Source organism: Streptomyces resistomycificus, from assembly GCF_001514265.1.
GTDB lineage: Bacteria > Actinomycetota > Actinomycetes > Streptomycetales > Streptomycetaceae > Streptomyces > Streptomyces resistomycificus.
The window spans coordinates 171440-228739 of sequence record NZ_KQ948994.1 but is presented as its reverse complement, the minus strand read 5'-3'; the positions used below and the strand labels follow the sequence as shown (position 1 = coordinate 228739).

The 57300-nt window shown below is 70.7% G+C and carries 50 protein-coding genes and 4 pseudogenes (2 of these 54 only partly in view); 27 read left to right on the top strand and 27 right to left on the bottom strand.

What is annotated here, in order from left to right; genetic code table 11:
• Positions 1–206, bottom strand: the beginning of a protein-coding gene (locus tag AQJ84_RS23935; RefSeq protein WP_079022650.1) for an ABC transporter ATP-binding protein. It extends 430 nt beyond the left edge of the window; the window shows 206 of its 636 coding nt (coding positions 1–206); the start codon lies at positions 204–206; its stop codon lies beyond the left edge, outside the window.
• Between the two features lie 323 nt (positions 207–529).
• On the opposite strand from AQJ84_RS23935, the gene AQJ84_RS23930 reads away from it, so the two are divergent.
• Together AQJ84_RS23930 and AQJ84_RS44295 are read left to right on the top strand one after the other, a co-directional pair.
• Positions 530–1759 carry a flavin-containing monooxygenase gene (locus AQJ84_RS23930; RefSeq protein ID WP_051869517.1) on the top strand — a complete coding sequence of 410 codons (1230 nt, stop codon included), beginning with the start codon at positions 530–532 and terminating at the stop codon, positions 1757–1759.
• An 86-nt stretch (positions 1760–1845) separates the two neighbouring features.
• A pseudogene (locus AQJ84_RS44295) lies at positions 1846–1970 on the top strand (RNA polymerase subunit sigma-24); the annotation flags it as partial.
• A 16-nt stretch (positions 1971–1986) separates the two neighbouring features.
• Here AQJ84_RS44295 and AQJ84_RS23925 read toward each other — a convergent pair.
• Positions 1987–2844 (bottom strand): maleylpyruvate isomerase family mycothiol-dependent enzyme, encoded by an 858-nt coding sequence (locus AQJ84_RS23925; RefSeq protein WP_053191025.1) that lies wholly within the window; start codon positions 2842–2844, stop codon positions 1987–1989.
• Between the two features lie 274 nt (positions 2845–3118).
• Here AQJ84_RS23925 and AQJ84_RS23920 point away from each other — a divergent pair, with 274 nt between their 5' ends.
• Positions 3119–3736, top strand: coding sequence for a TOPRIM nucleotidyl transferase/hydrolase domain-containing protein (locus AQJ84_RS23920; protein WP_030037979.1), 618 nt, complete (start codon positions 3119–3121; stop codon positions 3734–3736).
• A 264-nt stretch (positions 3737–4000) separates the two neighbouring features.
• Positions 4001–4549, top strand: coding sequence for a DUF1062 domain-containing protein (locus AQJ84_RS23915; protein ID WP_030037980.1), 549 nt, complete (start codon positions 4001–4003; stop codon positions 4547–4549).
• Positions 4550–4734: 185 nt separating this feature from the next.
• Here the strand turns inward: AQJ84_RS23915 and AQJ84_RS23910 are convergent, their stop codons facing one another.
• Complete coding sequence (locus tag AQJ84_RS23910; RefSeq protein WP_030037981.1) at positions 4735–5661, bottom strand: LysR family transcriptional regulator; 927 nt, start codon at positions 5659–5661, stop codon at positions 4735–4737.
• Positions 5662–5761: 100 nt separating this feature from the next.
• On the opposite strand from AQJ84_RS23910, the gene AQJ84_RS23905 reads away from it, so the two are divergent.
• Together AQJ84_RS23905 and AQJ84_RS23900 are read left to right on the top strand one after the other, a co-directional pair.
• Positions 5762–6805, top strand: coding sequence for an NADP-dependent oxidoreductase (locus tag AQJ84_RS23905; protein WP_037802056.1), 1044 nt, complete (start codon positions 5762–5764; stop codon positions 6803–6805).
• A gap of 143 nt (positions 6806–6948) precedes the next feature.
• Positions 6949–7800, top strand: coding sequence for an acyl-CoA thioester hydrolase/BAAT C-terminal domain-containing protein (locus tag AQJ84_RS23900; RefSeq protein ID WP_030037983.1), 852 nt, complete (start codon positions 6949–6951; stop codon positions 7798–7800).
• A gap of 257 nt (positions 7801–8057) precedes the next feature.
• Here the strand turns inward: AQJ84_RS23900 and AQJ84_RS23895 are convergent, their stop codons facing one another.
• Both AQJ84_RS23895 and AQJ84_RS23890 read right to left on the bottom strand, forming a co-directional pair.
• On the bottom strand, positions 8058–8531 hold the full coding sequence (locus AQJ84_RS23895) for a hypothetical protein (RefSeq protein WP_030037984.1): 474 nt from the start codon (positions 8529–8531) through the stop codon (positions 8058–8060).
• Positions 8532–8687: 156 nt separating this feature from the next.
• Complete coding sequence (locus tag AQJ84_RS23890; protein ID WP_063753037.1) at positions 8688–8969, bottom strand: hypothetical protein; 282 nt, start codon at positions 8967–8969, stop codon at positions 8688–8690.
• A gap of 149 nt (positions 8970–9118) precedes the next feature.
• Here AQJ84_RS23890 and AQJ84_RS23885 point away from each other — a divergent pair, with 149 nt between their 5' ends.
• From AQJ84_RS23885 to AQJ84_RS23865, 5 genes are all read left to right on the top strand, one after another.
• Positions 9119–9376, top strand: coding sequence for a hypothetical protein (locus AQJ84_RS23885; protein ID WP_030037986.1), 258 nt, complete (start codon positions 9119–9121; stop codon positions 9374–9376).
• Positions 9377–9667: 291 nt separating this feature from the next.
• Complete coding sequence (locus AQJ84_RS43145) at positions 9668–10060, top strand: hypothetical protein (RefSeq protein WP_051869520.1); 393 nt, start codon at positions 9668–9670, stop codon at positions 10058–10060.
• Positions 10057–12024, top strand: a complete 1968-nt coding sequence (locus AQJ84_RS23875; RefSeq protein ID WP_051869521.1) for a caspase, EACC1-associated type — start codon at positions 10057–10059, stop codon at positions 12022–12024. Before AQJ84_RS43145 ends, AQJ84_RS23875 begins: the two co-directional genes overlap by 4 nt.
• Before the next feature lie 78 nt (positions 12025–12102).
• Positions 12103–12438 (top strand): ArsR/SmtB family transcription factor, encoded by a 336-nt coding sequence (locus AQJ84_RS23870; RefSeq protein ID WP_030037989.1) that lies wholly within the window; start codon positions 12103–12105, stop codon positions 12436–12438.
• Positions 12438–13157 (top strand): cation transporter, encoded by a 720-nt coding sequence (locus AQJ84_RS23865; RefSeq protein ID WP_053191065.1) that lies wholly within the window; start codon positions 12438–12440, stop codon positions 13155–13157. The genes AQJ84_RS23870 and AQJ84_RS23865 overlap by 1 nt, the downstream gene beginning before the upstream one ends.
• A gap of 96 nt (positions 13158–13253) precedes the next feature.
• Here AQJ84_RS23865 and AQJ84_RS23860 read toward each other — a convergent pair whose 3' ends face one another.
• A complete protein-coding gene (locus AQJ84_RS23860) occupies positions 13254–13571 on the bottom strand; it encodes a hypothetical protein (RefSeq protein ID WP_030037991.1) in 318 nt (105 codons plus the stop codon).
• 221 nt (positions 13572–13792) lie between these two features.
• Here AQJ84_RS23860 and AQJ84_RS23855 point away from each other — a divergent pair, with 221 nt between their 5' ends.
• Both AQJ84_RS23855 and AQJ84_RS23850 read left to right on the top strand, forming a co-directional pair.
• Positions 13793–14485 (top strand): GAF and ANTAR domain-containing protein, encoded by a 693-nt coding sequence (locus AQJ84_RS23855; protein ID WP_053191023.1) that lies wholly within the window; start codon positions 13793–13795, stop codon positions 14483–14485.
• Between the two features lie 177 nt (positions 14486–14662).
• The gene (locus AQJ84_RS23850) at positions 14663–15172 is read left to right on the top strand and encodes an ATP-binding protein (protein WP_030037993.1); all 510 of its coding nucleotides are present in this window, start codon (positions 14663–14665) and stop codon (positions 15170–15172) included.
• Between the two features lie 441 nt (positions 15173–15613).
• Here the strand turns inward: AQJ84_RS23850 and AQJ84_RS23845 are convergent, their stop codons facing one another.
• Together AQJ84_RS23845 and AQJ84_RS23840 are read right to left on the bottom strand one after the other, a co-directional pair.
• Entirely contained in the window at positions 15614–15817 is a 204-nt protein-coding gene (locus tag AQJ84_RS23845; RefSeq protein ID WP_030037994.1) for a cold-shock protein, read from the bottom strand.
• Positions 15818–16208: 391 nt separating this feature from the next.
• Positions 16209–17852, bottom strand: a complete 1644-nt coding sequence (locus tag AQJ84_RS23840) for an NAD-dependent malic enzyme (protein ID WP_030037995.1) — start codon at positions 17850–17852, stop codon at positions 16209–16211.
• 298 nt (positions 17853–18150) lie between these two features.
• Here AQJ84_RS23840 and AQJ84_RS23835 point away from each other — a divergent pair, with 298 nt between their 5' ends.
• A complete protein-coding gene (locus AQJ84_RS23835) occupies positions 18151–19365 on the top strand; it encodes a phospholipase D-like domain-containing protein (protein WP_030037996.1) in 1215 nt (404 codons plus the stop codon).
• 163 nt (positions 19366–19528) lie between these two features.
• Positions 19529–19954, top strand: a complete 426-nt coding sequence (locus AQJ84_RS23830; RefSeq protein ID WP_053191021.1) for a DUF6003 family protein — start codon at positions 19529–19531, stop codon at positions 19952–19954.
• 59 nt (positions 19955–20013) lie between these two features.
• Here AQJ84_RS23830 and AQJ84_RS23825 read toward each other — a convergent pair whose 3' ends face one another.
• Complete coding sequence (locus AQJ84_RS23825; protein ID WP_030037998.1) at positions 20014–20994, bottom strand: threonine ammonia-lyase; 981 nt, start codon at positions 20992–20994, stop codon at positions 20014–20016.
• 102 nt (positions 20995–21096) lie between these two features.
• Positions 21097–21456, bottom strand: a pseudogene (locus AQJ84_RS23820) (hypothetical protein); the annotation flags it as partial.
• Positions 21457–21856: 400 nt separating this feature from the next.
• On the opposite strand from AQJ84_RS23820, the pseudogene AQJ84_RS23810 reads away from it, so the two are divergent.
• Positions 21857–22412: pseudogene (locus AQJ84_RS23810) on the top strand (LLM class flavin-dependent oxidoreductase); the annotation flags it as partial.
• Between the two features lie 90 nt (positions 22413–22502).
• Here AQJ84_RS23810 and AQJ84_RS23805 read toward each other — a convergent pair.
• From AQJ84_RS23805 to AQJ84_RS23780, 6 genes are all read right to left on the bottom strand, one after another.
• Entirely contained in the window at positions 22503–23201 is a 699-nt protein-coding gene (locus tag AQJ84_RS23805) for a class I SAM-dependent methyltransferase (RefSeq protein ID WP_030038001.1), read from the bottom strand.
• Positions 23202–23306: 105 nt separating this feature from the next.
• Positions 23307–24002, bottom strand: a complete 696-nt coding sequence (locus AQJ84_RS23800; protein ID WP_030038002.1) for a response regulator — start codon at positions 24000–24002, stop codon at positions 23307–23309.
• A gap of 463 nt (positions 24003–24465) precedes the next feature.
• A complete protein-coding gene (locus AQJ84_RS23795) occupies positions 24466–25674 on the bottom strand; it encodes a sensor histidine kinase (protein WP_053191019.1) in 1209 nt (402 codons plus the stop codon).
• A gap of 727 nt (positions 25675–26401) precedes the next feature.
• The gene (locus AQJ84_RS23790; protein ID WP_030038004.1) at positions 26402–26848 is read right to left on the bottom strand and encodes a hypothetical protein; all 447 of its coding nucleotides are present in this window, start codon (positions 26846–26848) and stop codon (positions 26402–26404) included.
• 248 nt (positions 26849–27096) lie between these two features.
• Positions 27097–27948, bottom strand: a complete 852-nt coding sequence (locus AQJ84_RS23785) for an MBL fold metallo-hydrolase (RefSeq protein ID WP_030038005.1) — start codon at positions 27946–27948, stop codon at positions 27097–27099.
• Between the two features lie 202 nt (positions 27949–28150).
• Positions 28151–28726 carry a CGNR zinc finger domain-containing protein gene (locus AQJ84_RS23780; RefSeq protein ID WP_030038006.1) on the bottom strand — a complete coding sequence of 192 codons (576 nt, stop codon included), beginning with the start codon at positions 28724–28726 and terminating at the stop codon, positions 28151–28153.
• A gap of 103 nt (positions 28727–28829) precedes the next feature.
• On the opposite strand from AQJ84_RS23780, the gene AQJ84_RS23775 reads away from it, so the two are divergent.
• The 5 genes from AQJ84_RS23775 to AQJ84_RS23755 all read left to right on the top strand — a co-directional run bounded on the left by AQJ84_RS23775 (position 28830) and on the right by AQJ84_RS23755 (position 37198).
• Positions 28830–30002: an epoxide hydrolase family protein gene (locus AQJ84_RS23775; RefSeq protein ID WP_053191017.1), complete on the top strand. Its 1173-nt coding sequence runs from the start codon at positions 28830–28832 to the stop codon at positions 30000–30002.
• A 98-nt stretch (positions 30003–30100) separates the two neighbouring features.
• Positions 30101–30676, top strand: a complete 576-nt coding sequence (locus tag AQJ84_RS23770) for a dihydrofolate reductase family protein (RefSeq protein WP_030038008.1) — start codon at positions 30101–30103, stop codon at positions 30674–30676.
• Between the two features lie 334 nt (positions 30677–31010).
• Entirely contained in the window at positions 31011–34721 is a 3711-nt protein-coding gene (locus AQJ84_RS23765) for an nSTAND1 domain-containing NTPase (protein WP_053191015.1), read from the top strand.
• Positions 34722–34887: 166 nt separating this feature from the next.
• Positions 34888–36330 (top strand): polysaccharide deacetylase family protein, encoded by a 1443-nt coding sequence (locus AQJ84_RS44765; RefSeq protein WP_063785362.1) that lies wholly within the window; start codon positions 34888–34890, stop codon positions 36328–36330.
• A 280-nt stretch (positions 36331–36610) separates the two neighbouring features.
• The gene (locus tag AQJ84_RS23755; protein WP_030038012.1) at positions 36611–37198 is read left to right on the top strand and encodes a TIGR04222 domain-containing membrane protein; all 588 of its coding nucleotides are present in this window, start codon (positions 36611–36613) and stop codon (positions 37196–37198) included.
• 56 nt (positions 37199–37254) lie between these two features.
• Here the strand turns inward: AQJ84_RS23755 and AQJ84_RS23750 are convergent, their stop codons facing one another.
• The gene (locus AQJ84_RS23750; RefSeq protein ID WP_030038013.1) at positions 37255–37629 is read right to left on the bottom strand and encodes a hypothetical protein; all 375 of its coding nucleotides are present in this window, start codon (positions 37627–37629) and stop codon (positions 37255–37257) included.
• Positions 37630–37730: 101 nt separating this feature from the next.
• On the opposite strand from AQJ84_RS23750, the gene sigJ reads away from it, so the two are divergent.
• From sigJ to AQJ84_RS23730, 4 genes are all read left to right on the top strand, one after another.
• Entirely contained in the window at positions 37731–38648 is a 918-nt protein-coding gene (sigJ, locus tag AQJ84_RS23745; protein ID WP_030038014.1) for an RNA polymerase sigma factor SigJ, read from the top strand.
• 343 nt (positions 38649–38991) lie between these two features.
• Positions 38992–42198 (top strand): family 78 glycoside hydrolase catalytic domain, encoded by a 3207-nt coding sequence (locus AQJ84_RS23740; protein WP_030038015.1) that lies wholly within the window; start codon positions 38992–38994, stop codon positions 42196–42198.
• A gap of 254 nt (positions 42199–42452) precedes the next feature.
• Complete coding sequence (locus AQJ84_RS23735; RefSeq protein ID WP_030038016.1) at positions 42453–43829, top strand: glycoside hydrolase family 43 protein; 1377 nt, start codon at positions 42453–42455, stop codon at positions 43827–43829.
• Between the two features lie 18 nt (positions 43830–43847).
• Positions 43848–45848 carry a ricin-type beta-trefoil lectin domain protein gene (locus tag AQJ84_RS23730; RefSeq protein WP_030038017.1) on the top strand — a complete coding sequence of 667 codons (2001 nt, stop codon included), beginning with the start codon at positions 43848–43850 and terminating at the stop codon, positions 45846–45848.
• A gap of 101 nt (positions 45849–45949) precedes the next feature.
• On the opposite strand, the gene AQJ84_RS23725 is transcribed toward AQJ84_RS23730, so the two are convergent.
• From AQJ84_RS23725 to AQJ84_RS23715, 3 genes are all read right to left on the bottom strand, one after another.
• A complete protein-coding gene (locus AQJ84_RS23725; protein ID WP_225877111.1) occupies positions 45950–47197 on the bottom strand; it encodes an acyltransferase family protein in 1248 nt (415 codons plus the stop codon).
• A 169-nt stretch (positions 47198–47366) separates the two neighbouring features.
• Entirely contained in the window at positions 47367–48551 is a 1185-nt protein-coding gene (locus AQJ84_RS23720) for an alpha/beta hydrolase (protein ID WP_053191013.1), read from the bottom strand.
• A 395-nt stretch (positions 48552–48946) separates the two neighbouring features.
• A complete protein-coding gene (locus AQJ84_RS23715; protein ID WP_053191011.1) occupies positions 48947–49417 on the bottom strand; it encodes an ATP-binding protein in 471 nt (156 codons plus the stop codon).
• Between the two features lie 172 nt (positions 49418–49589).
• Here AQJ84_RS23715 and AQJ84_RS23710 point away from each other — a divergent pair, with 172 nt between their 5' ends.
• On the top strand, positions 49590–49958 hold the full coding sequence (locus tag AQJ84_RS23710) for an STAS domain-containing protein (protein WP_030038021.1): 369 nt from the start codon (positions 49590–49592) through the stop codon (positions 49956–49958).
• Between the two features lie 98 nt (positions 49959–50056).
• Here the strand turns inward: AQJ84_RS23710 and AQJ84_RS23705 are convergent, their stop codons facing one another.
• From AQJ84_RS23705 to AQJ84_RS23695, 3 genes are all read right to left on the bottom strand, one after another.
• On the bottom strand, positions 50057–51250 hold the full coding sequence (locus AQJ84_RS23705; protein WP_030038022.1) for a PP2C family protein-serine/threonine phosphatase: 1194 nt from the start codon (positions 51248–51250) through the stop codon (positions 50057–50059).
• Between the two features lie 191 nt (positions 51251–51441).
• Positions 51442–51864: a (R)-mandelonitrile lyase gene (locus tag AQJ84_RS23700; protein ID WP_030038023.1), complete on the bottom strand. Its 423-nt coding sequence runs from the start codon at positions 51862–51864 to the stop codon at positions 51442–51444.
• Positions 51865–51922: 58 nt separating this feature from the next.
• Positions 51923–52243 carry a carboxymuconolactone decarboxylase family protein gene (locus AQJ84_RS23695; protein WP_030038024.1) on the bottom strand — a complete coding sequence of 107 codons (321 nt, stop codon included), beginning with the start codon at positions 52241–52243 and terminating at the stop codon, positions 51923–51925.
• Between the two features lie 218 nt (positions 52244–52461).
• Between AQJ84_RS23695 and AQJ84_RS23690 the strand changes: the two genes are divergently transcribed.
• Entirely contained in the window at positions 52462–53355 is an 894-nt protein-coding gene (locus AQJ84_RS23690; RefSeq protein WP_053191010.1) for a helix-turn-helix transcriptional regulator, read from the top strand.
• A gap of 32 nt (positions 53356–53387) precedes the next feature.
• Here the strand turns inward: AQJ84_RS23690 and AQJ84_RS23685 are convergent.
• The 4 genes and pseudogenes from AQJ84_RS23685 to crtI all read right to left on the bottom strand — a co-directional run.
• Positions 53388–53729, bottom strand: a pseudogene (locus AQJ84_RS23685) (DUF899 family protein); the annotation flags it as partial.
• Between the two features lie 175 nt (positions 53730–53904).
• A complete protein-coding gene (locus tag AQJ84_RS23680) occupies positions 53905–54915 on the bottom strand; it encodes a DUF5914 domain-containing protein (RefSeq protein ID WP_030038027.1) in 1011 nt (336 codons plus the stop codon).
• Positions 54912–55961, bottom strand: coding sequence for a phytoene/squalene synthase family protein (locus tag AQJ84_RS23675; protein ID WP_079022649.1), 1050 nt, complete (start codon positions 55959–55961; stop codon positions 54912–54914). The genes AQJ84_RS23680 and AQJ84_RS23675 overlap by 4 nt, the downstream gene beginning before the upstream one ends.
• On the bottom strand, positions 55958–57300 hold the 3' portion of the coding sequence (gene crtI / locus AQJ84_RS23670) for a phytoene desaturase family protein (protein WP_030038029.1). The gene runs 196 nt beyond the window's last position; 1343 of the gene's 1539 nt are visible here — the last part of the coding sequence; its start codon lies off the right edge, out of view; it ends in the stop codon at positions 55958–55960. Before crtI ends, AQJ84_RS23675 begins: the two co-directional genes overlap by 4 nt.

Here is a 57300-nt window from a genome sequence, read left to right as displayed (position 1 = left end):
GTCACCGTTCCGCGGTCGGGTGCGAGGTGTCCTACGGCGATGCGCAGCAGAGTGCTCTTGCCCGCCCCGTTCTCGCCGACGACTCCTACCAGCGTCCCGGCGGGCACATCAAGGTCGACGCCGCGCAGGACCTGCCTGCCGCCGTACTCCTTGCAGACTCCGCTGATCGACAGCCGTGGCCGGTGACGCGTCGTTGCTCCCTGCACATGAGCCCCTCGAAGGATCGGATTGGCGTAGCGAGCCGGCCCGGAGGAGAAGCCCGCCACAGGGGCCGGGGCCACGCAGGCTTTTGCTCCCCCGACACGTCCGACTCCTGGCCGATCAGCTGCGCTTGGCCCGGACGGCCCCTGGGCTGGCCGATCGCCTGCGCGAGGTGGCGGCGCGCTGACACCCGGTCTCAACGAGTCCGTACGGCCGGTGTAACGGCAGCCGCCCCAATTCTGGTGAACAGGTCGGCATCGTCACTCCGCAGGCCTGGTGCCGCCACGTTGAGCGTGACGTGAGCCGCGATCCGCCGTTGTAGGAGGCGATGCCCCCGACACCACAGCGAGACTTCAGCGCTTTCACGATCGTGGTCGGAGCCGGTCCCCACGGCCTGGCGGCCGCCGCGCTGCTGGGCCGCTCCGGCGCGCCGACCGTGATCCTGGAACGGTCTGACCGAGTAGGAGCGAGCTGGGCACAGCGGTATGACCATCTGAGCCTGCACACCACCCCCGGCACCTCGAAACTCCCCGGTCTGTCGGTGCCGCGCCAGGCGGGCCCATGGGTGAGCCGGGACGACTACGTGCGCTACCTGGAGAGCTACGTCGCCCACCACCGACTCGACGTCCGGGTGACCACCCCGGTGCAGCGCATCGAACGGGCCGAGCCCGGTTCGCGAGCCCGGTGGCTGCTCCACACCCCCGACGGCCCCGTACCCACCGGCGCGGTCGTGGTGGCCACCGGCCGCTGCCATACCCCGAACCTCCCCCGCTGGCCCGGGCGTTCGACCTTCACCGGCACGCTGCTGCACTCGGCCCACTACCGCTCTCCGGTCCCCTACCGCGGGCAGCACGTCCTGGTGGTCGGCGCCGGTAACAGCGGTACCGAGATCGCCGGCATCCTGGCCGGGGCAGGTGCCGAGCGGGTACGGATCGCAGTCCGAACCCCACCCAACATCCTGCCCCGCTCCAGCGCCCGATGGCATGCGGTCGGCCGGCTGACGGAGGCCCTCCCGCTCGGGTGGCGCGACCGTACCTCCCTGCTCACGCAACGTCTCGCGGTGCCCGACCTGACGTCACGGGGACTGCCGCGGCCCCGCACGGGTCTGTACACCCGCAATGTCCGCGAAGGGGTCAACCCGGTGCTCGACCACGGCTTCGTGGACGCTGTCCGGTCTGGGCGGGTGGAGCCGGTCGCCGCCGTCCAGGCTTTCGACGGCCCCGACGTGTTGCTGGCCGACGGCACCCGGCTGCGACCCGACACGGTCATCGCCGCCACCGGGTACCAGCCCAACCTGCACGGCCTGGTCGGGTCCCTGGGCGTACTCGACGAGGCCGGGCTACCCCTCGCCGTAGGGGCACGGACCAATCCCGAAGCCGTGGGCCTGTACTTCGCCGGATACACCAATCCCCTCACAGGTGTCCTTCGCCAGGCGGGCATCGAGGCGCGCGCCATCGCCCAAGCGTTCCGACGCGAGACGGCGCGGGCCGCCCTTCTCACCCCCCACGTTGGCGACCGCACGGCCGACATACTCCGCAGAGGGCGGCCTTCGGGCTGACGGGGCCTCGGAAGCTCGGCCCTCCGACGGAAGGCTGCCGATCAGCCGTTCACGACGTTCAGGGCCCGGGCGCACGTCGGCCGCTTCTGTACTCGATCGCCTTTTGGCGTCCGGGCAGGTGGGTGAGGCCGGGGACGCGGTGCAGGAGACCTGGCCGCGTTTCGACGGCTCGGCGACCCGGCCCACGCCGGCCACCACGGGCGTGGCGGCGTAAATTGAGGATGCGGTCAGTAGACGATGGACACGATCTGGCAGACGGACTCGGCCAGTTCGCGGTCGCCGTCGATGCGGGCGCGAGCGAGGGCTGTGTCCGGCTGGATGCCGCGCGTGCACAGGCGCCAAGCGGTCTCCGCGTCCAGCCGTACGAGAGCCGCGGGACGTCCGGCGTCCGACTGGGCGAGTGACCAGCGGGGACCGGTGGCCGTGACCGTCCAGCTGCCGCCGGCCGGCCCGTCGATCTGCACCCGGACCTGTGTGCCCACCGGCGCGGCGGCCTCGCGCAGGGTGTGGGGCAGGGCCCGCATGAAGGTGTCCAGCACCACGGACAGGAACCGCGGATCAGGGTCGGTGCCCTGGCCTACCGCGCGGCCGATCTGTTGGCGATGGGTCCAGAACTCGGTGAACTCGCGGGCGCTGTCCAGCCACATCGGCGCCGGGTCGACGCCGGCCCAGGACACACCCAGTGACGGCGAGTCGGGGTCGGTGGCCTCGAAGAACGGGGCGATCTGACCGCCGATGAGGCCGAGGGTGTCGGTGAGCGCGGCCGGACTCACCCGGGAGAAGGCTTCCACCCACTCCTGGTTGATGCGGTGGATGAACGCCTCCAGCGTCTCGCCCGGCGCGACGGCGGGACCTTCCCGGCGAGAGTCGCGGCCACGGGCGAGGCGCCCGTAGCAGTCGCCCAGGATGTGTGCGGCGAGATCGTGGACGGTCCAGCCCGGCACAGCTTCCTTGCTCCAGTCGGAGGGCGCCAAACCGCGCAGCGTGGCCATCAGTGCGGTGTGTTCCGGAGCGAACAGAGGGCGGGCGTCGATGGGGGCACCGAGCCAGGACTGACTCGGCACGTCGTTGACCTGGGAGTCCATGACCGGAGCCTGCCAACCGAATGACCCGATGGCCAGCGAATATCTCTCGGACTCAGGAGGGCACCACAGGGCCGTGACTCACCCGGACAGGTCCTGCGTCGCCCTGCAACGTCACAGTCAGCCCGGCGGACAGGTCTCTCTCAATCGTCGGCAGCGACTACGAGGGCCAGGCCGGCTCGTCGTCCGGCAGCCTCGGGCCCAACAGCTCACGGTCGACCGAGGTACCGGGGGAAATTCTCTCGCGCTGCTGCCGGAACGGGCTGAGACTCGTCCCATGACTGACATGGAGGCGTTCCGGGACGCGGTCACCGCGTGGGCGGCGGGTGGCCCCGGCGCCCCCGCGCGCGAGCTCGCCGCGCGGCTGCCCATCCAGGCAGCCGTCCTGCTCGAAGGGCCGAGCGACGTCGCCGCGGTCAACACGCTGGCAGCGAGCCGCGGCCGGAACCTGGCTGCCGAGGGCGTCTGCGTCCTGTCGATCGGCGGCGCGATGAGCGTCGGGCACTACGCCGGTCTCCTAGGTTCACCTGGACTGGGCCTCCGCCTCACGGGACTGTGCGACGAGGCGGAGCGCGGCTACTACGCCCGCGGCTTCGAACGGGCCAGTGCGCCACCACAAGGCTTCTTCGTCTGCGCGGCGGACCTGGAGGACGAGCTCATCCGTGTGTTGGGCGTGTCACGGGTCGAGGAGCTTGTCCGGGCGGAAGGTGACCTGCGCGCGCTGCGGACCTTCCTGCGCCAGCCCGCGCAGCAGGGCCGTGCCCCACAGCAGCAGTTCAGGCGCTTCCTCGGAACGAAGAAGGGACGCAAGATCCATTATGGCCGCGTCCTCGTCGAGGCACTCGACCCCGACCGCGCCCCGGCCCCACTGGACAGCCTGCTCGCCAGCCTCTGACCGCTGGGGACGTCGGTCCCGATAGGCAGGTCGCGTACGGCACCGGAGATGACGAGGGCCTGCCAGCTGTGGCGGTGAGGCGCTCGAAAACCGGTGGAGCGGCGCCCCTGTGCGCTACTACCGTGCTGGCGAACCGAGTTGTCGAGGCAAGGACCTGCCGTTGTACACCGTGTGAGACCTCCCGAGTGCTGAATCGTCGCGCGTCGCGCCTGTGCGCCGCGCTCCTTTTTGCTGCGGACTTCTCACTGAAACCGGTGTACTTCTGTGCTCAAAACCTGGGTGGTCGTGCCCACCTGCCTGCCGCTCGTTCTCCGGCGTTGCCACACATGCGCGTCCGAGCGATTCCGGGCCAGCGGCAAATTCCGCGTCAACGCCCACCACAAGCTCATAGACGCCTGGCTGCTCGTGCTGTGTACCGCTTGCGGCGTGACTGCGAAGCTCACGCTCCTGGAGCGGATGAACGTGCGCTCCGTACGACCTGAGCTGCTGGACCGACTGCATGACAACGACCCTGGCCTGACCGCTGAGTTGCTCCAGGATCCGATCGTGCAGCACCGTAATCGCATCGCCCTCGACTGGGACAACGCCTGGCGCCTCGACACCGACGGACCGGATCACCTGGACCGCGAGGTGATCGACGTCTCGGTCCGCTTCGCGGCGCGGATCCCTGTCCGGCCGACGCGACTGATCGCTGAAGGATGCGGCCTTTCGCGGGGCGAGGTCGAGAGACTGATCACGGAGGGGAATGTCGTTTCGGCAACCCGGCTGAGCGGCAAGCTCTCCGGCGACTTCAGCTTCACGCTCAAGCGCTGATCCCTTCTCGCGTCAGGGGCCTGTCCGGCAAGCTCCGCCGGACAGGCCCTGGCTGTACTGCCCCACGGGCAGTGGGCGGTCAGACGGGCACTACGGTGGGACAGGAGGGCCTCCGTGCGGTGCAGTCCTGGACAGCTCCACCACACCGGAGGTCTTCGCCAGTCTCCGCCAGGTCTTCGCCGTGATCACGCCCGGTCGGCCCTACCGCTGAGATGGCTCGTCCCCTGCGGGACCGTCGCCCGCAGTTCCCGCACCAAGGCGCGCACGACAGCGGATCCGGCCAGTTCGGAGGTGGTGACATAGCCGACCTGGCGTGTCGGGCGCTCGGCGCCGAGGTCGGTGATCCCCACCGAGTCCGGTGCTCCGGCCAAGGAGAGCGCCGGCATGATCGCCATGCCGTGGCCTCCGCTCACCAAGGAGAGCACTGCTCCGTCGTCCTCGGCCTCGACGGTCGCCTTCGGGATCCAGTCCTGTGTCGCCCACCAATTGCGGGTGTACGAGCCACAGTTCTCGGCCCAGTCGACCAGGGGGAGCGAGCGCGGGGCGGCGTGACCCGTCGGGTGTACCAGGGCATACGGCTCTTCGAGGAGTCCGCGCGCGACGAGAGCGGGTGGAAGCGGCACGGAGCCGCCCAGTGTGGCGATGGCTACGTCGGCTTTCCCGTCGGCCACTTCGCCCGCGGTACCTCGCCCCACCTCGCGTACGATCCGCACCCGAGGCTCGATCCCGGGGTTTCGGGCGCGTAGCCGCTGCAGGACGGGCGGCAGCAGGTGCAGGGCCGCGCTGCGGAAGGCCGCGATCCGCAGCACCCCCTCAGCAGCATCGGGCCGCGCGGCGGCGCGCGCCTCGGAGGTCAGGACGTCCAGCAGGCGGAGCACCCGGCGGGCGTGCGCGACAGCCTTCTCTCCGGCAGGGGTGGGGCGGGCGCCGGTGCGGCCGCGTTCGAAGAGGACGGCACCGATCCTGCGCTCGCTGCCGCGAACCGAGTGGGAGACCGCTGACTGCGTCAGACCGAGTGTGCCGGCCGCGGCCGAGAAGCCGCCCGTGTCCGCGACCGCGACCAGGACGCGCAGTTCCCGCGGGGCGAGATCGGAGTCAGTCGTACGGGCCACGGGGCGCTCACCTCAAGGTATGAGAACTGCTCATGGAACGGTGTGTCGCATGAGCCCAACAGGCTGCCCCGGTGGCGCATTCCCGCCTTACGGTCCGGGCATGAACGAGACCGCTCTCACCGTGCACCAGACCGCCCGCCCCCACGGCTTTCCCACCGCCGAACACTTCGCCTTCGTCGAGTCCACGCTTCCCGACCCCGCACCCGGCAGCGCGCTCGTGGAAAACCTCTACTGGTCCGTCGACCCCTACCACCGCGAGATGATGGACGATGTGCCCGGCGGCTTCGCGCTCGACGCACCTCTGGAAGGCCGCACCATCGGGCGGGTGATCGCCTCGCGCACGCCTCGGTTGGCCGAGGGCGAGATCGTTTTCCATCGGCGGGGCTGGCGCACGCACGCGGTGGTCACGCCCGAGGAGATGCGGCAGCTGCCCCGCTTCGACGCGGTACCCCTGACCGCGTACTTGAGCACCCTCGGCGGTACCGGCCTGACCGCCTATGTGGGCCTGACCCGGATCGCCCGGCTCCAGGAAGGGGAGGACCTGTTCGTGTCGGCCGCCGCGGGCGGGGTCGGCACGGCGACCGGACGGTTCGCCAAACTACTCGGCGCCGGACGGCTCGTGGGCAGCGTGGGGTCCGCGGAGAAGGTCCGCCACCTCACGCGGGAGGTGGGTTATGACGCCGCCTTCGACTACCACGACGGGCCCGCCGCCGACCTTCTCGGCAAAGCGGCGCCTGGCGGTATCGACGTGTTCGTCGACAACGTCGGCGGCGAGCAGCTGGCCGCGGCGGTGGGAGCACTGCGCGAGTTCGGGCGCATCGTCCGCGTCGGCACGATCAGCCAGTACAACACCCCCGACGCGACGTCGCCGCGCTTCGACTACGCGGACATCGTGGAGAAGAGCATCCGCATGGAGGGCTTCTTGGTGAGCAACTACCGTGACTTGCAAGAGGAGTTGTACGAGTTCGCGGTGCCGCATATCCAGAGCGGCCGGCTCGCTCCGGACGAGACGGTGGTTGACGGTTTCGATGGCATCGTGGACGCGTTCCTGGGAATGTTGCACGGCGAGAACACCGGGAAGATCATCGTGCGAGCCCGCGCACAGGCCCCCACGCGAACTGGCGGCCGAACTTCGGTGTCATGAGGCGAATCCGGCACCCCGCTTCACCAATGAACTCCCAGACAGCGGGCCGACGGGGCGTTACCTGTCACCTGTACGGGGCATAAAAGGCCGAGCAGGCTGCCCTGGCACACAGAGCGGCTGGGGGCGGACCGCGGGGAGAGCGCGTGGAACTGACAGAGCGGGAGCTGACCCATCCGTGGGAAGGCGTTCTGATCGCTCCCACCCTCGGCGCTGACGTCGGCGTTCTGGTCCTGGCGGGCTCCAGTGGGCGCATCGAACGGGAGAGGGCGCGCATCCTCGCCGAGCAGGGCTTTGCGGCCTTGGCGATCCGTTGGTTCGGCGGGCCCGAACAGTCTCCGGGAATCTGCGAGATCCCCCTGGAGACGTTCGTCGACGGCGTCGATCTTCTCCGCTCGGGCGGGGCGCGGCGCATCGGCATCCTCGGCACCTCCAAGGGGGCTGAAGCCGCCCTGCTCACCGCGGTGCACGAGCCGCGCGTGGACGTGGTCATCGCGCTGTCGCCGACATCGCGGGTCTGGTGCAACATCGGACCGGGCCGCGACGGCGAGCAGCTGCCCTATCGGTCGTCATGGACGTGGAGGGAGCAGCCGCTTCCCTTCCTTCCGATGGACGATTCCTGGACTCCCCCACACACGTCAGGCGGTCCCATCGCCATCCGCGCATGGTACGAGCTCAGCGAGAGAACCCTCGTCCATCGACTTCCCCCCGCGGAGATACCCGTGGAGAGGGCCCGGGCCGATCTGTTGCTTGTCGCGGGTGGTGACGACGCGATGTGGCCATCCCTGCCCTTCGCCGAGGAGTTGGCGCAACGCCGGCGCTCGGCCTCCGCTCCGGTGAGACTGATTACCCGCCAGGACGCCGGCCACCGGCCACGACTTCCCGGTGAGAGCACGGCCTCGGCCTCCTCGCGTTTCCAGTACGGAGGCACGCCCGAAGCTGACGCGCTCCTCGGCGCGGCCGCGTGGCCACACATCCTCGACATGCTCGGCGACTGATGCGGTCGGCCGTCGGCGGGGCGGAGTGCTGATCTCGCCGGCCGCAGTGAGTCCGCGCAGACCGTGGACCGGGATCCTTGGGTGGTGTCGTCACAGGCAAGCATGCCGCCGTCCGCCGTCCTGGCCGCACACGACCGTTCGCCGCACACGACCGTTCGCCGCGTGTCCGGCTGTCCGGCCGAGCTCACGGGGCCCGCCATGCCTGTTCGTCCGCGGTGCGAACGCCGACTGGGCCAACTCCACCCCGTGCGGGGCCTCTACGGCCATGCGACTTGGCCATCTCGAACGGTCAGAGGTTCGAACCGGTCCGCTTCATGGAACCGGGTCCAGCCCAGGTGAACCGCCTCGGCGTCGGGACGGTGCCGGTCGTCCGCCCTACCGGCCAACCAGGTGAGGAGTTCGGCCGTGATGTCGAACTCGTCGGGGTGGATCTCCTGGCGGATGGTCAGGACCCATGCCCCGTGCGTGGGGTCGTCCGGTCGCAGAAGTACTGCCGTGAGTGCCCCACCCACCTTCCACGCGGCGCCGTGCCGGCCAAGAAGGGGCACGGGATGGTTCTCGATGACAGGTTCGCCGGCGTCGTCTTCCACCACGATGGGGAACTCGGGCACTATGCGGAGGACTTCCGGCCGGGGTCCGAGCCCCAGATGCCACCGAAGCTCCGCAAGTTCTTCGTCGGACAGGTCCTCGCGCAGGTTGAGCACGACGGAGAGCTCATAGACGTCAGCCATGACGACCCACGCTATCGCGTTCGGAAATGACGCGGTCTTCGGCAGGTAGCGGTCCGCGAGCGGCGTGGGCGCCACTGCCTGTCCCTCTGCGAGCGGGACCTGGTCTGCGTCTGCCTGTCAGCGCGACGGCCTGTTCTCGTGCGGCTGAAGGCTCCCTCACTCGTGGGGACTTGGAGTAGTGCGCAGATGCAGACGATTGAGGTCTCCCGCGAGCTCTGCGACAACCTCCACGACCGCGTCGTTCTTGAAGCGGAGGGTGAAGACCGGGCTGAGGTCGATGAGGAAGGCGAGGCTGTCTCGCGTCTCCGGGTCGAGCTCGGGCAGCGCGGTCGCCCTCCAGGCATCCCCGGTCGCAGCCTCGACGCTGACGGGTATGCGGGCGAGGCAGGTTGAGGTGTTCGCCCACCACTCCAGATGCGCCACAGCTTCGCTGTTCATCCTGGTGAGGGTATTGCAGGAGCGATGTCCTGTCCGTCGTCTGTCAGGGGTGGTTGAGCAGGTTTCCGGTGGCCGACATGCAGAGCGTTGGTCACTGAGCCATCCTCGATACAAGGGAAGAACCACCCGACCCAGCGTTGGGAGGGAACATGCAACCCACGTACGGCCTCACAGACGCCGAGAAGAAGGCGTACGCAGAGAACGAGGCGGACCTCAGCACGCTCGAAGAACAGCTACGCAGCTTCGACAAGGTCGCCAACTCACGGCTGGCCGCCATCGGCCGGCGTTTCGACCCCGACGCCCAGTACTGCTATCGGTGCCCCTGCGACCAGTACGAAGGCGCCAGCTCCAGGTGTGCCAGGGACACCTGCGGTCATTCGAGGACCGGCCACCACGGATTCATCTGACCACATGGGTCACGGTCGCGGCCACGCTCACGCTCAGACGCCCGCCGAACGACCAATGCCACTCGACACTGATGTCACCCACCAGACCAACGCCACTCGACGCTGATGTCACACACCACGCGAGCCAGGTCGCCGATGCCATCGGACGTGGTCGACTCGGCGATGGCGCCACATTCCTTCAGGTGCGATTTGCCCCAACACGGCGGACGGCACAGACTGGAGGAAGGACGTGGAGCCACCGTCGGTCCGACTCTGCGCCGCCCCTGCTCGCTGAATTAGGGGGCTGACCCGGTGGACAAAGAACTGCAGATCCTCCTTTCCGAGGAGGGAGCGGAACCCGAGCGCGTGGCCGAGCTGACCGGCTATCTGCGCGATGAACTGCTCCAACTCGACGTGGACGACGTGACAGCCCCGGCGGCCGAAGAGGTTCCGCCCGGTGCGCGAGCCGTGGACGTGGCCTCGATCGGATCCCTCCTGGTCGCCCTGGGCGGTTCGGCAACCGCTCTGAGCCAGGTGGTCACCGTGCTCCGGGGCTGGCTGGGCCGATGCCAGCACGCCCGCCCGTCACTGCGCCTGACGCTGGACAACGACGTGCTGGACATCTCGGAGGCGTCGGACGAGCAGGTCGCACAAGCCTTCGACCTCTTCGTGCAGCGCCATTCGACAATGGAGCGCCAGACATGACGGAATCCCGGCATGCGCTGATCATCGCCAACGACCGCTACGACGATCAGGGGCTCAAGAAACTCCGGGCACCGGCGCAGGACGCCGCGGCCCTTGCCGAGGTCCTGCACGATCCCGAGATCGGTGACTTCGAGGTAGATGTCGTACGCAACGAGCCCGCCCACGTGATGCGCCGACGTATCCAGGGGTTCTTCACCGACCGCCGACGCGGCGACATCATGCTGCTGCACTTCTCCTGCCACGGCATCAAGAGCGAGTCCGGCGAGCTCTATTTCGCCGCCAGCGACACCGACCCCCGGCTGCTGGACGCCACGGCCGTCCCGGCCCAGTTCGTCCGGCAGTGCATGACCCGCACCAGAGCCGGCAGCACCGTCCTGTTCCTCGACTGCTGCTACGGCGGAGCCTTCTCCCGGGGGTCGGCCTCGGTACGCGCCTCAGGGGAGGTGAACGTCCTCGAATCGTTCGAGGCGGAGACGTCACCCGGCGGGCGGGGCTGGGCGGTCATCACGGCGTCCAACTCCATGGAGTACGCCTTCGAGGGCCCCGACCTGGCCGAGAACTCCGCCCCCCGGCCGTCCGTGTTCACCCACGCCGTGGTGCAGGGCCTGGAGTCCGGCGAGGCCGACCTCGACGAGGACGGCAAGATCTCATGCGACGAGTTGTACGAGTACGTCTTCGACCACGTGCGGGAGCAGAACCCGAACCAGACGCCCAGCCGGACCATGGAGATGCAGGGAGACCTGCATCTGGCGCACAGTCGGCGTGGCCGCATCAAGATCGCCGGGATCCCCTCGCCGCCCTACCTGCTGGACGCGATCAACAGCGAGAACCCCCTGACCCGGCAGGGCGCCGTCCAGGAGTTGCGCTCGCGTCTGCGTGACGACTCCCTCCCCATCGCGGAAGGGGCCCGCCAGGACCTGGAGGAGATCGCGCGCAACGACATCCGGCAGATAGCCGACCAGGCGGTCGGCGCCCTGCGTGAGATCCGGGTGGCTCCCTCCCCTGAACACCTGGACTTCGGTTCGGTGCCGGAGGGCTCGGCCCCGCGGCGCCAGTCGGTGACCCTGGGCGGCCCGCCCCTCGCCCGCCACTGCGTGGCCCAGTCCAAGGAGTCCTGGCTGCGGGTCGAGCCGTCGACGACCGGCCTGAACATCCGCGTGGAGACCTTCACACAAGGGCCCCTTGCCGGGGACGTCGTGCTGAAGGGCGTCGCCGGCGAGGCTGTGGTTCATGTCGAGGTGGTGGTGGAGCCGGCGCACGAGCCCGAAACGACGTCCGAACCGCCGGCACCCGAGGGGACCGCCTCGCCGCCGACGGAGACGCTCGTCGTCCACACCCCGCCGCCCGAGGCGCCTGCGGCCACCGATCCGTCGCCGTCTCCGGTCCCCGCCCAGTCGCCGCCTCCGGCCACCGCTCCGTCACCGTCTCCGCTTCCGTCGCCGACCCCCGCTCCGACATCCGGTCCGACATCCGGTCCGGCACCCGGTCCGGCACCCGGTCCGTCGTCAGCTCCATCGTCAGCTCCGTCATCGACCAAGGCGCCAACCGGCCGGGAGGAGCAGACAAGCCGGGTGGCGTCCACGTCTCGCCGCGCTCCGGCCTTCGCCACCGTGGCCATCGTCCTGGCCGTCACCTCGGTCGTCGGGTTCGTCGAGGCCGCCGCACGGGCGGTTGACGCCATCGACCGCCGCGCCGACGAAGGCCAGGGAGGCGACCTCAAGACACACATCAGCGATCTCGGGGTGCTCACACCACTCATATGGTCCCTGGTCACCGCTGCGGTAGCGCTCGTCCTCGTCGCGCTCGCCCGCCACGACCTGCGCGAGCGACGGGACCACTACACAAAGTCGGCGTCGAACGTCACGTGGGCCCTGACCACGCTGGCGAAGAGTTTGGCGCTCCCGGCGCTGCTCCTGGCCGTCCTGACGGGGCTCGCCTGCCTCGTGGGCCAGGAGCTGTGGTGACTCGGTGCCGGCGACGGCACCCGCATGTCGGTCGATTCAGGATCTGATGAATTCAAGCTTTCATGTACCGTAGTCGGTGTGCTGACTCTCGCAACCGACATCGAGGTGTTGGCGCGGTTCGGCCGCGCCCTCGCCGACCCCATCCGCTGCCGGATCCTTCTCGCCCTGCGTGAGGCGCCCACCCATCCCGCGGACCTCGCCGACGCCTTGGAGATCTCCCGGACCCGGCTGTCGAACCACCTGGCATGCCTGCGCGACTGCGGCCTCGTCGTCGCGGTGCCGGTCGGCCGGCGTACCCGCTACGAGCTCGCCGACGAGCGCCTCGGACGAGCGCTGGACGACCTGCGCGCCGCCGTGGTGTCGGTCGAGGCGGACAAGACGTGCCCGGACGCGGAGACGCGAGGCTGCTGCTGATGACCGCGGAGATATCCGTCGGCACGGGTCTGTCTCCGATCCGCCGCGACGCGCTTGCGAAACGCATACGACTGCTGGTCGCGGCCACCATCGCCTACAACGTCGTCGAGGCGATCGTCGCGATCACCGCCGGTACGCTCGCCTCCTCCACCGCGCTGATCGGCTTCGGCCTGGACTCCGTCATCGAGGTGTCCTCCGCCGCCGCGGTGGCCTGGCAGTTCTCCGCCCGCGAGCACGCGGTGCGCGAGGCGCGGGAGCAGACCGCCCTGCGGATCATCGCCCTGTCCTTCTTCGCGCTCGCCGCGTACGTCAGCGTCGACGCGGTCCGGGCACTGGCCGGCACCGGGGAGGCCGAACCCTCCGTCCCTGGCATCGTCATCGCCGCCCTGTCCCTGGCCGTGATGCCGTTCCTCTCCGCGGCCCAGCGCAAGGCCGGCCGTGAACTGGGCTCAGCCAGTGCGGTCGCCGACTCCCAGCAGACCCTGCTGTGCACCTACCTCTCCGCCGTCCTCCTGATCGGCTTGGCCCTCAACGCCGTACTCGGCTGGTCCTGGGCCGACCCCATCGCCGCCCTCGTCATCGCCGCCATCGCGGTCAGGGAAGGCCGCGACGCCTGGCAGGGCAAGGGCTGTTGCGCGGTTCCGGCCGCCGCTTCGCCGGGACCGGCGGCCGCGACCGACGTCTGCGGCTGCGGTCCCGGGTGCGACTGCTACACATGATCACGTGGGGCATCCGTCGCGTCATGTTCGCCGTAGACGACATCGGGAGCCATCCGCTCCGCTACGCCCGCAGCCCCGAGCGCATCCTCGCGGCACCTATGCGGCGCCGGGTCCGTCAAGCAAGCGAAGCAGCACAGCCGCCTCCGCGCGCAGCCGCGCGACCCGATCCGCGTGCGCGGGCGCGGTCAACTGCGCCGCGGCCTCCAGTCGCTCGGCGGCCTCGGCGCGCACGACGTCCACCACACCGCCCTCGCTCAGCTCCCGCCGCGCCGCTTCGGTAGCACCGACACCCGGCGACTGCTCAAGGGCCACGCCGCGGAGCTCGGCTTCGCCCACGGGAACCGCCTCAGCGTTGTCCAGTGCGGCAAGCGTCGCGCGCAGAGCACTCACCGCCGCCTTGTCACGGGCACGCATCGCTTCCGGCAGTGCTTGACGCATACGAAGACGTAGAGACATGCCGGTGACCCTACGGCGGTGCCCCTGGCCCCACAACGCGATATACGTGCGGCACCACGCCTGTCGCCACCGGTGGCGACAGACCGGAGCAGGGCCAGGCCCACCGGTCGTCCTGCGATGATCCAACCAACACTTCTAGCGGTACGGTGGCTGGACTGTGACCGAGGTGGGTGGTGGCGATGGAGTGGCGTGAGTACGCCGAGCAGATGGCGCTGCTGGCGCGGGATCTGCTGGCCCAGGACTCGGTCCAGGCCACCCTGGACGCAATCGCGGCGGCTGCCGTGAAGCTGGTGGACGGCTGCGACGCGGCGGGGATCCTCGCGGTGCGCAAGGGCCGGGCCGTGACGCTGGCCGCCTGCGGGGACATGGTCAAGGAGTCCGACCGCCTACAGGGGGAGCTGGGCGAGGGACCGTGCTTCGATCTTGCCCGCCGCAAGGACGGCGACCGCGTGTACCGGATCCCGGACATGGCCCAGCCGCAACCCACATGGCAGCGGTACGCCACAGAAGTGCGCAAGCTGGGGGTGGGCAGCATGACCGGCGTCCTGCTCTACACCGACAACGAGGACTTCGGCGCGCTGAACCTGTACTCCCGCCGCGCTGGAGCGTTCGGCGAGGACATCGAGACGGCAGGCTGGCTGCTCGCCTCGCACGCGGCTGTGGCTTTGGCCAGTGCCCGCACCATCGACCAGCTCGAACACGCCATGGACACCCGGCACGCCATCGGTGAGGCCATGGGCATCCTCATGGAGCGTCACCAGATGAGCGAGGACGACGCCTTCAACGTGCTGCGCAGCATCTCCCAGCACCACAACATCAAGCTGCACGACGTCGCCCAGCGGGTCCGGGCCGAAGGCACCGAACCCGCCTGACCTCGGCTCCGCCGTCTTCCTGTCGCGATCACGCTGTCCCCGGGGAAGGGTGGCAGCCGTGCGCCCGCGCACCGGGCCCACCAGCGGATGCCCCGTCGAACGGTGTGCATGGTCGGCTCCCGGGTATACGCACGACCGAAAGCCGCCCGGAGCGGCGACCACAACGAAAGAACGCACATGGTCATCCCGCTTATGAAGCAGGCGGCAGATGAGCAGGGCAGGGACGAGAACGCCACGCTGCGCTGCAGCGCGGTGTGGGCCGAAGGCGCGGCCCGCGCCCTCGACGCGCGCCAGGTCCTGCGCGCTCTTCTCGCCCGCGTCCGGCATACCGGCCGGACCCCTGTCCCAGCCCCTCTAGCCCTGGACGCCGAACTCACCGTCAGCGAACTGGTCACCAACGCGATCCGGCACGCCCCCGGCCGCTGCGGGTTGATCGTGCGTCTGACCAGAGCAGAACTGACGATCACCGTGTGGGACACGTCCACCGACGAACCGACGGTCAGGCACAACGACCCGTCCCGCATCGGTGGCCACGGGCTGCACCTCGTACACACGGTCAGCGACCGAGTCGTCGTCTCACCCCACGCCCGAGGAAAACGGATCACCGCTCATCTCGGCCGGACACCCACCGAGGTCACCGCCGGTGGCAGGAGCGTTCTGCCCACATCGCTTTCCGGCAGAAGGTGACGTGCTGTGTCGGTTCTGATGAACGTGCGGCCTGAGGGCTCGCGCCGCCGAAACCACGAGGTGCCCGCCCCAATTCTCCGCGCCGATTCATGGCCGGCAGCGAACAGCACTCCAGCCGCGTGAAGCCTTGGAACGGCGCTGCGCCGATTGGCGCCCGCCTCCTGGAGCGACCGTCGGCAGCGGCATGTTTCGTGCTTCGCCGCCGAGGTCGGTACCGCCGGCCGGAGCGGGCAGGCCGTGTCGGGTGCCTGCCCGCATCAGTCGGGTGCCTGCCCGCATCACCGGACGCATCACCTGACCTGGTGTGTCGCGTTCCGCCGCGACTCGGCCAGGTTAGGCCGCGGCAGGGAGCTGCCGTCGCCGCACCGTTGTCAACGCGGCGGCGACCTGCAGGAGTTGTGCCCGTCCCCGGGCCGGTGCCGGCCCGGGGACGGCCAGGGGTCAGGCGGGGGTGATGTTCTCCGCCTGGGGGCCCTTCTGGCCCTGGGTGATGTCGAAAGTGACGGCCTGGCCCTCGGTCAGCTCACGGAAGCCGGAGGCGTTGATGTTGGAGTAGTGCGCGAAGACGTCCGGTCCACCGCCGTCCTGGGCGATGAAGCCGAAGCCCTTTTCGGCGTTGAACCACTTGACGGTTCCGCTGGCCATGCTGGTGCCTCTCAGTCGGTGTCAGGAACCGCACCGCGCGGTCCTGGAGGTGATCGCCCTGGTCCGGCACTGCACAGCAAAGCGCCCGCGCCAAAGCGCGGGCAGGTCCTGCGAACCACGACAGCTGGAAGCGACGCTACACCGGGAAACCGGCCCCCACCAGAGAGCAACGACCATGAACCACAACGAGTTTGGGAGAAGCACTCGGACTGGGGAATCCAGGCAGCCGACATCAGGGCGGGAAGGCACGCACGGACTTCCGGTGTGCGGCCCGGCCCGTCACCGGCCGACGGGCCCCCGGCGGGCCGGGGGCGCGTCCGGCTCGCCGAACCGCCGGCATGCGTGCCTCCCCGAACTCTCGGACGTCCCCGACGAGCGGGCACGGCACGCGTCACTGTGCGTACTGAGGGCTCCATTGGGCAGCCTCGACAGCCGCACGCAGTTCCTCCTCCGTGGCCTTCGGAGCAACGCCGTCCTCCACCGCCGCCCTCGCTGCGGCCACCGCGATCTCCCGGGCCGCGTCCCGCATTTCCCGTAGCGGCGGCAGCAACGGAGCGGGGGCGTCACCGTCGTCCGGGGCGAACCGGGCGGCGCAGTCACCTACCGCACGGGCGGCAGCCACCATCATCCGGTCCGTGACCCGGGTGGCCCGGCTCGCGGTGACCGCCAGGCCGATGGCCGGGAAGACGTACACGTTGTTCGCCTGCGCGACCGGCACCTCGCGGCCGTCGACCGTCACGGGCGGGAACGGGGAGCCTGCGGCGACCAGCACCCTGCCGTCCGTCCAGCGCACCAGGTCGGCCGGGTCGGCCTCGGCGTGGGAGGTCGGGTTGGACAGGGGGAAGATCACCGGCCGGTCGCAGGAGGCCGCCATCCGCCGCACGATCTCCTCCGTGAAGGCGCCATGGGCAGTGGACAGCCCGATCAGCACGGTCGGCTCGACCCGGTCCACCACCTCGGCCAGGCCGTACGACTCGTGCTCGTCGGCGCGGGCGTAGACCCGCTGTTCGTCGGTCAGCCCGTCACGGGAGCCGGTCAGCAGCCCGTCGACGTCCACGAACCAGAAGCGGGAGACGGCCTCCTCCTCCGGCACGCCGTCGTCGACCAGCGCGCTACGGATCATGTCGGCCACGCCGATCGCGGCGGAGCCCGCGCCGAGGATCACGATCCGCTGGTCGGCGAGCCGGGTCCCCGCCACCCGCGTCGCCGTGGTCAGTGCGCCGAGCGCGACCGCGGCGGTGCCCTGGATGTCGTCGTTGAAGGTCAGCAGCCGGTCCTGATAGCGGGTGAGGATGCGCCGCGCGTGCGCCGTCGCGAAGTCCTCCCACTGCAGCAGCGTCCCCGGCAGCTCGGCCTCCACGGCCGCCACCAGCGCCTCCACCAGTCCGTCGTACTCGTCCCCGGTCACCCGGCGCTCGCGGCGGCCCAGGTAGTGCGGGTCGTTCAGCAGCTCTTCGTTGTCCGTCCCGGCGTCCAGCAGGATCGGCAGCGTACGAGCGGGGTGGATGCCGCCGATCGCCGTGTAGAGGCTGAGCTTGCCGATCGGGATGCCCATGCCGCCCACTCCCTGGTCGCCCAGGCCCAGGATGCGCTGGCCGTCGGTGACGACGATGACGTCCACGTCGTCGTGTGGACGGTTGCGCAGGATCTCCCGGAAGCGGTGCCGGTCCTCGTACGACAGGAACAGCCCACGCGGGCGGCGGTAGATCTCGCTGAAGCGGCGGCACGCCTCGCCGACCGTCGGGGTGTAGACGACCGGAAGCATCTCCTCGAGGTGGCGGGTGACCAGCCGGTGGAACAGCACCTCGTTGGTGTCCTGGAGCTGGCGCAGGTAGATGTGCCGGTTCAGCGGCTTGTCGTAGCCGAGGAACGCCGCGTACGCCCTGTCGGCCTGGTCGTCCAGGGTCTCCACAGCAGGCGGCAGCAGCCCGTCCAGGCCGAGCTCTGCCCGCTCCGTCGCGCTGAACGCGGTCCCCTTGTTGCGCAGAGGGTCGTAGAGGAGTGCGGTGCCTTGGCGGGAATCGTTCGCTGTCATGCTTCCCGCGTGCCCCGCATGCCGTGACCCTCACGCCAAGCCATGGGAAAGGCGCAGGAAAGGATCGGTCACCAGGCCGCCGGCGTCCCCGATGTTGCACCTTCAGGAGCCACCCCCGCCGAGGGCGCCGACGGCGCACTCCTCGGCTGTCGAGGAGTTCCAGGGGCGGTGGGGCCGCACGGGCTCGGCGGCGCCGTGGCCGTGGGCACCGAGTACAGTCGGCTGGCTGCTCCGCCCGCGCCGGACCGGGCACCGCGGCCTGCCACGTTTCCGCCTCGCGTTCCGGCCGGGGGATGCCATGACCAGTACGCAAGAGCCGCCCGAGCTGACCCCCGAAGTGCCGGGCACACCGTCCGCCGAGTACCGCGTCGCGCGGATACGTCGACGTCTGGAGCGTCTGATAGGGGTCGCGGCGACCGAAGGCAACGCGCTCACCCCGCTGCGTAACGGTGATGAGATCTTCGCCGCGATGCTGGACGCGATCCGCCGTGCCGAGCACACGGTGGACATGATGACGTTCGTGTACTGGAGGGGGGACATCGCCCGCGAGTTCGCCCAGGCCCTCGCGGAGCGGGCCCGCGCCGGTGTGCGGGTGCGGCTGCTGCTGGACGGGTTCGGCAGCCGGCTGATCGAGACCGAGCAACTGGAGACGATGGAGCGGGCCGGAGTGCAGGTGGCCTGGTTCCGTAAGCCGCTGTACCTCTCACCGCTCAAACAGAACCACCGCTGTCACCGGAAGGTCCTCGTCGTCGACGAGGAGACCGCGTTCACCGGCGGGGTGGGCATCGCCCAGGAATGGTGCGGCGACGCGCGCAACGAGAACGAGTGGCGCGACACGCACGTCGAGGTCCGCGGGCCCGCGGTGGACGGAATGGCCGCGGCCTTCGCGCAGAACTGGGCCGAATGCCACGAAGAACTCTTCGACGAACGGGACCGGTTCGTCGAGCACCGCCCGCAGGGCAGCGCGATCGTGCAGGTGGTGCGCGGCTCTGCGAGCTTCGGCTGGCAGGACATGCAGACCCTGATCCGCGTCATGCTGGAATCCGCCGAGGAGCGATTCCGCCTGGCCACCGCCTACTTCTCGCCGGACGCGTACTTCGTCGAGCTGCTGTGCGCCACCGCCCGGCGCGGGGTCGCGGTGGAGATCCTGCTGCCTGGCCCGCACACGGACAAGCGTGTCTGCCAGGTGGCCGGCCAGCACCACTACGAGGAACTCACCGCCTGCGGCGTGAAGATCTACCACTACCAGCCGACGATGATGCACGCCAAGGTCATCACCGTCGACCGTGTCGCCGCTCTGATCGGCTCGACCAACTTCAACCGCCGCTCCCTCGACCACGACGAGGAGGTCATGCTCGCCGTGCTCGACGAGGAGTTCACCGCCACCCTCGACGAACACTTCGAAGCGGACCTCGCGGTGAGCGAACCCATCCGGCCCGGCCGCTGGAGAAGACGCTCCGTCGTGCAGAGAGCTCGGGAAGCGGCCGTGCAGCCGATCCGTCGGTTCCTGTGAGCTGACGCCCGCCGCAGGGTCGGCCCGCGGGGCCCGCGGGTGTGATCGCCCAACAGACTGACGCGTTCCCGACCACGGCGACTCGGGGCCGGTGAGCCGACGGTAATTCGGCCGCGGCGGGGTATTGGGACGTCGATCAGTCCCTGTCGAGAGTGAGCCGAGGATGACCGACGACGCCTACCTGTTCCTGCTCGAAGACCCGTCCGCGCCGCTCGGCGTGACCCCCGCCGCCGTCGACGATCTCGCGTGCATGGAGACTCCCGCGGTACGCGCGTGGCTGGACGCGCAGGGAAGCACACCGACCTCCCCGCACCTGCGTCTGCTGCCGCCGGAGGAGACAGCGGCCATCCCCGAGGGAGCGGAACGGCTGCCCGTCCCGTTGAGCGACGAGGAACTGAGCCGTGTCCGCCACCGGCTGGTGCCGGAGCCGCTCGCCCAGGTCGAGGAGGAGCTGCTCGCCTACCGCGACAGCGCGGAGGGCCGGGACGGCCTGATCGGTCGCGCGCTGGCCGCCGGCGTGCCGCCGCACCGCGTCGTCGAACTGACCGGGGTGGACCCCGCGGAGGTGACCCAGGCGGCGGGCGGCTGAAAAGCGGCTGACGAGCGGCTGGCGAGCGACTTCGCCCAGTTCCGGGCTGCCGGTGTGAGTCAGGGCGTGTGGAGGGGAGCCGCGCCTACCCAGCGATGGTAGGCGTCCACGTCGACGTTGCTGCCGCACACGATGGTGACGACATGTCGGCCGGCGAAGCGGTCTCGGTCTTCGAGGATCGCCGCGATGCCGAGCGCGGCCGAGGGTTCGACGACCAGGCCGGCGTGGTCAAGGAGCATCCGCATTCCGGCGATGATCGACGCCTCCTGGACCAGGACGGCGTCGTCGGCGACCAGGAGGAGGTCGTCCAAAACGGCCGGGATGGGACGCCGCCCCGCGACGCCGTCAGCGATGGTGTCGGTCGAGTCGGTGGTGACGACACGTCGTCCACGCCACGAGTGCGTCAGTGCCGGTGCGCCCAGCGGCTGGACGCAGATCACCTCCACTGCGGGTGCCAGTGCCTTCATGACATGCCCCACGCCGGTGGCCAGCGCCCCACCGCCGAGAGCGATCAGGACGGTGTCGAACGACGGCTCGGTGTCCACCAGTTCCAGGCCGATGGTCGCCGCGCCCTCGCAGGTCTCGATGTCCAGGCTGTCCTCGACCAGCCGGATGCCGTCACACCGTGCGATGGCCGCCGCCCGCTCACGAGCCATCTCGTGGTCGCCGTCCACCAGCTCCAACCCGGCGCCCCATGCGCGGATGCGATCGAGCTTGGCCCGCGTCGCGAAGCGGGATGCGACGACGGTGACGTCGAGCCCCCGGCCGCGACCGGACCACGCGAGGGCTTGGCCGAGGTTGCCCGCGCTCGCGCACACCACGGCTCGCGAGGCATGCCCGGCGAGCATGCCGGCGACCAGCTCGGTGCCGCGGGCCTTGAAACTGCGGACCGGGTTCGCCGTTTCGAGCTTGATGCTCACCGTGCACCCGAGGCCGGGTTCCAGCGCCTCGCAGCGGTACATCGGAGTGTCGAGAAAGACCGGGTCGATCACCCGGCGGGCCGCCCGGATCCGAGCAGTGTCGAGACGCGTCTGCTGCACGAGACAGCAGCGTAGCGGCCGCTGGTGCCGGCTCCATGAGCAACTGCCAGGCGGCAGTCGCCCTCGCGGGTACGGCGGGCGCGTGGGTGGCGTGGTGTGGCGTCAGGGCCGGTGGCGGTCGGCGGGGTGGGCCAGGTCGTAAGGGCGTGGGTACTGCGCGGGCCGGTAGGTCGCGTAACGTGCCGCCCCGGACGGATCGGCCTCCGCGGCACGGGCGTTGAGGTTGGCAGGGTCGGCTCCCCGCCAATGGCGCGTGGCGATGCGGGTCTCCAGGGCGTGCAGAGCGGCCACCCCTTCGCCTGCGCTGAACGTGCAGTGGCCGGCGTTCTCGACGAAGGCCTGCCGCAGCAGGGGTGCGGCGCCCGCAGCGCTGACGGCGCGACGATAGGCGCTCTCCGCCTGTACCGGGATGAGGCCGTCGCCCGTGGTGTGCACGGTCAGCTGCGGCTTGGCCAGCCGGCCGGGAGATCAGTTCGCTGCGTATGCGGGCGCCGGTCCGGCCCGGGGACGTGCTGCACGGCGCGATGGAGATCATGGAGGTCCGGCCCCGAGACGACGGCACCGCAGTCGTCCGCAGCAGAGGCACCCTCACCAACGGTTCGGGCACCCTCGTCATGGAGGTCCAGGGAGAGTCGCTCTGGGACACCGGCCGGCCAACGGGAACGAGGACGGGGCGACTTGACCACCGCGTGGCGGGCCGGTGCGCCGGACAGCGCCCTCGGTGAGCGGGACGAGACGAATGCCCCTGTGCGGCCCTCGGGAACCTGCCCTCGATCCGGTTGGCGGCGCTGGACACGACCGGTCGCCCACGACAGGACCAGGTCTGCGCGGCACGACGCACATGACCGGCGCGCAAGCGTCGCGCATCGGAGCGGCGTGGCGACCGCGAGCACCATGGCCTGGGCGTGCCCTGTCCGCCGCTCGCGGAGCGTTTCGAACGGCTGGAGGAGGCCCTGCGGATCTGCCGGCAGATGGGGGACCCGGACAACAACGGCCCCTTCGAGGGCCGTTACTACCAGCTGGCCGAAACCCTGTGCGTGCCGCCGCCGGTGAGCGCTCCGCATCCGGAGATCATGATCGGCAGCGGGGGCGAGAGGAAGACGCTGCGGCTCGTCGCCCGGTACGCCGACGCGTGCAACCTGTTCGCCACCTCGCCCGAGGAGGTCGCGCACAAGCCGGACGTGCTGCGCGCCCACTGCGACGAGACGGACCGCGACCACGACACCATCCGCCGCACCATCACGTACTCGGGATCGGCCGCCACCCGGGAGGACCTGGACGCCTTCACCCATGACGTCGAGCCGTACGGCAAGCTCGGCATCGACACGGTCATCATCTCGCCGCACCTGGACGCCACGTCTCGGTGGATGGAGACCTTCGCCGCCCCAGCCGTACGGCGACTGGCCGAACTGGGCTGAGCAGCCCGGGAATCCGAGCTCTCCGTCCGGCGGCGGGAGGGCGTAGGCCCTGCCCGCCGGCCATGCGGCGGTGCGCTCCGTACGACAGCTTCAGCGCAGGGTGAAGAAGATCATGGGGTTGTCCCTGCTGTCGCGGAGGGCATGGCCCAGAGCGAGGCTCCGCTTGACGTCGTTCAGACGGTGGTGGATCTCGGGGGCGTGCGCCCGGGAGGCGGTGAAGCAGGTGTTCTCCTGTTCGGCGAGCCAGCGCAGGACGACCGCGCCCTCGGTGAACGGCAGCGGCCTGCGGCCGTGGAAGACGTCGTGGACGCACACCGGGATGCCCGGCCTCATGCGCGGGAACAGCTCGCGTATGTACCAGCGGGCGAAGCTCGCGGAGTGCGCCGCGTCGATGAACAGGAAGTCCGCGGTGTCCGGGATCTTCTCCAGGTTCTCCCGCGCGTCGCCCTGCGTGAACGTCCAGCGGCCGGTGGAGAGCCGCTCCGGTACGTTGCGCGCGACGTGGTCCACGATGTCGTACGAGTAGAGGTGGCCGGTGCCGTTGTCCTTCAGTGCCTGGAGGATCCAGGTGGTGGACCAGCCGTGGAAGGTGCCGATCTCCACCACCGTCTCCGGGCGGGCCTCGCGCAGCAGGAGGTAGGTGATCTCCGCCTCGATGTCGTCGAGTTGGGCCTTCAGCGAGGTCGGCGGCGCGAGCAGCTCCCGCTGCTGCTCGCGGACGCGGTCGAGATCGTGGGCGTACGTGCGGTAGAGCCGGACGATGTGGTCGATGTCGATGATCTGGTGCATGAGCGCTCCGTGCGAAACCGGTTGGTCAGGGCGCGGTGACGCTAAAGCCCGGACGGGGCACGGCACGTCACACCCAGGTGCCAAATCCGGTGTCACACCGGGGTGCTACGTGCGCGAGGCCGGGTGGGGCCTCTCCGGGGTGACCAGCCCCGACTCGTACGCCAGCACGACGAGTTGCGCCCGGTCGCGGGCACCGAGCTTGGCGAGCAGCCGGCTCATGTGGGTCTTGACGGTCTGCTCGGCCACCACCAGCCTCGCGGCGATCTCCGCGTTCGACAGGCCCTGCGCGACGAGCACGAGAACCTCTGTCTCACGAGGCGTGAGACCGTTCAGCCGCACGCGCGCGTCCCGGCGCTGGGCGGGGCGGCGCCGTGCCACGTCCTCGATGAGGCGTCGGGTGACGGACGGGGCGAGCAGCGCCTCACCGGCCGCGATCACCCGTACCGCCTGCACGAGTTCGGCGACCGGGGCGTCCTTGAGCAGGAAACCGCTGGCCCCGGCGTGCAGGGCCGCGTAGACGTAGTCGTCGATGTCGAAGGTGGTGAGCATGAGCACCTTGGGGCGGTGCACCACACCGGGCGGCGGATCGAGCAGCTGCCGTGACGCCTCCAGCCCGTCCATCTCCGGCATGCGTACGTCCATCAGCACCACGTCGGGATGGGTACTGCGGCTGACCTCGACGCCGAGCCGGCCGTTGGGCGCCTCCCCCACGACGTCGATGTCGCTCTGCGCCGACAGCAACGCCGCGAACCCCGAACGCACCATGTCCTGGTCGTCCACGACGACCACCCGGATCACCATGCTCATCTCCCCTGTTCCGGTCATCTGAAGAGCCCACGCGGCCGGGCCGCGAGAGGGCGGAGGCATGCGTGAACCGCCGTCGCCGTACGCATACGGTCGGGCACGTGGACAGGGCTCCACTCTTTCCTCGCGAGGGGACCGCCGCCTCGGTCGAACGGCCACAAACGATCGGCTCGCAGGGGCGGGCCCTCGGCCGAACGGTGGATGGAGGAGCGTCAGGGTCCCGCTGACAGGGCCCCGGCGGTTCCGTCGACGCGAGCGGCACGGCATGCGCCGCGCGTACGACGGGGAACGCCAGGCGGAGGAGTCCGCTCACCGAGTCGGAGGCTCCCGCCCGGCCGGAGGCAGGCCCGCAGGGGCTGCGCCGCCGCGCGCTGGTCGCCTTCACACGACAACGGTCACAGCAAGGAGCGGCCGCCCTGCCGCCGTCTGCGGCGTGCCGCCGTCGGGCCGAGGCGGGCGGTCACGACAACGTCTTCCCCACCGGCAGGATCGCCGTGATGTCCCAGCCCCGGCAGTCGGAGCGGGGTCCCGTACGGAGTTCGCCGCCGAGCGCGGTGACGCGCTCGGTCAGCCCGACCAGGCCGAAGCCGCCGCCGCGTGCGGCAGGTGGCAACCGGGTGCCGCCACGGCCGTCGTCGCGCACCGTCACCTCCAGCGCGCGGCCGTCGTAGGCCAGAGCGACCGTCACCTCGGTGGCGTCGGCGGCGTGACGCCGCACGTTGGTCAGCGCTTCCTGGACGACCCGGTAGGCGGCGGCCTGCACCTCGTGGGGCAGCTGGTCCGGCACCGCGGGGTCGCGGCGCAGCGTGGCCTTGGGACCGACGGGCCCGCCGAAGCCCTCCACCAGCTGGGGCAGGGCGGCGAGATCGCCCCTCGGGCCATGGTCGATGCTCCCGGCCTCAGTGGCCTCGCGCACGAGAGCGACAGTGCGACGCATGGAGGTCAGCGCCTCGGTTGCGGCGCGCTCGACATCCTTCAGGATCCCGCTCAGACGCTCCGGGTCCGTCATGGCCAACTGCTGGGCCACCTGCGTCTGCACCAGGATCCCTGTGACGTGATGAGCCACGAAGTCGTGCAGGTCGGCCGCCATGGCCAGGCGTTCGGACCGCTGGGTCTCGGTGATCGCCACGCGGCGACGGTGGTCCAGCGCACGCAGGTAGCCGGCGAGGCCGGCGGCCGCTCCGGCCGGCCACAGCATTCCCAACGGGTTGACCGACGGGTCGCCGGGTGCCCACCTGTAGGGCAGCGCCAGAAGCGCCACACCGCCCACGACACCGCACATCACCGCCCACCGCACGGGGCAGTCCCGCACCGCGATCACAAGCAGGCAGAGCAGGACCGCGAGCTCACCGGGTCCGGCCACCGCCTCCCTGCCCCACAGGTACACGGCCGCCGTCACGGCACCGGAGAGGAACGCGGGCACGCCGGTGCGCACCGGCACGGTGAGCCACTGCGGCCGTCGGGCTGCGGGCCACAGGAGCGCCGCCAGACCGATCGGCAGCACCACCAGCTGAGGCCACCACGAACCACCCTCGACGCCGGCCCACAGCAGGTCGACAGCTGCCGCTGGCAACAGGAGAGCGACACCGAACGCCTTCGGGAGGCCCCGCCGACGGCCGTCCGGTCCGGGAGACAGGCCGAAGGCGCGCACGCTGCTCAGGAGATCCACGGCGCGACCCTAACCTCGCGTCGACACAGCGGGATCAGCCGAAAGGCCACCATCCGCGACGCGGCGGCCCGCACACACCGGCTGAACGGCCGATTCCTCGCACGAACAGAGGCTGCTCCGGTTTTTCAGTACCCGTGCGGGGCTACTGACCAATTTTCCGCAGGTCGAGACTCGATCCCAGCCGACGGCACTCCCCCCGCCGACGGCTCGGGCGGCCCCCAACCCACGCGCCCCCTGTGTGGGCCGGGGCCGCCCGTGCACCCGTGCGGGCAGCCCTCATCAAGGCCATCGACCTACCTGACCCACCTGACCGTCCCGCGGCCCTACGCGCCGCACCGCACTGGCGAGAGCAGTCACCTGCACGCCGAGGGGGCACGGCGCTCGGCATCGCGCCTGAGCACCTGGCGCCGGGCCTGAGAACCTGTGGCGTTCCAGCGGGCCGGGCCAGGCTGACTGAGCGCAGTCACGCCATCCCGGAGCGCCTGCGGAGAAACTCGACGCCCTCGCCTTCCAGGTCGTCGCAGTAGGTCGAGCGCCCGGTCTCTGTGGCCAGGAGGCCCGCCAGCACATCCGTCCCGCCAGAGCACCGAACCTCGCCAGCCGGGGGCCCGGACGGCGACCCGGTACGACGAGCAGGAGCCGGGCGCCCCGCTGTGACGTGGGTAGAACCGTCCGACGCGAGAAGACGCTGATCGCCCTACAACGGTCGAGGAGTTGAGGAACCAGTTCAGCGATCCGGCCACATCTGGACAACCCATACCTCAAGTGGATCCTCGTGAGGCCCGTCTGGCGGGAAGGGATCGAGGGCGAGCGGGGCTTCCAGGTGATCGCGCCCTCGGCAGAGCAGGCGTAGGTGGTACCGCCCGGGCCGCAGCGCGATCTCTCCGTAGTCGACACCGTTCAAGTCGACGACCGCGAGGCGGTCGGCCATACGAGAACGGAAGGCACGTTCGTAGTTCCAAGCTCCCGTCGGCTTGGGCGCGGGGCCGTCCCACGTCTCCAAACGCACCAGAGGGTAGAAGTCGTTGTCGCTGGACGTCAGGCTCCAGCCGTCCCCAGGGATCTGAACCACGTCGTCTTCCGCCGGCGTTTCCTCGAAGAGGATGGGGCCGATCTGGATGGTCCGGTATGACACCCGCGGACGGACATCAACAGTGCTGATCAGGTGGGGCACCTACGCTCCTCACCAGGTTGAGTTCGCAGGCGGCATCAGGCTGACCACTGCCGCGCTCCAAAAGCCGTCAACTTGTCATGCTAGAACCAGATCCCAGGGGTTGAAAGATCCCCTCGCCCCACACCGAGATCATCACGGCACGAGGCGAGACACGGACCCCGGTTCTCAGCACGGCCTAGCCGAGCGGCAGGTTCCTGGTCGTAAGCGCCGGAGTACAGCAGATCCCAACGCAGGCGCGGCAGAGCCGCTCACGTGCCCGACGGCCGCGGCTGCTCCGGCGGAACCGAGCTCTCGGCAACCGCCATCCACTGGTCCAGGTCGGTCTGGGTGAACTCTTCCCACGGTGGGATTCCGGGGAGCTGGCGGAGGAGGTCGTAGGCCTCGGGGATCTGGGCTCCGCGGAGGACCGGGCAGTGGCAGCCGGCGATGACCTCGGCGTTCAGGTGTTGGAAGTCGGTGACGACCGTCCCGAACTTCTGGGCGTCCAGCAGGGCGACCCAGGGGGAGACCAGTCTTCCGCCGAAGAACTGGCCGTCGCGGAATTCGTCCCGCGACAGCGCCGCCATTTCAGGCATAGGGGTCGGCACGTTCGTGGCGAAGGTGTCCACCGCCCACAGGACGCTGGCCTTGGGGTCGAAGAGGGCCCGGGTGGTGGGGTTGTCGTACAAGGGTGGTCGCTTGGCGACCAGGGTGCGATCGCCCACGTCTATCGTGTCGCCATCGGTCATGAAGCGGCACCGGTTGATGGGAGTCTCCCACTCGTCGGCCATGCGGCCGATGGAGAACCATGTCGTCAGCAGGGTCGCGTTCGGGCATTCCGCGAGGACCGCCAGGAGGTTGCCGGCGTGGTCGCGGTCGTCGTGGGTGAGGAAGATCCACCGTACGTCCAGGGGATCCACGATGGACCAGGCTGCCTCCAGCCACTGGGAGCGCACTGCGGGCGCCCCGGTGTCCACGAGGACAGGTTCGGTCCCCCGGATCACCATCGAGTTCATCGGGAAGTGGCCGACCGGCGGGGCCTCAAGGGCCCACGGGATGACGAACGTCTCCTCGGCGATCTTGTACGGCTGCAGAAGGTCGAAACTCTCCAGGGTAGTCATCGCTGCTCTCCCTAGGACGGAGTCACCACAGCGTCCATGAATCCAGTGCAGCCCCGCGCCGGGCTGTCGTCAAACGCAGAACTCGTAACGGTCGGCTCCGGTGAGCGCATCTCCCACGCAGCCCTCTACCGGACCTGGGGCCACCTCAAGGACGAGTTCGATTCCTGACCAGGGGAACGACGCCAGAAGTGGCACTCATCCCTCACTCCGCCGATCTGGGGTTTTTGCGCTGGTTGGCATGGAAGCGCGCCTTCTTCTGACGATTCCCACACGTGTTCATGTCACACCATTTGCGAGTGCGGCTTTGGCTGGTGTCGAAGAAGGCGGCCAGGCAGGTCGGTGATGCGCACAAGGCCAATTTTCCGTCTCGCTCGCCTGCGATGATGCTGATCGCGTCGGCGGCGATCACGCTGAGGGCATCCTCCACGCAGGAGGCCGAGCTGAGCCGCCATCGCCGCTCGCCCTCGGGCGTCAGGATCGCCGCGGCCCGACCCTGAGCGCTGCGGTCGTTGATGACTTGGACAGCAGACGCAGGGAGAGCGTCCTGGAGCGCGGCCGCTGTCGCGGTGGCGTGAATCGACTCCCTCAGTTCCCGTGCGAGGTCGAGCTGGGCAGTGGTGCAGGAGTCCACGGCGAGGCCGTTCACTGCCAGCCAGTCGATGAGTCGGTGTGGTGTGGGAATGCGCTCCACAGCGTTGCCATGACGCTCCGACAGAGTCCCCGTGAAGCTGGTCGCCAGCACGTTGCCGAGGCGGAAGTCAGGGAACGCAGCACGCATGGAACCACCTTAGCGGGTTGCCGCACGGCTCGAAGAACTGCTAGAACCGTCTTAGCCGGTTCCCGACAGATCGTAGCCGGTTCCGCGACGGCCAGGAGGCCTCATGCCCCTTCCAACCAGCGAGGTCCAAGCATTCGAAGCCCACGAAACTGACGCTGATCTCGACGATCTGCGCGCGCGACTAGCCGCGGCACGGCTGCCGGAGGCCGAGACGGTCCGTCGCGCCGCGCCTGACCCTCGCCGATGGGAACAAGGTGTTCCTCTCGCCGACCTCGTCGATGTCGTGAACTACTGGCGCACCGGCTACAACTGGCGGTCGTTCGAAGAGCGCCTCAACCGTATCGGCCAGTTCCGCACGACCATTGATGATCTGGGAATCCACTTCCTGCACCGCCGATCCGCGCGCGCAGACGCCACTCCTCTGATCCTGACGCACGGCTGGCCGGGCAGCATCGCCGAGTTCATCGATGTAGTAGACGAGCTGGCGGATCCGAAAGATGCAGCCGCACCGGCGTTCCACGTCGTGATCCCGTCGCTACCAGGATTTGGTTACAGCGACAAGCCGGCCACCACCGGGTGGGGGACCGAAAAGATCGCGGCCGCGTGGGTGGAACTGATGGGAAGGCTCGGCTACAGCAAGTTCGTAGCCCAAGGCGGCGACTGGGGAGGCAATATCACCACGGTTCTCGGCGGCAGGTTCCCGGCGCACGTTCTCGGCATCCACACGACGTTCGCGGAGGCACCGCCCGGGTTGACAACGGACGGGCTGACGGCGGTCGAACGCAGGTGGACCGAGGAAACCCGCGATTTCTGGCGCCACCGCGCGGCGTACGCGAAGCAGCAGGCGACCCGACCGCAGACCATCGGCTACTCACTCGTCGACTCACCGGTCGGGCTTCTTGCCTGGATCCTAGACAAGTTCGCCGAGTGGACAGACACCGAAGACAGCCCGTTCGAGACGATTTTCATAGACAGCGTTCTTGACAACGTCACCCTGTATTGGCTGACGCGGACCGGCGCATCGTCGGCCCGCATCTACTACGAAAGCCACAACTCGCTGGACCCCGAACTTCGGGTCGACGTCCCGTCAGCAATCAGCATGTATCCCCGCGACATCGAGAAGTGTCCCCGCCCCTGGGCACAGGAGCGGTATCGACAAATCGTCCGATGGAGTTCGCCCGACATCGGAGGGCATTTCCCGTCGCTGGAGGTTCCCGAGTATTTCGTCAAAGATCTGCAAGAGGGCCTCGCGGCAGTGCTGGCCGCGGCTGCCTGACATCAGGACACCGCGGACAGGCATGTGACTCCCCCGTCGCCCCCACCGGCCGACCTATGATTCGACCTCGGGCCTCCAGAAATCCTTGGAGAAGACGCATGAGTGATGTGAGCACCGGCATCGGCGCCAGCACCGGCAAAGTGGTCGTGAACAGGGCGATGTCGCTGGACGGGTTCATCGCCGGTCCTGGTCACGCGATGGACTGGATCGCCGAGTACCTCACCGCGGATGTCTTCCCGGAGGTCATGGCGGCCACGGGCGCCATGCTCGTCGGCCGGGGCACGTACGAGGTCGCCAAGCGTATGGCCGAGCAGGACACCGCCTACGACGGGGGAGCACAGTTCGTCCTCACCCACGAGCCTCCCGACAAGCCGGACCCTACCGTCACGTTCCTGACCTGCGGACTCGAGGAAGCCGTAGCCACGGCACGCAGCGCCGCGGGCGGCAGGAACCTGGAGATCCTCGGTGCTGACGTGGCCGCCCAGTGCCTGCGGCGCGGGCTCGTCGACGAGATCCTGGTGTACGTCCTACCGGTGCTGCTCGGCGACGGTGTCCGCTTCTCGCCCCCAGGCCTCGACAGGATCGACCTGGAACCCTTCAGCAACACCCAGGCGGGCGCCGTCACGATGCTCCGCTTCCGCGTGCGAAAGCAGGCGCAGCCCTCCGGCAGTTGACACCCCCACCAGCGGACACCCTGACGTCCGGCTCGGACCGGACATCGGCGACGTGCCGCGTGCGCCTGCCGCGATCGTTCGACGAGCGGGTTGATCATGCCGCCGCGCGGCGAGGGCGGCCCAGCGGTGCCGGCGTTCGGACGGACGCGTGGGCGTTCGCGACTGTGGACTTCCACCCTGCGCATCACCGGAATCCGAGATCAACACACCCCCACCGGGAACGGGTGCGTGACGTGCCTCGTCCTCACAACGGGCGGGAATTGCCTCCGCCGGCGGTCGAGCATACGTTGAGCGCCGATCACCCGAGTGTTTGCAGGTCGAAAGGTACCGCCCGGTGGGACGACGCGAGAAGCCGGTGGACCCCCACGCCGGCCCCGTGCAGCGGCTGGCGCACGAACTGCGCCTGTTGCGCGAGAAGGCCGGAAAGCCGCCGTACCGCGAGATGGCCGCGCGTGCGGGTTACTCGACGACCGCCCTGTCCCAGGCGGCGGCCGGCGACCAGTTGCCCTCACTGGCGGTGGTGCGGGCGTACGCCCGGGTACTGGACGCCGACCCGGACGAGTGGGAGCGGTACTGGCGGGAGGCGGATGCGCAGGTGCGGGCGCCCTCTGCCGAGGACCGGGCCCCGTACCGGGGGCTGGCCCGCTACGAGCCAGGTGACAGCGACCTGTTCTTCGGCCGGGACAAACAGGTCGGCGAGCTGCTGGAGCTGGTGCGCGCACGCCGGTTCGCGGCCGTGTTCGGCCCCTCCGGCAGTGGCAAGTCGTCGCTGCTGCGGGCCGGTTTGATCCCGGTGCTGCGGCAGGCCCAGGGCACCGACCGCCCGGCGGTGATCCGGGTGGTCACGCCCGGGGAGCGGCCCTCGCGTACGCACGAGGAAGCTCTCGTCCCCAAGGACGGTGACCTGGACACCTGGGTGATCGTCGACCAGTTCGAGGAACTGTTCACCCTCTGCCACGACCGGGCGGAACGCGATCGCTTCCTCGACCTGCTGCTGCGCGCCCGCGCTCCTGAGAGCCGACTGCGCGTGGCCATCGCCGTACGCGGTGACTTCTACGGCCACTGCGGCGCCCACCCGAGGCTGGCCGAGGCGGTCAGCCGCGCGAACCTGCTGGTCGGACCGATGAACCGGGACGAGCTGCGGGACGCGATCACCGGCCCCGCGACCGCCGAGGGCCTGAACGTGGAGCGGGTGCTGACCGCCCGCATCATCGACGAGGTCACCGACCAGCCCGGGTCCCTGCCGATGGTCTCGCACGCCCTGCTGGAGACCTGGCGCCGGCGCCGCGGACGCACCCTCACCTTGGCCGCGTACGAGGAGGCGGGAGGCGTGCGGGGCGCGATCGCCGGCACCGCCGAACAGGTCTACGGCGAGCTCACGCCGGAGCAGGCCCGCATCGCCCGCCGTATCCTGCTGCGGCTGATCGCACCCGGAAACGGCTCGGCCGACACCCGCCGCCCCGCATCGCGAGCGGAGCTGGGGCCCGACGCGCAGGACGTGCTGGAACGCCTCGCCGCCGCCCGCCTCGTCACCTTGGACGGGGACACCGTCGAGCTGGCCCACGAGGTGCTGATCACCGGGTGGCCCCGGCTGGCCGGCTGGATCGACGAGAGCCGGGAGCGGCTACGGGCACAGCGGATGCTCGGGGAGTCGGCGCGTGCCTGGGAACAGTTGGACCGTGACGCGGGAGCGCTGTATCGGGGGGCGCGGCTGACCCAGGCCGAGGAACTGTTCGCCCGGCAGCCCCATGACGACCTCGCCGGACCGGAGCAGGCCTTCCTCGACGCCTCCCGCGCCGCACGTGACACCGAACGGGAGGCCGGGAATCGGGCCGCCCGCCGTACCCGCCTGCTCAGCGTGGGGCTCTCCGCCTTCCTCGTGCTCGCTCTGGGAGCAGGCCTGCTGGCCTGGCAACGCGACCGGGCGAGCGACGCCGAGGCGGCCGAGGCGGCCGCCCGCCGCCTGACCACCGTGGCCGACAGCCTGCGCACCGCCGACCCCCGTACGGCCGCCCTGCTCTCCGTCGCGGCCTGGCGGCTCGCCCCCCTGACGGATTCCCGCTCGGCCCTGCTCGACGCCCTGGCCCGACCGGAGCGGGACGCCTTCACCGACCCGCAGACGGGCGAGAACGCCCGGCGTTTCCTCACCGATCAGGGCCGCGCCCTCATCACCGTCACCGGCGCCGAAGCAACCGTCCGCGACGTGGCCGGCCACCGTGTCACCGCCACCTACCGCCTGCCCGGCGGCACAGAGGTCTCGGACGCCCTCGACGCCCGCTCAGTCGTTCTCATGGGTCAGGGCGGCGACGAGGTGTGGGACCTCGCCGCCCGCAAACCCGCCGCCGAGCTGGGCGACGCCGTCCACTGGGCGGCTCCCGACGGCAGCGCCTACGCCACCGGCCCGTTGGAAGGTCCCGGTCCGGTGCGGGTGTACCGGACCGGCGACGGCAAGGTCGTGTACACCGCGCACACGCCCCGCTCCGTCACCACCGCCGCCATCGGCCCGGGCGGTCGCCTGCTCGCCCTGTGCCCGGCCGACGGCGCACCCCAGGTGTGGGACACCGTCCACGGCAAGAGGTTGCCGGGCGCCTGGGAGAAGGCGGGCGGCACCGTCTGCGGCACCGGCTCGGGGGCGGACGGCGGCCTCCGTCTGCTGCGGTTCAGCGGGGACGGCCGGCGTGTGGCCATGGTCTCCGGGAACACGGCCACGGTCTGGGACGTCTCCGACGGACGGGACGTGGCCGACTTCGCGAGCGGCGGCACCAGCGGCTTCACCCAGGCCGACCTCTCCCCGGACGGACGATTCCTGGCCACCGCCGACGACCGGGAGATCGCCGTGTGGCAGCTGGACCAGGGAGGCGGGCAGGTGTTCCACGCACCGCTGGCCGGCGCCGAAGTGGGCAGCCTGACCTGGACCCCGGGCAGAAAGCGGACGCTGCGCTATCTCGACGGCGCCACCGTCCGCACGTACGACCTGAGCGACCGCCTGGACGCCCGCTGGCAGAGCACCACGGCCGACTCGACCGCACTCAGCCCGGACGGCACCACCCTGGCCACCGCCACCCCCTCCGGCTCCGGCTACCGCTTCGAACTGCGCTCCACCGCCACCGGCGCCGTGCTCGCCCGCACCCGGCTCGGTCCCCTGCCGGCCGAGACCGACGACGGGCACCCACAGCTGGCCTTCAGCCCGGACGGGCGGGCTCTCGCCGTCGCCGACACCGTGTCGTCGCACGGCTCGCTTCGGCAACGCTTCAGCGTCTGGGACGTCCCGGCGCACCGGGTTCGTACGTCGTTCGAGACCTCCGGTGCGACGGACCGCGCCGTCTCCGCGCTCGCTCTCGGCACCGGCGGCAGGACGCTGCTGGTCGCGCGCTCCCCCAGCGGGGACGGCACGGCCGAAGTCTGGGACACCTCCGCCCGCCGCCGCACGGCCACCCTGCGCGCCCTCTACGCGGACAGGCTCGCCCTGCGGCCCGACGGCCGGCTGCTCGCCGGTTCCGCGGACCGGTACGCCGAGCTGCCGTCCGGTCGCGTGAGCGGAGTCGCCCTGGCCGACGGCCGACAGGTCACGGCACTGGCCTTCAGCCCCGACGGCACCCGCCTCGCCGTCGGCGACTCCACCGGGCACGTCACCCTGTGGGACGGCGGTCTGCGCCACCGCATGGGAATCCTGACCGGCACCTCCGACACCGTCTCCCAGGGCGAACCCGAGACCGTGGGCGCGCTCGCCTTCTCCCCCGACGGCGACACCCTCGCCGTGGGCGGCAACAGGGGCACCCTGCGCCTGTGGGACACCGCCGGGCAACGTCTCCTCGGCAGCGACCTGCCCACATCCGGCACCGAGATCGCCACCCTGGCCTTCACCCGCGACGGCGCCACCCTGTACGCCGGCGGTCCGGACGTGCTGCTCCAGCGCCACCCGGTCGCCCCGGACGACGTCGTCCGCACCCTGTGCGAGCGGGCCGGCGCGGGACTCACCAGAGCGCAGTGGCGGACCTACGTCCCCGACGCGCCGTACCAGCAGGTGTGCCCCACGGCACACTGACCGGCGGCGCGTCCGGAGACGGGCACGCACAGGGCACCCGCGCGTCCGTAGACGCGCACACACAGGGCACCCGCTTTTGTTCAGAGTGACCCCGGCGGTCGCTGAAAAACGCTTCTGACCTGCACGATCGGAACCCGGTAAGCCCCCTAGCCCAGGTTCTGGTCCCATGCGTACACGCCTCCTGTTCCCCTCCCTCCTGCTGCTCGGTTCGCTCTCCCTGACGGCAGCCTGCTCGTCCGGATCCTCCGGGACGTCGGACACGGCGACCGACGGGGGGCGGCCCGGTTCGTCCTCCGGCACCGCGTCGGTACGAGCCGTCGACCCCTCGAAGATCAAGGGTCTTGAGATCGTCAACAACAGCAGCGAGGACACCTCCTGCCCCTTCGCGACCAGCTACCCGGACGTGCCGGGCGCCGAGGCGATGACGGCCGCGATGAAGAAGGACGTGGAGCAGCGCCTGACCACCTTCCGCTCGGCATGTGACGACGGCGGCGGGGCGGGCGAGGCCGGCGAACTCAACATCAGCCACCAGTTCCTGGTCGCCTCCGGGGACGTCCTCGGCGTCCGGCTCACCAGCCAGGACCACACCGCGGCGGGGAGCGGCGTGGGCGTGCGCACGTACTGGTACGACGGAAAGGCCGGCGCGTACCGGCCCGCGCTCGCGCTCGTCGACGACGAGTCGCGTAACACCTTTCTCGCCGCCCTCGGGAATCAGCTCAAGGGACGGGACGGCACCGACGCCGACGAGGTCGACAAGGCGCTCGCCGACGGGACGAACCTCACCGACACCTTGGACGACATCGCCTTCACCACTGACGGGGGCCTGCGGGTGACCTTCGACCGGGGCGAGGTCGGCGCCCCCGCCGCCGGCTCCTATGTGGTGACGTTCTCCAGGGCGACGGTCACCCCCTGGCTGTCCGGCTTCGGCAAGCGCGTCCAGCAGCAGACCGTACGCCCCTCCGGCTCCCTCGATCTCGGAGCGGCCGCCACCCCCGCTCCCGCCGTGCCGACCCACACGGCGTCCGGCGACGACGACACCGACTGCGAGAAGGTGAAGTGCATCGCCCTGACCTTCGACGACGGCCCCGCCGTCCCGGAGACGGCGACCCTGCTGACGTACCTCACGCAGAACAACGCCCGGGCCACCTTCTTCACGGTCGGCCAGAACGTCGCCGCCCACCCCGACCTCGTCCGCGCCGAGGCACGCGCCGGCAACGAGGTGGGCAACCACTCCTGGAGCCACCCCGATCTCACCAAGCTCACTGCCGGGCAGGTCGCCTACCAGCTGAACCGCACGAGCGCCGCGATCAAGGACGCGACCGGGAAGGCCCCCACCCTCTTCCGTCCGCCCTACGGCGCCGTCAACAGCACCGTCCGTCGGGCCACCGGGCTCTCCCCCGTGCTGTGGACCCTGGACACCGAGGACTGGAAGTACCCGGACGCCGCGAAGGTCGCCCAGAGCGTCGTGGGCAAGGTGAAGCGCAATGACGTCGTCCTCATGCACGACATCCACCCCACGTCGGTCGCCGCGGTCCCCGAGATCCTGCGCACGCTGACCGCCCGCGGCTACCACTTCGTCACCGTCAGCCACCTGCGCGCCACGATGTGACCTCCGACAGGCCGCACCTCGTCGTGGAGTGCGGCGGCAGCGAAGGCTGGTCAAACCGCCGGAAGGTTCCGTCGACGACCTGCTCGGCGCGGACGAGGAACTGTCTCCTTTCGCCCACGTCACCGTCGTACGGCGCAGCCGACGCCGTTCTTCCGATCCTCAGGTCGCTCCCCCCGGCAGGAAAGCTCAGCGGAAGCTCTGAAGATGCCGACCGACGGTTGTGCGCCGCCGTGGCGGGTGACATGCAGGTGTAGACGCGGTATCCGAAGGGGGAGTCGGCATGCGGACGGGTTCGCACAGGAGGTCGGCGGCGGACGAGGCCGGAGCTCTGGACACGTACGACCTCGCCTTCCTCGCCGGCAGGGAGCGACGCGTGGTGGACAGCGCCCTCATCGCGCTGTCAGAGCGTGGACTGCTCGTCATACGTGCCTCGCGGGTGCGTGCTGTCGGCGACGAGCAGCCCGACCACCCGATCGAGCGTGCCCTGGTCGCGGCCTGCCCGGGCAGCAGGAGCATCCTGGCCACCCGGCAGTCCCTGGAACACTCCCCGGAGGTCGAGGAGATCAGCCGTCGGCTCACCGCTCGGGGCCTGCTGAAGGGCTCACGACGTCGGACGACCCGGGCGGGCAGGCGACAACTCGACGCAGCTGCGCGGGACGAGAGCCTGCCCGCCTATGTTCTCGACGGTCCCGCCACCCTCCGGTCAGGCCCTGTCCGACGCGGTGTCCTGGGCACTCACCCCACTCCCACCGGTCTGGGCCGGTCCCTGATCCGCCTGGGCAAGGCCCTGGAAGACGACACCTCCGGTACCGCGCCGGATTCGGGCGGCGGCTTCGGCTGCGGCGGAGGCGGAGGCGGCGGGGACTGACGCCCACGGGAACAAGCCTGCAGCCGGATGAGTCCCGGTGGGCCCCGTGTCGGACCTCATCGCCGGGCCAGCGCCAGCACACTCAGACCGAACATCAGGACGCCCAGGGGAAGATGGACCGACGGGACGTGCGCGATGCCGAGCACGACCTGGACCGAGGCGAGGGCGAGGAAACCGGACGCGTGCCAGACAGGCCTGAGTGAGCCGCCGCCCGGCTTCCACGCCAGCACCGCCGCGAGGACGTACAGCATCGACGCCCCGTACATCACACGGGCTCCGACGCTGTGCAGCGTCTCACCGTAGGAGGAGTTCAACAGCAGTCCGGCGGAGACCGCCTGAAGGAAGATGGTCAGGGTCTGCAGAGCGATCGTGATCCGCAGGAACGAGGAGCCGCGCCCTGCGTCCACCGTCGCCGTCACCTGAGTGGCCATGTCACAGTCCCCTTTTCCGCCCTCGGGCAGTGGATCGATAAGGTCTCACCAGCCCGACGACGCGGGCCTGCGAAAGGTAAGGCGAGGGAGCTGCCGGAAGCATGGGGACGGTCGGGACCAACGCGGATGAGATAGCCGGCGAGCGACGCCAACTCATCAATGTCGCCTACCGGTTGCTCGGTTCGGTGACCGAGGCCGAGGACGCCGTACAGGACGCCTACACACGCTGGTACGGGCTGTCGCGAAGCCGACAGGAGGAGATCCGGTCCCCCGGCGCCTGGCTGACGACGGTGACCAGCCGCATCTGCCTGGACCTGCTCGGCTCGGCGCGGGCCCGCCGTGAACGCTATGTCGGCGCGTGGCTTCCGGAGCCGCTGCCCGACCGCGCCGAGTGGGACCACGCGGGCGGGGCCGCCCCCGCCGGCCCTGCGGACCCCGCCGACCAGATCGTCCGGGACGAGTCGGTGACCATGGCCTTCCTCGTCGTCCTGGAGTCGATGACGCCTGCCGAGCGGGTCGCGTTCGTCCTGCACGACGTCTTCCGGTACCCGTTCGCCGAGATCGGGGACGTTCTCGGCCGGACCCCCGCGGCATGCAAGCAGCTGGCGGCCTCCGCCCGGCGGCGGGTGGACGCCGAGCGCGCCCCGGCAGCGGCGGCCAGCCAGGCCGACGTGGTGAGGCACGTCAAGGAGGCATGGGAGACCAAGGACATCGCAGCCCTCGTCGGTCTCCTCAACCCGGCGGCCGTGATGACCGCCGACGGCGGCGGCATGGTGGGCACCGTTCTGCGCCCGGTCGAGGGCGGTGCGCGCATCGCCCAGTACATGATCGCCATCGCCGACAAGGCTCCGGGGCTCGAACTCCTGGAGAGGTCGGTCAACGGTGTGCCGGGCCTGGTGGCCCAGCACACCGGCGTCGTCATGACCGTCGCCTCGTTCGACGTCTCCGACGGGCGCGTCACCCGGATCTGGGCGGTCCGCAACCCGGAGAAGCTGCGGCCGTGGGTGCGGGCGGGCTAGGGGGCGCCGTTGGGATCCGGCGGGCTGGGCGCGGCGCCTGAACCGCCGGGCCGAGCCCGGCCTGGTGCGCCCAGTGGCCGGTACGACGATCACCAGGCCGCCGCGGTTCATCCGAGCCGTAGTGGGGCGCGCTTTCCGGCCGAGCGGGTGCCTCGCAGCCCGCCGCGAGAACCGACGGGAGACCGTCCGGCGATAGCCGCTTCCGTCGCGGCACGCTCCCCCACGGTTAAATCGTTTCAGACCGCCGACGAGCACAGTTTCGACACAAGCATTGACCACCTCGCCGCGGAACCCTAACCTCCGGGCAATCGCATTGAAACCTTTCACGAGCCGAGGGTGCACCATGGCCTGGGACCTGTCGCGTCGAAGACTTCTCCAACTCGGTGGCACCACGGCCGCCTCGGTCGTACTGACCGGGCCCCGGGCGTTCGCGGCCGGAAGCGCGGGCCCGACCACACCCCCCGGCAAGCCGCCCGTGCCGACCGGGACGCTGGCCGATCTCCTGCCGCAGGCCCTCGGCACGAGCGCCGGGCAGAGCCCCCGGTTCAGCTGGCAGGTGCCCGACTTCGGCGCCGGTACGCTCCAGCAGGCCTACCAGCTGCAACTGGCCACGGCCCCGGGCGGTTTCGCGGACGAGCGGCTCGTCTGGGACTCGGGCAAGCGCAAGTCCGCCGACTCCACCGCCGTGCCGTACGCCGGGCCGCCCCTGAAGCCCCGTACCGCCTACTGGTGGCGGGTCGCCAGCTGGGGCGAGACGCGCTCCGCCTGGTCAAAGCCCGCCCTGCTCGCCACCTCGGTCGACGACGAGTGGAAGGCCGAGCCGATCTGGGCGCCCGCAGGACCGGTCATGACCGACGGCACCTTCGCCGCCCGGCTGAAGATCACCACTGTGGCCGCCGGAGTGTGGTTCCGCGCCTCCAACACCGCCAACAACTACATGTGGCAGCTGCGCGCCGGCAGTCCCGGAATCCTGCGCAAGCACGTCTGCGTGAACGGCACGTACACCGTCCTGGGCGAAGTCCGGCTGCCGTCCGCGGTCACCACCGGGGAGTGGCTGGACCTCGCCGTCACCATGGTGGGCTCCACCTTCACCACCACCGTCAACGGCACCGTCGTCGACACCACCACCGACACCCGCTACGTCTCCGGCAACGTCGGTCTGCGCAACGGCCTGACCGAGTCCCAGGTCTACGACCGGATCACCTTCACCACCGCCGACGGGACCACGCTCCTCGACGACGACTTCGCCTCCGACAAGGGCACCTTCTCGGCCGGCACGGTCTCCGGCGGCACGCTCACCTTCCCCCCCGGCGCCAACTCGCTCTCCTCCTACGGGGCCGACGACACCTGGGCACTGCTGCGCCACGAGTACGACACGGCCGCGGGCAAGGAGATAACCGCGGCCGTCCTCTACGTCGCGGCCGCCTCACCCGACCCCGCCCGGCAGTACGCGGCCAAGGTGTGGAGCAACGGCACCGTGGTCGGGCACGCCTCCGTGCGCTCCGGCACCGGAACCGCCTACCAGGCATTCGACGTCACCTCGACCCTGCGGGGCGACGGCGGGCCGAACGCCCTGGCGGCGCTGTGCTGGACCACCTCGCAGCAGAAGTTCCTGGCCCAGCTGGAGATCACGTACGCCGACGGCAGCCGGACCACCGTCGCCTCGGGAGACCACTGGAAGGCGCGCCGCCAGGCCGGGTTGCTGCCGGCGAAGGGCAGCGCGGGCAGCAGCTACTACACCGTCCCGCAGGAGTACTGGGACCTGCGCCAGGAGCCGGTCGGCTGGACCCGGCCCGGTTTCGACGACGGCGGCTGGCACACTCCCGTCGTCCGCACCGCGATCAGCGGACTCGTCCCGGCCCCGATCGAGCCGCCGCGGCTGCACGACGTGACCCCCGCCTCCGTCACCAAGGTCGCCGACGGCCGCTGGCTGGTGGACCTCGGCCGGGAGATCGTCGGCGGACTGTCCCTGGAGGTCACCGGGAGCGCGGGCCAGACCGTCGAGGTGCGCCTGGGTGAGGAGCTGAACCCCGACGGCACCGTCAGGTACCAGCTGCGCGCCACCAACACCTACCGCGAGGTGTGGACCCTGCGCGACGGGGAGCAGAGCTTCGAGCACTGGGGTTACCGCGGCTTCCGCTGGGCCGAACTGCGCACGTCCCTCGACCTGTCCCAGGCCGTAGTCACCGGGCGGGCCTGGCGGCTCGACTGGGACGACACGGACGCCTCCTTCCGCAGCTCCGACCCCGCTCTGGACCGGGTCTGGGAGCTGTGCCGGTACTCCATCGAGGCCACCCGCGGCGACCTCTACACCGACACCCCGACCCGGGAGCGCGGCCCCTACGAGGGCGACGCGCTGATCAACCAGCTCTCCGAGTACGGCGTCCAGCGCTCCTACGCCCTGGCCCGCTGGTCGAACGACTACCTGGTCCGCAAGGGCACCTGGCCCACCGAGTACCGGCTGATGTGCGCGCTGTCCGCCTGGGAGGACTACCTCGCCACCGGCGACGACCGGCAGCTCGCCAAGGACTACGACCTGCTCGCCGCGAAGAACCTCACCGCGTACCTGGACTCCCGGGGCCTGGTCCGCAAGGCGCCCGGCAGCAGCAGCCAGGACCTGGGTGACCTCGTCGACTGGCCGACCGCCAGCCGCGACGGATACGCCTTCACCAACGTCAACACCGTCGTCAACGCCTTCCAGTACGCGGCCTTCGACGCCCTGGCCCAGTGCGCCGCGGTACTCGGCAAGGACGATGACGCCAAGGCCCTGCGCTCACGCGCCGACACCCTCGCCACAGCCATGCGCACCACCCTGCTCGACAACTCGGCAGGCCGGTTCGTCGACGGTGAGGGCACCACGCACAGCGCCCAGCACGCCACCGCCTTCCCGGTCGCGCTCGGCGTCGCGGACCCCCTCGACGACGAGGTGCGCACCCGGCTCGGGGACACCCTCACGGCGGGCGGCATGCGCGTGAGCGTGTACGGGGCGCAGTTCCTCCTCGACGCCCTCTTCCGGCTCGGCCGCGCCGACGCGGCGCTCGCACTGCTCACCTCCACGGCCACCAACTCGTGGCTGCACATGCTCGACGAGCTGAAGGCCACCATCGTCACCGAGGCCTGGGATCCCGCGCTGAAGTCCAACATGACGCTCTCCCACGCCTGGGCCTCGGCGCCGGCCAACGCGATCCCCCGGCACGTGCTCGGCGTCCGCGTCACCACTCCCGGAGCGGCGGAGTTCCTGATCCGCCCCAGGACCGGTGAACTGACCGACGTGGCGGGAACGGTGCCGTCCCTGCGCGGCCCGGTGAAGGTCTCCGTGCACCGCTCGGCGGACGCCCACACGGCACGCGTGACGGTGCCGCCCAACGCACGCGCGGTGCTGGAGGTGGAGATCGGCGACGCCGACCCGGCGGAGTACCGGGTGACGGCGACGGCACCCGGGGGACGGAGCCGGGTGGAGGTCGAGCCCTTCACCGACCTCACCGGGACCGTGCTGCGGATAGGGCCCGTGGGCTCCGGCACGACGAAGGTCGAGCGCACCGTCTCCTGACGGCGAAGGCCCCCGGGTTCCGGCCCGGGGGCCTTCCTTGACCCGCCTCCGACCGGGCGGGCTTCCTCCGCACCCGGCGCCTGGCCGACCATCCCGACGTGCGACCCGACGTCCCGAAGTGCACAGGAATCACAAAAGACTGACAGGACGATTGACGAGCACATGTCCAGGCCCTACGTTCTGATCGATTTTCCGAACCCCGTTCGAAATTCCGGCCACACCTGGCGCCCCCGCACGCCACCCTGGAGCACAAGATGAGCGAGATCCCCCGTCTGTCCCGTCGCACCCTCCTCGGCGCGACCGCCGCCGTCCCCCTCGCCCTGACCCTCGGCACCGGCACCGCCCACGCCGCCGACTCGGCCTACGCGATGGTCTACTTCACCGAGTCGACCAACCTCGGCGACGGCACCGACTACGGCCTGCACCTGGCCGTCAGCCCCGACGGGCTGAACTGGACGCCTCTCAACCAGAACAACCCCCTGGTCACCCCCACCGCCGGCGCGCTGGGCCTGCGCGACCCGTTCCTCATGCGCAAGCAGGACGGCACCTTCGTGGTGCTCGCCACCGACCTCAAGGGCACCGACTGGAGTTACAACAGCCAGTACATCCACGTCTGGGACTCCGCCGACCTGCGCACCTTCACCGGCTACCGGCGTCTGAAGCTGCACGACATGACCACCCACAGCTGGGCCCCCGAGGCGTTCTGGGACGCCGGCCGCGGCCAGTACGCGGTCATCTACTCCTCGGTGAACTCCAGCGGCCACAACGTGATCATGGTCAACTACACCAGTGACTTCGTCACCGCCTCCGCCCCTCAGGTCTTCTTCGACCCCGGCTACGACGTCATCGACGGCGACATGGCCGTGGGCGTCAACGGCTACAACTACCTCTACTTCAAGAAGAACCAGACGCTGGTGGCAGCCAGATCCACCTCCCTGAACCCGGGCAGCTTCACCGAGTTCAGCGCCGGTGTGGCGCACGGCGGCACCGAGGCCCCGACGGTGGTCAAGTCCCTGACGTCCGGCAACTGGTGGCTCTGGGGCGACACCTACACCCCCAACGGCGTGTTCTACGCCTGGCAGTCCAGCAGCCTCGCCTCCGGCACCTGGACGGCCCTCGACCAGAAGACCTACACCCAGCCGGTCAACTCCAAGCACTGCGGCATCACGACGATCACCACGACCGAGTACAACAACCTGCTCGCGAAGTGGGGCGCCCCCGCCTGGAACCGCCTCAAGTCGTACAACTTCCCGGCCCGTTACGTCCGCCACTCCAACTACGCGGGACGGATCGACGAGTACCCGATCGAGCCGTACAAGGACTCCCTGTGGACCCTGGTCCCCGGGCTCGCCGACAGCTCCGGGGTCTCCTTCCGGTCGGTCAACTACCCGACCCGCTACCTGCGGCACTACAACTACGCCCTCCAACTGGACGCGAACGACGGCACGTCGACGTTCGCCGGCGACGCCACCTTCTACCGCACGGCGGGCCTCGCGGACGCGAGCTGGGCGTCGTTCCGCTCGTACAACAACCCGACCCGCTACATCCGCCACGCCAACTACGTCCTGCGCATCGACCCGGTCTCCACGGCCACGGACCGACAGGACGCGACCTTCCGCGTCGGTTACTGACCTCGAGAGGCTCCCCTCATGTCGTACAGCTTCGCCCGCGGTTGGGCCAGACGCGTCACCGTGCGCGTCCTCGCCCTCTCCCTCGCCCTGGCCGGCCTCACGGCCCTGGCCGACCGCGAGTCGTCCGTGCCCCTGTCCGCCGAACCGGCCGCGGTCAGCACCACGCAGGCCGCCGTCACCCCGCCGTCGATGGGCTGGGCATCCTGGAACAGCTTCGCCAGCAGCATCGACTTCGACGTCATCAAACAGCAGACCGACACCCTGGTCTCCTCCGGCATGGCCGCCGCCGGCTACCGGTACGTCAACCTCGACGACGGCTGGTGGCAGGGCGACCGCAACTCCGACGGCACCATCGCCGTCGACGCGGACCTGTGGCCGGGCGGGATGAAGGCCGTCGCCGACTACATCCACAGCAAGGGGCTGAAGGCCGGCATCTACACCGACGCCGGCAAGCAGGGCTGCGGCTACTACTACCCCACCACCCGACCCGCCGCGCCCAACACCGGTATGGAGGGCCACTACCAGCAGGACCTGGAGACCTTCCAGCGCTGGGGCTTCGACTACGTCAAGATCGACTGGTGCGGCGGCCGCGTGGAGGGCCTCGACCCGGAGACGACGTACAAGGCGATCGCCACCGCCAACGAGGCCGCCACCGCCGTGACCGGCCACAAGCTCGTGCTGTCCTTCTGCGAGTGGGGCAGCGGACTGCCGTGGAACTGGGCCACCGGACACGGTGACCTGTGGCGCACCAGCACCGACGTCATCCTGTGGGGGCAGACCCCCACGACGGCCATGATGCTCACCAACTTCGACCGCGGACTGCACCCGGCCGCCCAGCACACCGGCTACTACAACGACCCCGACATGCTGATGGTCGGCATGAGCGGCCTGACCGCAGCCCAGAACCGGCTGCACATGGGCCTGTGGGCGATCTCGGGTGCCCCGCTGCTGGCCGGCAACAACCTGGCCACGATGAGCACCACCACCCGCGACATCCTCACCAACCGCGAGGTCATCGCCATCGACCAGGACCCCCGCGGACTGCAGGGCGTCAAGGTCGCCGAGGACACCCGCAACCTGCAGGTGTACGGCAAGGTCCTGGCCGGCACGGGCAAGCGCGCGGTGCTGCTGCTCAACCGCACCGGCTCCGCCGCCTCCATGACGGTCCGCTGGGCCGACCTGGGTCTCACCCCGGCCGCCGCCTCCGTACGCAACGCCTGGACCGGCACCAACGCCGGCTCCCTCAGCACGGGTTACACCACCACCGTGCCCGCGAACGACGCGGTCCTGCTGACCGTCTCCGGCACCGAAGCGTCCGGTGCGACCTACGAGAACACCACCACGGCCACCACGCCAACGTTCACCGGCGTCACCGCCGCCTCGGCGGGCACCAAGCTGGTCGACATCACCTACGCCAACGGCGGCAGCACGCCCCGCAAGGCGACCATCCAGGTCGGGGGCCAGTACACGTCCGTGGTGGCCTTCCCCCCGACGGGCTCGGCCTCGACGTACCGGACCGTGTCCGTACTCGCCCACCTGGCCAAGGGCGCCAACACGGTTCGCTTCGCGGCTGTCTCCGGTGCCGCCACGCCCGACATCGACGCCGTCCGCGTCCAGGGCATCCCCGGCACCGACGGCACCGCCCTCGTCGGCACGGCCTCGAACCGCTGCGTGGACATCGACAAGAACACCATCACCAACGCGACCCAGGCACAGATCTGGGACTGCTCCGGCGGTCGGAACCAGACCTTCACCCACACCGCGCGCAACGAACTCGTGGTCTACGGCAACAAGTGCCTGGACGCCGACAACAACGGCACCACCAACGGCACCAAGGTCATCATCTGGGACTGCACCGGCGGCAACAACCAGAAGTGGACCACCCACACCGACGGCACCATCACCAACAACCTCTCAGGCCTCTGCCTGGACGCCTCGGAGGCGGCGACCGCCAACGGAACCAAGCTGATCCTGTGGGCCTGCAGCGGCCAGGCGAACCAGAAGTGGACCCTCACCTGACCCAAGCCACCACGGCGTGACGTCGCCGTACCGATGACGAACCCGATCCCGGCGACCGGCCACCCGGTTGCCGGGATCCGTCCGTCCGTGCGACGGGCCGGTCAGAGGACTGCCAGGGCGTAGCTCGCGAAGACCGCGGCGAGCACGGCGACGGCTGCTCGGCTGGAGCCTCGGATGCCCGTCCAGGGCACCTCGAAGCGGTGGGCCAGGCGGCCGACGCCGAGCAGGGTGATGGCGATGAGCGGCAGCAGGGCGAGCCGGGCGAGAAGCCAGCCGGCGGTGTCCGGGGGTGTGGTGAGGCCGGGGAGGGGGATGTCGAGGAGAGAGCCGGGTATCGCCAGGGTGAGCAGGGCTGTCTGGTGCCAGCAGAAGATCGTCATCGCGGAGAGGTTGACGGCCACGACCGCCGCCCACAGCGTGAGCCGTCGTCGCAGCAGGGCGTCGAGGCGGTTCCGCAGCAGGATGGCCGCCCCGCACTGCACGGCGGCCAGGGCGAGCACCAGCAGAGAGGGCGGATGGGAGTTGGTGCGGTCCGTTCCGGGCACGCCCACCATGCTGGCCGGGTAGTGGAAGACGAGGAGCAGCACGGCGAACAGGGCACCGCCGCCGCACAGCACCAGCCGTGCGCCCCGTCCGCCGAGCCGTCCCTCGCCCCAGCAGACGCCCAGTTGGTAGGCGAACAGCCAGCCCGGGCCGAGGTTGAGCAGGCCGAGCCAGGAGGGCATGGAATGCGCCCAGGGGCCGTAGCGCAGCAGGTCCACCGCGGCGACCCAACCGAGCAGCGGTAGGACCGTCCACCCGCCGAACGCGCGAGCGGCGCGCACGCACCAGGGCGTCAGGGCGGTCACCAGCAGGTAGATGCCGACGAACCACAACGGCTGGACGACCAGTACCGCCGCTGTGCGCAGCGTCGTGCTCGGCACTCCTGCCGCGTACAGCACGGGGAGGAGCACCGCCCATACCGCCGCGACGCCGACGACCGGTCGGCCGAGCCGGACCAGCCGTCCGCGCAGCCAGGCGCCCGTCGACCGGCCGCGCCCGGCCGCACGGCGCAGCGACAGTGCGGAGGAGTAGCCGCCGACGAGGAAGAAGATGCCGAGCATCTGAAGGAACCAGCTCGCCGGTGCGAGGAAGCCGAAGGTCGTGAGCGGGCTGGCGTTGTGCAGCGCGCCGCCGGGGTCACGGGTGAGGCCGCCGAGCAGCCAGTGGCCGACGGGCACCGAGAGCAGGGCCAGGGCCCGCAGCCCGTCCACGGCACGGTCACGGTGCGCGGGAGTGCGCGTGTCGACGTCGTGGGCGGTGGCGCGTACAGTGCCGCGCAGCCGCTCCACGGCTGTCGGACGCCCCACCGATCGACCGGGGTGCGGACCAGGGCCCGTGCGTGGCTCCGACGGTCGGGCGGACGCCGGGCGGTTGCGTTCGGACCGGCGGGGCCAAGCGGTGGCGACCAGCGGGTGCACGGGCGGTGAGGGTGTTGCGCGCTCGGCGCCGCGCGCGGGATCGGCCGGTGCGGGGACGTCAGACCAGGCCATGACGGCAGTCCTCCGCGATGGACGAGGCGGGGTAGGCACAGCTGACGGCCTGGTAGCGGCCGAGCGCGATGTCGGCGAAGTTGCGCAGGGAGGCGGTGCCCGGGGTGAAGTAGCCCGTGTGTCCCTCGGCCCGGTCGGAGGAGACGACGCGGGCACCGAAGTCGCGATCGGTCGGGTCGGTGCCGTGACCGATGCCGAACAGTTCGATGCCGGGGACACGCCTGATCCAGTCGGTCGCGTCGCGTGCGGTCGCCCACAGCCGCGTTCCGGAGGGCAGTCGGCCCGCGTGGTCGGTCCGCATGCCGGGCGAGGCCACGACCACGAGGTCGGACACCTGACGTCCGGTCAGCCGGTGGTCCGCCGCTCCGCACAGGACCGAGCCGTAGCTGTGGCAGAACACGGCAGGTGGGGTCTGGGGACGTGTCGTGGCGGCCAGACCGTCGAGGAAGCGGACCAGCCGGGGCGCCCCCTGCTCCGCGAGGCGGCCGGTGGCGGCGTCGTAACCGACGCCGACCGGTGTGGTGTAGCCCGTCCACGCGATCACCGCGGAGTGGCTCGAGGGTGATCGCCGGGTCATTTCGGCGCGCAGGTGGCGCGCCATCAGGGCCAGGGTGTCGTACGAACCCAGATCGGTGTCCGAGCCCGGCACGACCACCGCGATCCGGCGGGCTTTCCGCAGGTCTCCGTACACCTCGGCCACCTGTCCACGGCCCCGTGGGTCGAAGGAGAGGATCCGGCGGCCCGCGGACAGCAGCCCGGCGTCGGTCTCGGCCCGGGCGCGGGCCTGCCGTCGGTCACCTGCGGGCAGTGCCGGGTCGGCCGCGCGGGCCAGTTCACGGTCGCGTTCGATGCTGATCGCACGGTTGTTGGCGGCGTAGCGCAGGCCGTTCGGCGCGCCGTCGAGGTTGCCCACGACGAGTGGATGACGGGTGACCAGCAACTCGCGCTGCCGCTCCGTCAATCCGGCGAAGAAGCTCGCGATGCGCGCGGGTGAGGCCGAGGCCGGGTCAGGCAGCTGCCTGCCGAGGACCTGGTCGGTGCGCCACGCGACGGCACCCGGTGGCGGGCCGGTGACCGCGGTCTGCACATCGCCCCACACCCAGCCCACCGTCCCCGCGGCGGACGCGCAGACGAGCGCGCAGGCGGCCAGGACGCGCTTGGAGCGCCGCATGGTGTGTCTCCCTGATTCCGTCGGCCGCCGCTGCGGCGACCTGCACGGCAGGAAGGTATGGAGACGGTGCGCCGGCCGCCGTCACCCCAGGGAGCCAACTCTCGTGTGGCACCTGGGTAGGGGGTGGGCTGCGAGCGGCCGGGCGCGGACGGGAGTGCGATCGGGAGTCGTCCCGTGCCGACTCGACGCCGCTGCCCGGCATCGCCCGCTGACGGCAGACACGCGGTGCTTCAGCGCCGCCTTCTGCTCACCGCCAGGCCGATCCCGACGGCGGCCAGCACGACAACGACGACCACGAACCAAGTGGGCATCGTGTCGAGTCCCTTGTAAGCGAGGGGCACAGCGTCAGCCGGCAGCATGCAAGCCTCCTGGGTCGGATGCCGCTCAGTGGGGGATCAGCGGGCGGCGGTGTCACTGCTCGGTGTGTCGGACAGGGCGATACGGGCCGTGATGCGCTTGCCGACCGGTTCCTGCTCGGTGAAGAGCGCCTCGGTGACGGCCTTGACGATCTCCAGGCCGTGCTGGCCGATCCTGTCGGGATCGGCGGCACGCGCCGCGGGGACGGTAGGTTCGCTGTCCCACACGACGATGTCGACACTGACGGCGGTGATGCGCAGTTCCATCAGGACGGGGCCGGGGGCGTACTTGCGGGCGTTGGTGACCAGCTCGCTGACCACCAGCTGGGTGAGGTCCCTGGCGCGCTCGGACACCGGCAGGTGATGGCCGGTGCGGGCCTGGTCGAGAAACGTGACGGCGTGGTGGCGGGCATCGGCGATGCAGCCGTCGTCTCCGCCCAGGGCGTAGCCGGCGCGCATCAGGTACTCGTCCGGTGCCGTACAGCCGTCTCCGTCGGCATGGGATCCCACGTCTCTCGCCCTCACTCCCCCTTCACGGGCGTGCCAGTACCCACGATGGTGTCATGCATGCCACCAAGGGTGTCGTTCGGCACAGCCGCCTGGGTGCATCCGGCCGCCGCGGTGGGGCAGAATTGTCCGCGCAGGCCCTGACCGGGCAAGCCTATGCGCAGTCGAGGAGACGGTGAGCGACAACCAGAAAGCCGACCGGCCGAACCGGCTCTTCGTCGAGTCCCATGTGGCCGACGGCGTCCGTGTCGTGACCGTGCGGGGCGAGATCGACCACGACGTCAAGGACGTCCTCGGCGAGGCCCTGCTGTCCGAGGAGGGCGCGGTGCCGCCGCTGCGGGTCGTCGTGGATCTCAGCGGCGTGACCTTCATGGACTCCAGCGGGATCAACGTGTTCGTCGCCGCCCACCGGCAAGTGAGCGACGTCCAGGGGTGGCTCCGCATCGCCGGCGCCCAGGAGTCCGTCCTGCGTCTGCTGCACCTGGTCGGAATCGACGCCCTGATTCCCTGCCACCCCACCATCGAGCAGGCCCTGAACGCCTGACCGCCCCTGCCCGGGCTGGCCTGGGCAGAGGGCGGCGCATCCTCGTGCGGCGAGCGCCGCCGGGAGATTGCGCAGCGGAGCGAGTGGGCCGCCGCGGTTCATCGCCGGGGGCCCGGTCTGCGCTCGGCCGATCGGCGACGTTTGCCGTGCCAGTCCAGGATCAGGACCGTGGCGTCGTCCTTGAGGCTGCCACGGCAGGCGTCGAGCACCGCGGCGGTCAGGCTTCGGACGGCTTCTCGTGGGTGCAGCGCGCGGGTGTCGTGAGCGACCGAGGCCAGGTTGGCGGCCGCGGCACCGCGTTCCAGCATTCCGTCGGTGAGCAGGATCAGGCGGTCTCCGGGACGCAGGTGAATTTCCTGTACCTGGTAGGAGGCGGGAGCAGCCACACCGAACGGCAGGTTGACGGCGAGTTTGACCTCTTCAACGGTGCCGTCGCGCAGCCGCAGTGGCCAGGGATGGCCGGCGTTGACCAGTTCGCACAGGCCCGTCTCGAGGTCGACGCACAGCAACTGCCCGGTGGCCAGGCCTCGGCTGTGGCTCAGCATCGCCTGGTGGGCGTGGTGGGCCTGCTTGAGGGCGTCACAGCCGCTGCGGCGTGCCCTGCGCAGTGCGCCGACCAGCAAGGTGGCCAGCAGGGCGGAGTTCGTGTCGTGCCCCATGGCGTCGGTGATGGACAGGTGCAGGGTGTCCCGGTCGAGGGTGTAGTCGTAGGTGTCGCCGCCGATGTCGTCGGCCGGGACCAGTCCGGCGGCGAGGGTGAACTGTGCCGCCTCGCAGCAGGGAGCCGAGGGAAGCAGCTGGTGCTGGATCTCCGCGGCCAGGCTGGTCTCGGTGGTGCGCCGGCCGAGGTGGTACAGATCGGTGAAGCGGCGGTCCGTGACGATGATGTAGGCCAGCGCGTGTGCCGCCTCGCGGACCTGGCGGAGCACGGTGTCGTCGGCGGACTGCAGGGTCAGCTCCAGGACGCCGATGCAGTCGCCGCGGTTGGTGACCGGCGTGATGACGCGCCGACCTCCCTGGTCGTCCGGTTCCACGTGCTGGCGCTGGCTCTGCAGCACGCTGTCGTAGACGCTGCCCTGCAGATCGATCGGTCCGGCCTGGTCAGCCGCGTCCGCGTCGGCGGCGGCGAGCCGTACCAGCCGCTGACCGATGAGGTCGACGAACAGGAAGGACACACGCTCCGCCCCGAATCGCTTCTGCAGGTCGTGTGCCACCACGTCTACGGACTCACCGGGCGGCGCCGCCTCCGCAGCGGCCAGCAACTCACCCAGTTCCAGATCTTTGCCCTCCACGGCAACCTCCCATCGGCTGCCGCAACTTCTTCCCCGAGTCTCCGCAACATCACCTGATGGGCCGAACTCCGGCGTCGACGCGGTATGCCTCCGGCATGCCCCAGGGCCTCGTCGATGGGCCGGCTCCCGCTGTCCCGGCTTCACTCACCCCCCGGCCCACCAGCACTGTCCGCGGCGTTCGTCGGGGCGGGTCAGGTGGCCGCCTGCCCGGCAGAGGCGAGAGCGGCGGTGTACTGCTCGTCGGTGACGGGCTCCAGCCAGGTGGTGCCGTCGCCGGTGCCGTCCCCGACCACCAGGGCGATGTGGGCCATGAGAGTCGTGTCGGTGGCGCCGTGCCAGTGCTCCTCGCCGGCCGGGCACTTGACGGTCTCGCCGGCACTGACGCGGACGACGTCGCCGTCGCGGGTGCCCACCAGGCCGACGCCGTCGGTGACGTGCAGGACCTGCCCCCGGGCGTGGGAGTGCCAGTTGGTGCGGGCGCCGGGGGTGAAGCGTACGAGTGCGGCGGCAAGGTGGGCCGGCTCGGCGGGGGTCTCGATCATGTTGAGGTAGACGTCACCGGTGAAGCGCTCGGCCGGGGCCTTGAGGGTGGGGGTGTGCGTGATGTGTTCCATGGTGGGAATCCTTGGTCGAACGGACGGATGCGGTGCCGCGGAGCTGGTGGTTCCGGGTTCAGGCGCCTCGCTCGTCGGCGATCTTCTTGAGCTGGGTGATCGCGGTCATGGCGTTGGGCCAGCTCGCGTAGAAGGCCAGGTGCGTGATCGCTTCGGACAGTTCCTCGACGCTCAGTCCGTTGTCCAGGGCCACGCCCAAGTGGTAGCCGAGCTGCTCGCCGCGGTAGAGAGCGGCCAGCACGCTCACGGTGACCAGGCTGCGGTCGCGGGGCGACAGGCCGGGCCGCTCCCAGACGTCACCGAACAGGACCTCGTCGGTGACCTCGACGAGCTTCGGCGCGATCCCGGCCAGCTGCCGGGGTGCGGACTGCTTGGGCATACGAACGACTCCTTGATCAAACCGTGGTGAACCGGCCGCCCCACTGTCTGCCGGGTCGGCCTTCGGCAGCCGCCGGGGCCCGTTCCGCGCTCGGTCTCAGATGCCTGACCGCTGCCGAGACCGAGGAAACCGCAGGGCAGGGAGGTGGAGAAGGGTCTGCCGTTACAGGTACTGACAGGACCCCTCTCAGGTGTGCCGTCCGGCCTAGCCTGGAGTGCGTGAGTACCGAGAGCGACATCCGCGCATTCCTGGCCTCCCGCCGTGCCAAGATCACCCCGCGGCAGGCCGGCCTGCCGGCCTACGGTGGCCATCGACGCGTGCCGGGCCTGCGTCGCGAGGAAGTCGCCCTGCTCGCCGGCGTCAGCATCGACTACTACGTCCGCCTCGAGCGCGGCCGCCTCGCCGGCGCCTCGGAGGAAGTCCTGGACTCCGTGGCGAACGCCCTCCAGCTGGACGATGCCGAACGGGCCCATCTCCACGATCTCGCCCGCGCCGCCGCCAAGCGCCCTGCCCGCCGCGGCAGGCGCGCCCGCGGTCCGCTGCCGGACGGCGTCATGCGCGTCCTGAACTCCATGACCGACTCGCCGGCCTTCATCCGCAACGGCCGCTTGGACATCCTCGCCGTCAACAACCTCGGTCGTGCCTTGTACTCCCCGTTGTTCACCGACGACGCCGCTCCGCCTGTCAACATCGCCCGCTATCAGTTCCTCGACCCCACCGGCCGCGACTTCTTCCCCGACTGGGAGGAGTCCGTGAACACCACTGTCTCCCTGCTGCGCACCGAAGCCGGGCGCGCCCCGCACGACAGCGACCTGACCGGACTGGTCGGCGAACTCGTCACCCGCAGCGAGGAGTTCCGCACGGCCTGGGCCAAGCACAACGTGCGCCTGCACCACACCGGCCGCAAGTCCTTCCGTCACCCGGCCGTCGGCACGCTCACCCTTCACTTCGACGCCATGGAGCTGCCCGCCCTGCCCGGCCTGACCCTCACCGCCTACAGTGCCGCCCCCGGCACACCCCACCACGACGCCCTGCGACTCCTCGCCACCTGGGCGGCGACCGAACAACCTGACGTCACCGGTGCCGAGGCGAAAGACGGCACCGGCAGCTGACACGTCGTGCCGACGCCCTCGACGAAGGCGCGTCAGTGGTGGTGACCGTGTCGGCCCAGGGTCTCCTCGGGGGTGGCGCCGGGGCGGGTCCACTGCGGCACGGGGCGTCTGGTCAGACCCCAGGTGGGGTCCCCGTCGCGCAGGAAGGAGGCGAGGTAACCCATTTCCCCGCCGACCGGCGCGTCCGCGTCGCGCACCGAGTACCCGGGCTGGGTGTCGCCCATGAACTCGACGTGGGAGGCCACCTTCTCCCAGCGGCCCGTCGTCAGGATGGCGAACGAGACGCCGCGGGCATTGGGGTAGACGGCGTCCTTCAGGTGCCAGGCCGTGGTGGTGCACCCCTCGCACTGCCCCCGGTGCGGCGCCCCGTCGTACCTGGTGTCCTCCGGGGTGTCTCGTGCCGGTGACCGTCGTAAGACCGTCGTAAGACGTCCTACGACGGTCACCAGAACAGACCGGCGACCCGGCCGGAACTCATCGCAGCGGGGCCCCTTCCCGCACGCCGGCCGGCCGGGAGCCGCGCGTCTGACAGCGTGCCTACGGTTCCGCTCAGGAGGGAGTGGAGGACCGCAGGTGCCAGCGCCGCTCCGCGTAGGCGAGGTCGTCGCGCCACAGTCGGCCCGCAGCCGCGCGCATCGCGGGCCTCAGCATCGGCGCCAGGCGGCGGGCCAGGGCGAAGCCCCGCCGGTCGGAGGCGGCGACCACGGCCTCGATCACCGCGGTGCGCGGCCTGCCCCGCTCGTCCACGCCGAGTGGCGTGGCGTGCGTCTCGACGAGGGAGCCCTTCCCCTCGCCCTCCGTGATGTGCATGACGACCGTACGCGGCTCCGGTGCCGTGAACACGGCCCGCACCGGCACCACGAGCCGACCGGCCACCTTGAACGACACGTCGACGGCGAACCCCTCGTCGCCACCCGCCGCGTCCTGGCCGGGTACGTCGACGACCGTGAGGTCCACGAAGGAGTAGGGGTGGAACCATGCCCCGTGCCAGGGGTCGAGGCGGTTGGCCACCACGTCTTCCGGCTCGCACACCCCGACGGCCGTATAGACGGCCTCCACGGCGCCGGGCAGTGCGGGACGGGCGGGGACGACGGGTTCCGGCAAGGGGGTCTCGCCGCCGACCTGATCCAGCCGCACCCAGACGAGGACACCGTCGTCGTGGGCCGGCAGGGGCTTCCATCCGGCGAACGGGCTGCCGTTCAGGGACAGTCCGTGCCAGTGGCAGACGAGGGTGCCGCAGCGGACGGGGCTGTCGCGCAGTGGTGCTCCGAGGTGGGGGCACGCCCCGGGTCCGGCGACCGGCTGCCCGTCGGAGGTACGCCAGACGACCACCTCCCGGCCGTCGACGGTGCGGCCAAGGGGCCGGTCGTCGCGTACGTGGCGACTGGCGGCGACGACGTACCAGTTGCCCGACGGGCGCGACTGAGCCCGCTTCAACGCCTCGGCGATCAGCGCGGGACGGGCCTCACGCCAGGTGGGCCGCTGGTGCTCCCAGGCCACGGGGCGAGGACTCAGGCTGAGCGGGTAGCGGCCACGGCCGGCCGGGCGTCGGGGGCTCACGCGGCCTCCTCGGGGACGGCGGGCGCCCTGCGGGAGCGCGGCCGCGGGGCCGGCGCGACGCTGTGGGCGCCGGGGGCCCGAAAGGCGGGTCCGCTCCGGCGGCGCACGTCGGCCCGGGCCGACAGCCGTGCCGCGGTCACGGCCACCAGCCCTCCGGAGGCGACCGCGAGACGTCTGCGGCACGGAACCGCGGCACGCCGGTGCACGACGGCGTACCCGTCCTCGGCGATGGCGTCGAGGATGCCCGCGTACAGGACGAACGCCGTACGGATGCACGGCCGGGCCAGCGGGTCGAGCATCGCGATCCCGGGTGCGGCCCGGCGGTAGACGTCCCGGGTGAGGTCTTCGGCGGCCTTGAGCGCCTTCGTGATGCGGGCGTCGGCTCGTCCGGTGCGGCGGCTCCAGTACAGCAGGTCGCGGTCGACGCCGTGCGCGGTCAGCAGGTCCGCGGGCAGGTAGACGCGTCCGCGGTCGAGATCCTCGCCCACGTCCCGCAGGAAGTTGGTGAGCTGGAAGGCCACGCCCAGGGCGGCCGCGGGCCCGGCCGCCTCCTCACGCGGGACCACCGTGCCGAGGACGGGCAGCATCTGCAGCCCTATCACCGCGGCGGATCCGTACATGTACCCCTGCAGATCGTCGTAGGTCGGGTAGTCGGTGACCTCCAGATCGCTGCGCATGGAGGTCAGGAAGTCGGCGAAGTAGCGGTGCTCGATCCCGTAGCGGCGGGCGGTGTCGGCCAGGGCGTGCACCACAGGCTCGGGGCTGTACCCGTCGCGCAGTCCGCACTCCAGCCGCCCCTGGAGCCGGGACAGGCACTGCGCGCGTTCGGCCGTGGACATGTCCGTGTCCAGGGAGTCGACGATGTCGTCGGCCCAGCGTGCGAACCCGTACAGGGCGTGCACGGCCGGTCGGCGCGCCACCGGCAGCAGCCGGGTGGCGAGGAAGTACGTCCTGCCGTGCCGGGCGTTGAGCGCGCGGCAGCGGGCGTAGGCGGCGCGCAGGGCGGGATCGGTGACGGCTGCCGCGTCGAGTTCGCGGGCGGTCATGACGGCGTCCCCTCGGTCGTGGAGCGCACCGCGCGGAGGCCGGTGCGGTGCGGTGGCTGCCTCCCGGTGACCCGGGCGGCGGCGAGTTTTCCGGACAGCAGCACGGTCGGCACGCCGACGCCAGGTGTGGTGCCGCAGCCGGCGAGTACGGCGTTCTCGGTGCCGCTGACGAGGTTCCGCGGCCGGAACGGGCCGGTCTGCGCGAAGGTGTGGGCGGCCGAGAAGGGGGTGCCGGCCGCGTGGCCCTGGGCGTGCCAGTCGGCGGGAGTGACCAGGCACTCCTCCTCGACGGAGGCTCCGAAGCCGGTCAGGCCGCGGCGCTCCAGCTCGGTGACGACGCTGTCGCGGTAGGCGGGCCCCAGGTCTGACCATGCGGTGGCGTCGGGCCCGATGTCGGTGTTCGGGCACGGGGCGAGGACGTAGTGCAGGTGGCGGCCGGCCGGGGCGAGGTCGGGGTCCGTGACGGTCGGCCGGGTGATCAGCAGGGACGGGTCGCTCATGAGGCGGCCGGTGCGGGTGAGTTCGTCGAACGTGCCGTGCCACGCGCCGCCGAACGACAGGGTGTGGTGGGCGAGTTCGGGCCAGGTGCGGTCCGTGCCCGCGTGCAGCACCACTGCCGAGGGGGCGTGGGTCAGGCGCAGCGGGCGTCTCGGCGTCCGTCCCAGCAGCCGGTAGGTCACCGGCAGGTCCGGGGTCAGCACGACGGCGTCGCAGGGGATCCGGTCGTCATCCGTCACCACCGCCGTGATCCGTTCGCCGGTGCGCTCCAGCCGGGTGACGCCCTGTCCGAAGCGCAGGTCGGCGCCCGCCTCGGCGGCGGCGTCGGCCATGGCCCGGGGCAGCGCGTGCATGCCGCCGCGGGGGAAGTACACCCCGGCGACGGTGTCCATGTAGGCGATCACCGCGTAGGCGGCGAGGGCGCGCTTGGGGGGCACGCCCGCGTACAGGGACTGGAAGGAGAAGACGCGGCGCAGCCGTTCGTCGCTCAGGTGGCGGCCGATGCCGGGAGCGAGGCGGCCGAAGCCGCCGAGCGCGGCGAGGCGGACGAGATCCGGGCCGAGCAGGTCGAGGGGCGAGTCGAAGTTGGCGTCGATGAAGTGACGCGTCTGGGCCCGGTAGAGGTCCTCCAGCCAGCGGCGGAGGCGTCGGTACCCGGCCGCCTCACCGGGACCGGCGAACCGCTCGACCTCCGCCTCCATCGCCTCGGCTTCGGTGTGTACGTCGAGGGTGCTGCCGTCGGCGAACCGGGCGCGGTAGGCCGGGTGCAGTGGGATCAGGTCGACGCGGTCGTACAGGCTGTCGCCGACGGCGGCGAACGCCTCGTCCGCGAGGTCGGGCA

What these genes read in the sequence shown, in the direction of transcription:
- AQJ84_RS23930 (WP_051869517.1), top strand. Translation starts at nt 530, where the DNA reads ATGCCCCCGACACCACAGCGAGACTTCAGCGCTTTCACGATCGTGGTC.
- AQJ84_RS23925 (WP_053191025.1), bottom strand. Translation starts at nt 2,844, where the DNA reads ATGGACTCCCAGGTCAACGACGTGCCGAGTCAGTCCTGGCTCGGTGCC.
- AQJ84_RS23920 (WP_030037979.1), top strand. Translation starts at nt 3,119, where the DNA reads ATGACTGACATGGAGGCGTTCCGGGACGCGGTCACCGCGTGGGCGGCG.
- AQJ84_RS23905 (WP_037802056.1), top strand. Translation starts at nt 5,762, where the DNA reads ATGAACGAGACCGCTCTCACCGTGCACCAGACCGCCCGCCCCCACGGC.
- AQJ84_RS23895 (WP_030037984.1), bottom strand. Translation starts at nt 8,531, where the DNA reads ATGGCTGACGTCTATGAGCTCTCCGTCGTGCTCAACCTGCGCGAGGAC.
- AQJ84_RS23890 (WP_063753037.1), bottom strand. Translation starts at nt 8,969, where the DNA reads ATGAACAGCGAAGCTGTGGCGCATCTGGAGTGGTGGGCGAACACCTCA.
- AQJ84_RS23885 (WP_030037986.1), top strand. Translation starts at nt 9,119, where the DNA reads ATGCAACCCACGTACGGCCTCACAGACGCCGAGAAGAAGGCGTACGCA.
- AQJ84_RS23875 (WP_051869521.1), top strand. Translation starts at nt 10,057, where the DNA reads ATGACGGAATCCCGGCATGCGCTGATCATCGCCAACGACCGCTACGAC.
- AQJ84_RS23865 (WP_053191065.1), top strand. Translation starts at nt 12,438, where the DNA reads ATGACCGCGGAGATATCCGTCGGCACGGGTCTGTCTCCGATCCGCCGC.
- AQJ84_RS23860 (WP_030037991.1), bottom strand. Translation starts at nt 13,571, where the DNA reads ATGCGTGCCCGTGACAAGGCGGCGGTGAGTGCTCTGCGCGCGACGCTT.
- AQJ84_RS23855 (WP_053191023.1), top strand. Translation starts at nt 13,793, where the DNA reads ATGGAGTGGCGTGAGTACGCCGAGCAGATGGCGCTGCTGGCGCGGGAT.
- AQJ84_RS23850 (WP_030037993.1), top strand. Translation starts at nt 14,663, where the DNA reads ATGGTCATCCCGCTTATGAAGCAGGCGGCAGATGAGCAGGGCAGGGAC.
- AQJ84_RS23845 (WP_030037994.1), bottom strand. Translation starts at nt 15,817, where the DNA reads ATGGCCAGCGGAACCGTCAAGTGGTTCAACGCCGAAAAGGGCTTCGGC.
- AQJ84_RS23840 (WP_030037995.1), bottom strand. Translation starts at nt 17,852, where the DNA reads ATGACAGCGAACGATTCCCGCCAAGGCACCGCACTCCTCTACGACCCT.
- AQJ84_RS23835 (WP_030037996.1), top strand. Translation starts at nt 18,151, where the DNA reads ATGACCAGTACGCAAGAGCCGCCCGAGCTGACCCCCGAAGTGCCGGGC.
- AQJ84_RS23830 (WP_053191021.1), top strand. Translation starts at nt 19,529, where the DNA reads ATGACCGACGACGCCTACCTGTTCCTGCTCGAAGACCCGTCCGCGCCG.
- AQJ84_RS23805 (WP_030038001.1), bottom strand. Translation starts at nt 23,201, where the DNA reads ATGCACCAGATCATCGACATCGACCACATCGTCCGGCTCTACCGCACG.
- AQJ84_RS23800 (WP_030038002.1), bottom strand. Translation starts at nt 24,002, where the DNA reads ATGGTGATCCGGGTGGTCGTCGTGGACGACCAGGACATGGTGCGTTCG.
- AQJ84_RS23785 (WP_030038005.1), bottom strand. Translation starts at nt 27,948, where the DNA reads ATGACTACCCTGGAGAGTTTCGACCTTCTGCAGCCGTACAAGATCGCC.
- AQJ84_RS23780 (WP_030038006.1), bottom strand. Translation starts at nt 28,726, where the DNA reads ATGCGTGCTGCGTTCCCTGACTTCCGCCTCGGCAACGTGCTGGCGACC.
- AQJ84_RS23775 (WP_053191017.1), top strand. Translation starts at nt 28,830, where the DNA reads ATGCCCCTTCCAACCAGCGAGGTCCAAGCATTCGAAGCCCACGAAACT.
- AQJ84_RS23770 (WP_030038008.1), top strand. Translation starts at nt 30,101, where the DNA reads ATGAGTGATGTGAGCACCGGCATCGGCGCCAGCACCGGCAAAGTGGTC.
- AQJ84_RS44765 (WP_063785362.1), top strand. Translation starts at nt 34,888, where the DNA reads ATGCGTACACGCCTCCTGTTCCCCTCCCTCCTGCTGCTCGGTTCGCTC.
- AQJ84_RS23755 (WP_030038012.1), top strand. Translation starts at nt 36,611, where the DNA reads ATGCGGACGGGTTCGCACAGGAGGTCGGCGGCGGACGAGGCCGGAGCT.
- AQJ84_RS23750 (WP_030038013.1), bottom strand. Translation starts at nt 37,629, where the DNA reads ATGGCCACTCAGGTGACGGCGACGGTGGACGCAGGGCGCGGCTCCTCG.
- sigJ (WP_030038014.1), top strand. Translation starts at nt 37,731, where the DNA reads ATGGGGACGGTCGGGACCAACGCGGATGAGATAGCCGGCGAGCGACGC.
- AQJ84_RS23740 (WP_030038015.1), top strand. Translation starts at nt 38,992, where the DNA reads ATGGCCTGGGACCTGTCGCGTCGAAGACTTCTCCAACTCGGTGGCACC.
- AQJ84_RS23735 (WP_030038016.1), top strand. Translation starts at nt 42,453, where the DNA reads ATGAGCGAGATCCCCCGTCTGTCCCGTCGCACCCTCCTCGGCGCGACC.
- AQJ84_RS23730 (WP_030038017.1), top strand. Translation starts at nt 43,848, where the DNA reads ATGTCGTACAGCTTCGCCCGCGGTTGGGCCAGACGCGTCACCGTGCGC.
- AQJ84_RS23720 (WP_053191013.1), bottom strand. Translation starts at nt 48,551, where the DNA reads ATGCGGCGCTCCAAGCGCGTCCTGGCCGCCTGCGCGCTCGTCTGCGCG.
- AQJ84_RS23700 (WP_030038023.1), bottom strand. Translation starts at nt 51,864, where the DNA reads ATGGAACACATCACGCACACCCCCACCCTCAAGGCCCCGGCCGAGCGC.
- AQJ84_RS23695 (WP_030038024.1), bottom strand. Translation starts at nt 52,243, where the DNA reads ATGCCCAAGCAGTCCGCACCCCGGCAGCTGGCCGGGATCGCGCCGAAG.
- AQJ84_RS23675 (WP_079022649.1), bottom strand. Translation starts at nt 55,961, where the DNA reads ATGACCGCCCGCGAACTCGACGCGGCAGCCGTCACCGATCCCGCCCTG.